Origin of the sequence: Erysipelatoclostridium sp. MSK.23.31, assembly GCF_019125875.1 — a bacterium.
Classification (GTDB): Bacteria; Bacillota_I; Bacilli_A; order Erysipelotrichales; family Coprobacillaceae; genus Thomasclavelia; species Thomasclavelia ramosa.
Genome location: NZ_JAHOCB010000001.1, coordinates 115,343 through 173,013, shown reverse-complemented (window position 1 = coordinate 173,013; position 57,671 = coordinate 115,343). Strand labels below are relative to the sequence as shown.

Here is a 57,671-nt window from a genome sequence, read left to right as displayed (position 1 = left end):
ATGTTGTCTTGCCCATGGTAGGGCATATTAATTCGTTAAATGCTTCTGTGGCAACAGCAGTGATTTTATATCAGGTATATAATTCTCGTAATCCTTTATAGTAGGAAGGAGGTAACCATGAATGGTTACGAAATCGAAGAATTGTATTATTTATATCGTCAGGGGTGTCCGATTGCACAGGCACTTTTGATTGAATATTGCTACTGGCAAATTAAGATGATGATGCCGGCGTATTGTTATACGATGACATCATATCAGAGTGATTATAAAGATTATCTTCAAGTAGTAATTATTCGTTGTTTATTGGCTTTGGATAATTATCGTCCTGATCGTGGCATGCAGGTTAGAAGTTTTATTTCAATGGTGATCCAAAATACGATTAGTTCTTTAATTGTCAAAAACCAAGGTAAAGTAGTTAGGGAACGGCAAACTTTATTTTCTTTGGATGATTATTGTAGTGATGATGAGCGAATCAGATATGTAGATGCAATCGCTGATAATAAGAGTCCAGATCTACTATTAATTGATCAAGAACAACAAAAGAGGGTTGATGCGTATATTTTAAATGTTTGCTCGGCTTGGGAACAAACGGTAATTGCTTATCATAAGTGTGGTTTTAAAGACCAGGATATTGCTTTGAAGCTTAATAAAGACATTAGAAGTATCTATAATGCTAATTATCGGATTCAAAAAAAGATGGAAAATTCAAATCTATTTGACTAGTCTGTATATTTATGATAAATTATAATAGCGTAGAAATGAGCTGATTATATGAAACAAAAAGTTATTTTAGTGTGTAGTGAGTGTTTGTCACGGAACTACACCATTACAAAAAACAAACGTGTAAATGTAGAAAGACTGGAATTAAACAAATACTGTAAAAAATGCGGGAAGCATACCTTGCATAAGGAAACGAAATAGGAGGACTAAGTGTGAAATTTCGCGATTGGTTTAGTTTAAAAGGGATTAGAAAAGAAATTAAAAATGTCAGTTGGTTATCAAAAAAAGAACTAGCTCAAAATTCAGCAATAGTACTACTATTTTGCTTTGTAATGGGGTTATATTTCTTTGCCGGTGACGCAATTATTGCATTTATTTTAAAGACATTGGGGATGAACTAAAATGACAGGAATGAATGATGAAGGAAGACAATGGTATGTTGTTAATACATACTCTGGTCATGAAAATAAAGTAAAAGAAAACTTGGAAAAACGTGTTGAATCAATGGGATTACAAGATATCCTATTTCAAATTGTTATTCCTGAACATGTTGAAACTGAAATTAAAGATGGTAAGAAAATCAATAAGACTAAAAACATGTTCCCAGGTTATGTATTAGTTGAGATGATCATGACTGATGAAGCATGGTATGTTGTCCGTAATACTTCTGGGGTTACAGGATTTATTGGATCATCAGGTGGTGGAGCAAAACCTTTCCCATTACAAAAAAGTGAGTTAGATCCAATTTTAAAGAAAATGGGATTAAGTACATCAAGTATTGAGGTTGATTATGCTGCAGGTGATGAAGTTAATGTCATCTCTGGACCATTTGCTGGTAAAAGTGGTAAGGTTGAATCAATTGATTTAGAAAAAGAAACTGCTAAAGTATTAGTGGACTTCTTAGGCAACTTAACACCAATGGAAATTGAATTAGTACAATTAGAAAAAGCAGATTTGTAGAATTTATCTACAAATCTTTTTTTATGAGTAAGTAAAACAAATAATTTATTTTACTTAAAAATGTCGATTATTGCGACTAAATTTACTGAAAAATAGTTGACGTGGACTTATAAAGTGGTATACTAAAATAGAAATAGGATTGTTACTTTAAGTAGGCAAGACCAAGAATCATACAGTTTTTTACTGTTGATTTTTGGTCTTTTGTTTTTATTTAGTAATGATACGGGAAAATGAGGAGAAACGGGTATGGAGAAAACGAAAGTAAAAAAACTAGTGACTTCAGCAATTACACTATCAATGGCATTTAGTACATTGGCGCCAAGTATGGTTTTTGCAACTGATGATGTAAAACCTCGTGATATTGTAACTAAAGTCAATCATGCGTTGAATGGGACAGCAACGGCAAACAATAGCGAGACAAGTTATTGGGGGCCAGATAAAGCAATTGATGGAATCGTAAATCGCGATGCTGCTAAACCTGATCAGTCACGCTGGTCAACGAATATGGGAACAACACCGATGGTTTTAACCATTGATTTAAAGGAAGAAAAAGCGTTTAGTGAATTTAAAATTGAATGGGAAAGAAAAAATATTAAAGGTTTTAATATTAGTATTTCTAATGATAATAATGAATATACACCAGTATATACTAAACCAGATGATAGCAATATCACTTCGTTAACTACAACAGTAACATTAGAAAATAGTGTGAGTGCACGTTATGTTAAATTAACAGTAGATAATTATGATGATACTGAGGCAGCTGGCTGGGCTTCTGTATCGCTATATGAATTTGAAGTTTTAGGTGAGGAATCTTATGAAAATTTAGCTGTTGGGGCAACGGCTGTAGCTAGTGGTTCTGAAACAACTAGTTTTGGCCCAGCTAACGTTGTTGATGAAAATATGAAAACACGTTGGGCAAGTACGGCTAATCATGATGATGATAAATGGATTAGTTTAGATTTTGGAACTGCTAAAGATATTGCTTCAGTCACTTTGAAATGGGAACGCCGTAATGCAACAAAGTACAAAATTCAATCGTCAAAAAATGGGACAAGCTGGGAAGATGTAAAAACACTTACTAAAGCACCTAGAGAATTTGATGATATTATTAATTTTGACAATACGATTAATACTCGTTATTTAAGAGTTGTTGTTTCAGATTTTGAAAATCTAGCGGAAGATCGAGATGGTAAGAGTGTTAATTGGCCTACAGTATCATTATATGAATTCGAAGCATATGCAGTTAAACAACAGGTAGATAGCGAACAGATTGTAACGATTGATGATGTAATTAATAATCTAGTAATTCCAGCGGTAGCTAAAGGAGATACAAAGATGGCTTTGCCCCAAGTTCCCGAGGGATTTGAAATTGAGTTTATTGGTGCTGATTATGAACAAATCTTAGATCGTGATTTAACGATTCATCAGCCAATTGTGGATACAATAGTATCTGTAAATTATAAAGTAAAAAAAGGTGATCAAGAAAAGATCACAGGTGCATATAATGTCACGATTCCAGGAAAAAATAGTCCTGATGTCAGCATTAATGCTAAGCCTAAAGTAGTTCCAGAATTAGCTGAATGGGTAGGAACAGAAGGAAGCTTTACAATTAGCGATGATTCTCGGATTGTGATCAATCCAGCTTATAAAGATGATTTAGCATATTTAGCTAAAACATTTAAGGCTGATTATCAAGCACAAACTGGTAAAGAAATTGAAGTAGTATATGCCAATACACCAGGGGCGCATGATTTCTATTTTACATTAGGAAGTAGTGATACCGGGTTAAAAGAAGAAGGTTATTTAATGACTGTTGGAGATAGTGTTAAAGTTGAAGCAGTCGACAAAACAGGGGCTTTCTGGGCAACACAATCAATTTTACAAATTTTAAAGCAAAATAGTAATACGATCCCTAATGGGCAAACTCGTGATTACCCTAAATATGAAGTTCGGGGATTCATGCTGGATGTTGGAAGAATGCCATATTCATTAGATATATTAAAAGATATTGCAAAAAATATGGCTTATTATAAAATGAATGATTTCCAAGTACATTTAAATGATAACTATATTTGGGTTGAAGATTATGGTGATAATGCTTTTGATGCTTATTCTGGGTTTAGACTAGAATCAGATATAAAAGCGGGTGGTAATGGTGGATTAAATCAAGCTGATCTAACTAGCAAAGATGTTTTTTATACAAAAGATCAGTTCCGGACATTTATCCAAGAATGTCGGGATATGGGGGTAGCGGTTGTTCCTGAATTTGATACGCCAGCTCATTCTCTAGCTTTAACGAAGGTTCGTCCAGACTTAGCGATGAAAGATAAATCTGTAGCACGTCACTGGGATCATTTGGATCTAGATAGTATGTATGATGAGAGTTTAGCTTTTACTCAATCAATTTTTAATGAATATATGAATGGTGATGATCCGGTTTTTGATCAAAATACAACAGTTAATGTAGGTACTGATGAATATGATGGTAAGTACGCAGAAAACTTCCGTCAATATACTGATGATATGTTAAAATTTATTCAAGATACAGGACGCGATGTTCGTTTGTGGGGAAGTTTATCAATGCGCAAAGGTTCTACACCAGTTCGTTCTGAAAATGTGCAAATGAACATTTGGAATACAAGTTGGGCTAACCCCAATGAAATGTATAAACAAGGTTTTGATTTAATTAATATGGTTGATGGAACTTTATATATGGTGCCGGGGGCAGGTTATTATAACGATTATTTAAATAGTCAAAATATTTATAATAACTGGCAGCCTAATAATATGGGTGGAACGATCATTCCGGCCGGAGATGAGCAAATGTTAGGTTCTGCATATGCAATTTGGAATGATATGGTTGATAAAAAGGCGAATGGTATAAGTGAATATGATATTTATGATCGTTTTGAAAAAGCTTTACCGGCAATGTCATCTAAATTATGGGGCGATGGTCAAGATTTAAAATATAATGAATTAAATGAAGTAGTTAATTCATTAGGAACTGCCCCAAATTCAAATCCGCGTGATGTTGTAACGAGCAAAAGCGATACAGTATTAAACTATGATTTTAATAAGAGTGAAATCGTTGATAAATCAGGAAACGAGTATAATGTCGTTAATAAAAAGAATGTTGCAACTGTAGCAGGAAAATTTTCTAAAGGCCTAGAATTAAGTGGTGGTGAAAGTTATATTGAAACACCATTAGCAGATATGGGACCGAATAACAGTGTATCTTTCTGGGTGAAAATGGATAAAGACGCAACTGGTGAACAAGTTTTATTTGAATCAGATAAGGGTTCAATTAAAATGTCACAAAAAGATACTGGAAAAGTAGGCTTCTCAAGAATCGGTTATGATTATTCATTTAATTATGAATTACCTAAAGACGAATGGGTAAAATTAGAAATAAAGGGATATGCTAATAAGGCCGAATTGTATGTTAATGGTGAATTAGTAGATACTTTAGCTAAAAATGCAACTGGTGGTAAATACGCAACGTTAACTTTACCATTAGAAAGAATTGGAAGTAAGACAACATCATTCAAGGGGATTATTGATAATTTAGAGATTTCAACTACTGGTAGTCAAAGTGATGACACTGATTATACAAAGGTAGATAGCAGTAACTTTACTGTATCTACAGATAATGAAAATCCTCAAGCAGGTAATGAAGGACCGATTACTTATGCATTTGATAACAATGAGGTTACTTTCTGGCATAGTAATTATTCCCCATATCAAGCTTTACCAGCAACTGTAGAGATTGATATGAAAGAAGTTCATACTATTAATCAATTTGATTATCTACCACGACAAGATGGTAATACCAATGGGCAAATTACTAAATATGAATTATATATTAAAGAAAATGCGGCAGATGAATATCAAAAGGTTTCTGAAGGAGAATTGGCTGCCAATGCTTCGTTAAAGAAAATTACTTTTGATGCAGCGAATGCTCGATATATTAAATTTGTAGCGTTAGAAGGTACTGGAAATGGCGGAAAATCATTTGCTTGTGCTTCGGAATTTACTGTACGTCAAATTGACTCTAAGGCAGAATTAAGAAAAGTAGTCAACTTAGCAGCTAATTATGAAAAGGAATATTATACAACTGCTTCATGGAATGATTTTGAAACAGCATTAACTAATGCTCAAATGATTCTCGATAAAGCAGATGCTTCATCAACAGAGATTGATGACGCTGCGAGTGCTTTAAAAACAGCGATTGATAGTCTGGTTGAAATTGGTGATGTGGTTAAAACAGAGCTTGAAAGAGTTATTGCTGAAGCACAATCTATCGATACTACAAAATATACCGATAAAACAGTAGATGTTTTAAAAACAGCATTAGTAAATGCAATTAGTATCAATGGTAATGAAAATGCTACTCAAGAAGAAGTAAATGCAGCAATTACAGCATTAACTAATGCAATTGATGAATTAGAACTAAAAACAGATGTATCAGTTGATAAAACAGATTTAGAAGCTTTATTAAATATTTGTGGTACAATTGATTTGAATAATTACCAAGAAAATGGTAAAGCTGAATTTAAGGCGGCTTACGAGTATGCTTTATCGATCTTTAATGAAGCTGATGCTACAGAACAAGAAATTAGGGATGCAATGAATAGGCTGTTGGAAGCTAAAAAGAATTTAAAGGAAATTGAAGTAACTCCAACTGATCCTGACAAAAATGGTCAAGATAAACCTATTGACAATAAAGTTGAAACGGGAGATAATATAAATGTGCTTTATTCTGCGTCAGGATTAGCATTGGCATCAATTGTGTTTTATTTCAGTAAAAAAAGAAAAAGATCTAATTAAAAATAATTAAAGATAGGGGGAGAGCTAACGCTGTCCCTCTTTGTGTATGATTTAGAAAATTAGGTTTGATAATATAGCAGTTTGATCCCGTTCTTTAAAATATTTCAAAATATGAAAAAAAGGAGTTTGATTAATTGATTAGGGGCAAAAAAATTGAAAAAATTAAGGAATCATGGGGATTTTAGATGGTTTCATATATTAAACTTCTTCTTTAATAATTAGAATTTGTATGATGGAATCAAGAAAATTTGCATTTTTAATTCAGATATGTTATTATGCAATGGTACGTTTTAGATAGGAAGTGAGTTAATGAAAGAACAGCGTGTTAAACAATTGAATAATTTTATTAATGAAAATATTATCAAACGGAAAGCTATGTTTATCCCAATCTTAGGGGTATCAGTATTTATGTTAGTAGGTTATGCCGCGGTCGATAAAGAAGCACCAAAAATTGTTTCTAATCGAATCGAGGTTTCATATGGTGACAAAGTAGATTTAGATGCTATTGATATTACAGATAATCAAGATAGTCGTCCGGAAATCGAAGTTACTGCAAATGATCTTAGCAGCGTGAATGTTAATCAGTTAGGTACATATGATTTATCAGTCACGGCAACAGATAGTTTTTCAAACACAGCATCTAAAGTTATTAAAGTAGATGTTGTTGATGATGAGGCACCAAAATTTAAGGTTGCTGGAGTCGAGACAGGGTATGTCGTACAAGTACCGATCAATGGAAGTCAAGATATTTCCAGTTATGTAACTGCTTCAGATAATGTTGATGGTGATGTTTCGCCATTCATTGAATCGAATCAGGAATTAGATACGACTAAAGCGGGAATTCAAGATATTAAATTATCAGTTACCGATTCTTCTGGGAATGTAAATGAAAAGACGTTTACTTTTGCAGTATCTGATTTGACTGCTCCAGTAGTTACTTTATCACAAGGAAATGATATTGTAATTGATTATGGTAGCGAATTTAAATTAGAGAACTTTTTAACAGCTACTGATGATCAAAGTGCTGTTACCAACACTGTTACTGGTGAAGTAGACACTAAGAAAGAAAATGAAGTACAAACAATTACTGTTAGTACGCAAGATGAAGCTAAAAATGAAGTTTTAACAACTTTGAATTTTACAGTAAAAGATATAAGTGGACCACAAGTTAATTTGTCAACAAATGCAGTTGAGGTAATTAAAGGTGATGCTTTTGATCCAAGACAATATTTAGTCTCAGCTATTGATAATAAAGATGGTGATGTGACTGGTAATGTTGTAATCGGTAATATTGATACTGGCAGCACAGGAGATAAAGCTGTTACTTATACAGTAAGTGATAGTTCTGGTAATCAAACAGTTGCAACTTTAAATGTAAAGGTTTATACACCGGGAAGTAAAATTTTAGAAACTGCTTATACAAAACTAGGTAGCCCATACGTATGGGGAGCCACGGGACCAAATTCATTTGACTGTTCAGGATTTACATCTTGGGTATATCGTCAGCATGGAATTTCCCTTTCAAGAACTGCGCAAGCTCAATCTCAAGGTGGTAAAGCAGTTGATCGTGCAGATTTACAACCAGGAGATTTAGTCTTCTTTGGTTCAAGTACAAGTAGAATTACTCACGTTGGAATTTATGTTGGAAATGGACAAATGGTTCATTCACCACAAACTGGAGATGTTGTAAAAGTGTCTAGTTTAAATCGTAATTACGTGTGTGCAAGAAGATATTTATAGAAAAGGGCGTTTGTCCTTTTCTTTTTTTTATATTTAGGCATAAGAATATAGGGGAGGTATATAATGAATAGTTTTGATCTTATTAGGGTATTATGTAATACTAGTCCTAAAGCTTATGCTTTAATTACAGGAGCAACAGTTACGGGAACAATGCTAGCATATAGTTTTGAAGAAGGAACGATCGTTGTGGTTGAGGCTCAAGGGTTACCGGCTACCGGTTGTGGTTTAGGGATACATGGTTTGCATATTCATGAAGGTTCTAGCTGTAGTGGGACACCGGAAAATCCTTTTGGTAATGCTGGAGGACATTATAGTACGACAAATTGTCCACATCCATATCATACTGGGGATCTGCCACCTTTATTTTCTGAGGACGGACAAGCTTGGATGGCGGTATATATTTCTAAATTTACACCAGAGCAAATTGTTGGGCGGAGTATTATAATTCATGGAAATGTTGATGATTTTACTACTCAGCCATCGGGAAATTCTGGGCCGATGATTGCTTGTGGTGTGATTAGGGAATTATATCAATAATATTTACTTTTCTTAAGTTAAAAAACAATCTAACTATGGTACAATGTAGTGGCGGAGGTATGAAGATGAGTAAATTATTATTTTTTGATATCGATGGAACACTGATTGAGTGTAATTTAGATATCTATTCAATTACTGAAAATACTAGAAATGCATTAGATAGATTAAAAGAAAATGGACATGATGTTTTCTTAGCTACAGGACGGTGTAAATGTTTTATTACTGAAGGGGTTATGAATTATCCTTTTAGTGGGTATGTGACTTGTAACGGAGCTTATGTAGAATATCATGGTGAGCCAGTATATAAAGCAATAATTCCTAGTGAGGCAATTAAAGCAACGATGGCGTTATCAGAACAATACGATTTTAACTATTATTTTGAAAGTAGTGATTATATCTATGTCCGTGATCAAAATGATGAACGTCATCAGTGGTTTGCAAAAAATTGGGGCATGAAACCGGAGACAGTTATTGATGATTTTGATCCAGAAACGATAGAAACTTACATTGGGATGATTGTTGTTAATGACAAAAAAGATATTTCGCCAATGGTTAATGCATTGAGTAAATATTTTGATGTCCAAAGACATCAAAGTGATTATTCTTTTGATTTAACTTTAAAGGGTGTCTCAAAAGCAGTTGGAATTGAAAAACTGGTAGAACGAATTAATCGAAATATTGATGACACTATTGCTTTTGGTGATGGACGAAATGATATTGAGATGTTGGAAACAGTTAAGATTGGTGTAGCAATGGGAAATGCTGTTGATGAGGCGAAGGCTGTTGCTAACTATGAAACTGATCGAATCGAAAATGATGGCATTGTTAAAGCTTTAAAACATTTTGAATTAATTTGACAGCCTTAGGGCTGTTTTTCAGTTAGTTCTTTATTAAACGGGTATACTTAAAGATGTCTACAACATTCGCTTGAAAGAAGGGATGATTGTGCTATACTTTAACCATAGTGTTTTTAGATTTGAGAAAGGAGATAGGTGTTAGTGCCTTGTTAGATATGATCTTACAATTATTTTGTTTAATAGCTGGTTTTGTCTTATTGATTAAAGGAGCTGATATTTTTGTTGAGGGAGCTTCTAAGCTGGCTTCAAAGCTAAATATTCCCCCAATTGTAATAGGTTTGACGATCGTTGCTTTTGGTACAAGCGCTCCGGAAGCTGCTATTTCTATTACTTCGGCGTTAGGCGGTAATGTTGATTTAGCAGTTGGAAATATTATTGGCAGTAATATAATGAATGTTTTGTTGATTCTAGGAATTACCGGGTGTATCGCTAAACTGAAGGTTAATAATAATACATATCGATATGAAATTCCTTTTGTAATGGTAATAACTCTAGTTTTATTAATGTTAGGAAAGTTTGGCAGCTCGATTGATCGATTTGATGGAGTGCTTTTATGGGGATTATTTTTACTGTTTTTATACTATTTATATCGTTTGGTTAAAAAGGGTGAAGAAGTGCCATTGGATGAAGTTGAAGAATTAGATGAAAAAGATACGCTGCTCCGACTAATCATCATGATTGTTTTAGGAATGGCGGCAATTGTAATTGGTAGTAATCTAACGATTGATGCAGCTACATATATTGCTGAAGAATTAGGGGTTAGTCAACGTTTGATTGGATTGACGATTATTGCTTTTGGAACATCGTTGCCGGAGTTAGTGACTTCAATGACAGCAGCTTGGAAAGGTAAGAGTGATCTGGCAATTGGTAATATCGTCGGAAGTAATATTTTTAATATCTTGTTTGTTTTAGGAACAACAGCTTTAATTTCCCCAAAAGCAGTTGCTTTTGAAAGTGGTTTTATTATTGATGGAATCGTTGCAATTGGGGCATTGTTTCTATTATATACTTTTATTGGTAGCGATGGGTATTTAAAAAAGAGTGGGGCAATTATTATGCTGATTGGCTATTTGGCATATTTTGTAAGCATTTTATAGGAGAAATATATGATTAAATTAGGTCATCGGGGATATAGTTCTAAATATCCAGAAAATACAATGTTAGCTTTTAAAGCTGCAATTGATGGTAATTTTGATGGTGTTGAAACAGATGTACAACTAACGAAAGATAATAGGCTAGTCTTGATTCATGATGAAAAGATTGATCGGACTTCTAATGGTAAAGGGTATGTAAAAGATTATACCTATGATCAATTGTGCCAATTTAATTTTAACTATCGTTTTGATGGAATCGAGGCAAAAATTCCGTTGTTAGAGGAATTGTTAGATTATTGTATTGGTAAAGATGTAATCTTAAATATTGAAATAAAAACTGATAAGATTCAGTATCCGAATATTGAAAGAATGACTTATATGATGATCAAAGAAAAGGGCTTATTAGATCGAGTAATGTTTTCATCGTTTCATTTAGAGAGTTTGCTTAATCTTAGAGAACTTGATGATAGTATTTATCTTGGCTATTTGTATGAAGATAATTATCAAGTCAATAAAGCTAAAGTATTTGAATATCGTTTTAATGGAGCACATCCTAAATATACTTTTTTAAATGAAAAGGAAATCAATGATTATTTGCGTCGGGGTATAGATGTAAATACTTGGACAGTAGATAGTGATGATATTAAAGATTTTTTAGTTGATGAGGGTGTTAAAACAATAATTACGAATAAAGATATCTAGGGTAAAAAGACCCTAGATTTTTTCTCATCCAGTAAATTAAGCAGTGATACAAGTGTTAGCGTTTTCATTGTGAAGTTAGTGTTTTTGTTGTGAAAAAATGCACAATATTACTTGTGTTTTTTGCAAATTTGGGGTACACTATCGGTGGAAACAAATTAAATATTTCACAATGAATCGGAGGAAGAAATAATGGCAGAAAAAAAAGCTGTTAACAAAGTAGTTGAACCAACTAATGAAGAAATCGATGCTCATGTTGATCAACTAGTTGCAAAAGCTCAAGTAGCTTTATCAAAATTTGAAGAATTCACTCAAGAACAAGTAGATTACATCGTAGCTAAATGTTCAGTTGCTGGACTTGATGCTCATGGTACATTAGCTGAAGCTGCAGTTAATGAAACTGGACGTGGTGTATTTGAAGATAAAGCAGTTAAAAACTTATTTGCTTGTGAATATGTAACAAGTAACTTACGTCACTTAAAAACTGTTGGTATCATCAATGAAGATCCACTTTTAGGAATCACTGAAATTGCTGAACCAGTAGGTGTTGTTTGTGGTATCGTTCCAACAACTAACCCAACTTCTACAGTAATTTTCAAATCATTAATTTGTTTAAAAACAAGAAACCCAATTATCTTCTCATTCCATCCAAGTGCTCATGCATGTTCAGTAATGGCTGCTGTAGTAATTAGAGATGCTGCAATCGCTGCTGGGGCTCCAGAAGATTGTATCCAATGGTTAGATCTTAAATCAATGTATGCAACTACTGCATTAATGAAACACCCAGGTGTTGCTACAATCTTAGCAACTGGTGGTAACGCAATGGTAGCTGCTGCTTACTCTTGTGGTAAACCTGCATTAGGTGTAGGAGCTGGTAACGTTCCTGCTTATGTAGAAAAAACTTGTGTATTACCTAGAGCTGTAAATGACATCGTATTATCAAAATCTTTCGATAACGGTATGATCTGTGCTTCTGAACAAGCTGCTATCGTTGATACTGAAATCTATGATGCATTCATGAAAGAAATCAAAAGATTCAAAGTTTACTTTGTAAATAAAGAAGAAAAAGCAAAATTAGAAACATTTATGTTTGGTGCTGTAGCATACAGTGATAACGTAAACGCTGCTAAGTTAAATCCAAACGTAGTTGGTAAACCTGCTACTTGGATCGCTGAACAAGCTGGATTCAAAGTACCAGAAGATACTCAAATTATCTGTGCAGAATGTAAAGAAGTTGGTCCAAATGAACCATTAACAAGAGAAAAATTATCTCCAGTATTAGCTGTATTAAAAGCTAAAAATACTGATGATGGTATCTTAAAAGCAACTCAAATGGTTGAATTCAATGGTTTGGGTCACTCTGCTGCAATTCATACAGAAGATCATGAAATTTCTAAGAAATTCGGACATGCATGTAAAGCAATCCGTATTATCGAAAACGCTCCATCTACATTCGGTGGTATTGGTTCTGTTTATAATGCATTTATTCCATCATTAACATTAGGTTGTGGTTCTTACGGACATAACTCTGTATCAAACAACGTAAGTGCTGTTAACTTAATCAATATTAAGAGAATCGGGAGACGTAATAACAATATGCAATGGGTTAAACTTCCTCCAAAAATTTATTTCGAAAGAAATTCGATTAAATATTTAAGAGACATGAAAAAAATGGAAAAAGCCATGATCGTTACAGATAGAGGTATGTACAATCTTGGTTATGTAGAAAAAATCGAAGATGTTATTAGAAGAAGAAGAAATCAAGTTGATTTAGAATTATTCTTTGACGTAGAACCAGATCCAAGTTTCGATACAGTTCAAGCTGGTCTTGAATTAATGAACAAATTCCAACCTGATACAATTATCGCATTAGGTGGGGGTTCTTCAATGGATGCTGCTAAAGTAATGTGGTTATTATATGAAAATCCAGAAGTATGTTTCGATGATATCAAACAAAAATTCATGGATATCAGAAAACGTGCATTCAAATTCCCTGAATTAGGTAAAAAAGCTAACTTAATCTGTATTCCTACAACTTCAGGAACAGGTTCAGAAGTTACTCCATTCTCAGTTATTACAGATAAATCTTGTAACAAGAAATATCCATTAACTGACTATGCTTTAACTCCAACAGTAGCTATCGTTGACCCTGAATTCGTTATGTCTTTACCAGCTGCAATTGCTGCTGATACAGGTATCGACGTATTAACTCATGCAGTTGAAGCTTACGTATCTATCTTAGCTTCTGACTTTACTGATGGATGGGCTAAACAAGCCGTTAAATTAGTATTTGATTACTTAGAAGAATCAGTTAAAGAAGGAACTCCTTTATCTAGAGAAAAAATGCACAATGCTGCAACAATCGCAGGTATGGCTTTCGCTAATGCATTCTTAGGTATGAACCACTCATTAGCTCATAAAATTGGTGGGGAATTCCACGTACCTCATGGACGTACTAATGGTATCTTATTACCACACGTTATCAGATATAACGGAAGTATGCCAACTAAATTAAACATCTGGCCAAAAATTGAAAACTTCAAAGCTGATGTTAAATATATGGAATTAGCTCAATTAATCGGATTAAATCCTAAAACTCCTGCAGAAGGTGTTCAAATGTTTGCTGACGCTTGTGAAGAATTATGTCACAAAGTTAATTTAGCATCTAACATCGAATCTCAAGGAATCGATAAAAAAGATTGGGATGAAGCAATTCACAGAATGGCTATGAATGCTTATGAAGATCAATGTACTCCAGCAAATCCAAGAATGCCTATGGTACATGATATGGAAGCAATCTTAAGAACTATTTGGGATTATAAAAATAAATTCGATAAATAATAATGTTTATCTTTGAGGCAACACCAAGTGTTGCCTCTTTTTTATTAGACACTTTGTGTTATAATGGGCATATATTAAAGTATCGGGGTGTGATTTAATGCGACGTAATATTTATAATTCAATATATTATTGTGTTTTAGGGTTGATTTTAATTGTTATTTCATCAATGGCAATTATTCAGCGAGAAGATTTTTTAATGCGTGTATTTGACGTATTGGCATGGATTTTGATTATTAATGGTCTTCATGAATTAAGTGTATTTTTAAGACGTCGCTTTAGAGGAGATTTAATTAATATAATTGGAAATATTGGAGTAGGAATATTTATTTTGTCTTATACAGCGATTCCAATTAGATTATTATTTGCTATTTTTGCAATCTATATAACATTAAATGGAATTATAAAATTTATTTCTTATTTAAACTATAAAAAAGATAAAGTGAGTAAACGATTTCCAGTTTTGTGTGGGGCTCTGTTTTTGATCATCTATGGCTTGGCACTGTTATTAGGGAGATATGCTGATGCTAATGCAATGATGATCTTCATTGGCGGTTATGGCTTATTATTAGGAATAAATTACATTATTGATGGAATCTTTACCGCTATTCCCCAGCAGCATAAAGACAGTTTAAAGAGACGGATCAGAATACCCGTACCAATCTTTATTTCTGCCCTTGTACCAAAAGTGATGATGGATTATATAAATGAACGGTTAGCAGTTGAGCCAACAGAGAAGTTTTTAGACGATCAGAATCACGCAAATGTAGAAATTTTTATTCATGTTAGCCCAGATGGATTTGGGACAATTGGACATTGCGATATATGTATCGATAATCAAGTAATATCTTATGGAAACTATGATTACGATTCTATTAGATTATTTGAAACCATTGGGGATGGTGTTTTGTTTATTGCTCCACGAGAAAGTTATATTCCATTTTGCATCGAAACTGATCATAAAACGATTTTTAGTTATGGGGTTCGTTTAACAGTTAAACAGTTAGCGAGTGTAAAACGAGAAATTGAAAAGTTAAAAGAAAATACCTACCCTTGGTATCCGCGTTCATATAAAGATAGGAATGATTGTAATGACTATGCCAGCCGTCTTTATTTACGAACGGGAGCTAGCTTTTTTAAATTTAAAAGAGGACGCTATAAAACATATTTTGTTTTAGGGTCTAATTGTGTTAAGTTAGCTGAAGCAATTATGGGAAAAGCAGGAATGGATATTATTGATTTAAATGGAATTATTTCTCCGGGTACTTATCAAAACTATTTAGAGAAGGAATATCAAAGGGCAAATGGTGTTATTATTTCAAAAAATGTTTATAACCAATTGACAATTGACCATAAATGAGACATAATAATGGAGTATTATGGTTATGTCAAAGAAAGACAATAATACTTTGCATAGGTGACCCCTCTCCCATATAATCACCTATGCAGAAAAGGAACAAGAAATTGTTCCTTTTTTTATACATTTTTTTTAAAAGTTCATAAAGTGTTCACATTTCTCCGATATTATTACAAATGTCGTCAAGACAAGATAATATATAAGTATAGGTCACCCCCTTCTTCCCCAAGAACGACCTATACATTAAAGGAAGTATTCCCCAATGCTTCCTTTTTTTTATTTGTTAGTGCAAAAAAATTCTTGCCTAGATAATAAAAATTTGCTAGAATGTAAAAGGGCAACAGTGTGTCTTCCAGAGGAAGACATTTTTATTTTGATATAAAACAAAAAGGAGAATAGAAAATGGCAAAGTATATATTTGTAACAGGTGGGGTCGTATCAGGCCTTGGTAAAGGTTTAACTGCTGCATCGTTAGGTCGAATTTTAAAACAGCGAGGGTTAAAAGTGTTTATGCAAAAATTAGATCCTTATATCAATGTTGATCCAGGAACGATGTCACCATATCAGCATGGTGAGGTTTTTGTAACGGCAGATGGTGCTGAAACCGATTTAGATTTGGGGCATTATGAAAGGTTCATTGATGAAGAATTAAATCGTAATTCATCTATTACTACAGGACGAATTTATAGTAATGTTATATCTAAAGAACGTCGAGGGGATTATCTAGGAGCTACGGTACAAGTGGTACCGCATATTACAAATGAAATAAAAGCAAAAATTTATGCTGCAGCATCAAGTTCTAATGCAGATATTGTAATTACTGAAATTGGAGGAACGACTGGAGATATTGAAAGTTTACCGTTTTTAGAAGCAATTAGACAGGTACGCTTAGATTTAGGTTATGATAATACTCTTTATATTCATACGACACTATTACCTTATATTGGAGCGAGTCATGAGGTTAAAACTAAACCAACACAGCATAGTGTTAAGGAGCTAAGAGGTTTAGGGATTCAGCCAGATTTTATTGTATGTCGAAGTGAGAAGTATATTGAACAAGAGCTTAAAGATAAAATTTCATTATTCTGTAATGTTCCAACAAAAAACGTAATTTCAAATTATGATGTTGAAGTATTATATGAATTGCCAATGATGTTATTGGATCAGCATATGGATGATCTTGTCCTTGAACATCTAAGAATTGAGGCCCCACAACCAAATATGAGTGAGTGGGAGAGTTTGATTGAACGGGTTAAAGGTTTAGATCATGAAATAACAATTGCTTTGGTAGGAAAGTATACTCAATTACCAGATGCTTATTTGTCAGTAAATGAAGCTTTAAGACATGCGGGATATTATGAAAATAGTGTTGTAAATATTGAATTTGTTGATTCTGAGGAAATAACAAAAGATAATGTCGCTGAAAAGTTAAAAACAGCAGATGGAATCATAGTTCCTGGAGGATTTGGTAACCGCGGAATTGAAGGAATGATAGATGCAATTGAATATGCACGAATCAATAACTTACCATTTTTTGGAATTTGTTTAGGGATGCAGCTGGCAACGATTGAATACGCCCGTAATGTTTGCGGCTTGAAAGATGCTAATTCATTAGAATTTGATGAACTAACAAAAAATCCTATTATTAATTTAATGTCTGATCAATCATTAACTGATATGGGTGGAACTCAACGCTTAGGTGATTATAATTGTGAACTGGCTGCCGGTACACATGCTAGAGAATTATATGGGGTCGATATGATTCAAGAACGTCATCGTCATCGCTATGAATTTAATAATGAGTATAAAGACGCTTTAGTTGAACATGGACTTACGATTGCAGGCATTAATCCTGAACGTAATTTGGTAGAAATAGTGGAAATTAAGGAACATCCATATTTTGTGGCTTGCCAATTTCATCCAGAATTTACAAGTCGACCAAATCGTTCTCAACCGCTATTTCAGGGTTTGATTACAGCCGCTCATAAGCGAAAATATCATGGGTAGGTATTGCACCTATCCTTTTTATATAGTACCGTAATATGATACTTAGTGAATAAATAGTAACTTTAGTCCTAAATCAAGATACAAACTCCCCTAATTAGTCATTATCATTGTATTCGCTTATAACTATAATAATTGATATAGGAGGAAGTAAAATGAGAAAAATAAAAAAACTATTTGCAATGATGATGACATTAGTAATGACCCTAGGCATTATTACAACAAATATTAGTGCAATCGAGGAATTAAAAGTTACTTCAATTGTTGCTAATACATATGTTGGGGATGGACAAAGAGAAGTGAGTTCATTTGAAATCACTGTCAATGATATTAATTTAGTAAATGATTTAAAGGCTGAAGATTTTGATATTACTAATAACGTTAGCTCAGTACCCTACGACGTTGCGACAAATGCTTTAGCAGATGATTATTTAGATGATGGAATTAGTTTAGAAATTAAAGGAAATACAATTATTCTTAATGTAAAAGCCTTTGATTATACTGGACGATACAATCCTGATTTTAGTAAAAATCCTTGGCAGGTTACCTGCAACAAATATGGTGTGTTAAGTTTCAATAAAGATAATGTGACTACATTGAAAACAAAAACTTTGGATGATGCAATCAGAGGAACGTTTACATATGCGGGATTAACTCGTGAGTATGCTTTATATTTGCCTAAAAATAGTGATGGAACTAACATGAAAAATGTTCCATTAGTAGTATGGAATCATGGTGGTGGAGAATATGCAGGGCAATTAGAAAATACACTTGTTGCTAATAGAGGTTTAACTGCATGGGTAGAGGCAGGATATAATACAGCGGTATTACAAATTCAAGTTTCTAATCCAAACTATAGCTACGGGACAGCTTTTGATGAAGATAAGAAATCTTTGATCGATCAAAATAACGCTTTACAAGCAGCGTTAATAAAAAAATTAATTGCAGAAGGAACAGTTGATCAAAATCGTGTTTATGTTACAGGAGCATCAAGTGGTGGTGGCGCAACGATGCGCTTTATTATGCAATACCCAGAACTTTTTGCGGGTGCGATAGCTTGTTGTTCAATGGATCCGATTGTGTGGGTACATTATAATTATCAAGATTCTTATGAACAAATTGTTGAAAATTTTGAAACTGCTTTCCAAGGACAAGTATACACTTGGGATGAAACAAAAGAAATGATGGTAAGCAAACAAGTTGATACTGCTTCTTTAGTAGAGTTACCAATTTATTTTACACATGCTCAAAATGATACTACATGCAATGTTAATAGTTCAAAAGCTATGTATGAAGCTTTAAATAATCTAGGTGCTAAAAATAATCACTTAACAATCTGGTCAAATCAAGAAATGGCTGACGAAGGAATTGCTGAAGGTTTATTACATTGGTCGTGGGTAAAAGTACTTAACCATAATGAAGAAGGTTCACCAATGAATTGGTTATTTAAACAGACAAATGCTTCAGAAAATATTCCAGTAGAAAAAGAAGAGTCGAATAATTCTAAAACTGAAACAACTGCTTCTGAGGAAGCAAAGAAAGCAGTTAAAACAGGTGATGATAGTACAGTTGAATTGATGGCTATGATGACTGGATTATCATTGTTAGCGGGAACAGTAGTATTAAGTAAAAAATATTATTAATAATAAAAATCCTCTAACTGAAATGAACCTCATTATTTGAACATTCAAATAATGGAAGATTATTTCAAATGAGGATTTTTTATTTAAAATTCGAGTAATTTCACCAAAAAATTAATGAAATATAGTATACTAATACCCAGAGGTGAAAGCGCTATGATAAAAAATATAACTTTATTAGATAGTATTTTGGATGTTGCTAACTGTGTCGATATTAATGATAATAATACCTATATTGCTCGGAAAGTGATAGAGAATTGTGTTTGGTTAAAGGATATGAGTTTAGAGGATTTCTTAGAAACAACTAATATTAATGGGAGTCAGTTTAAACGATTTTATAAATTGTATGACTGCAACAATTTTTCAATCTTGAAAGAACGGATTGGCTTGTGGTGTGATATTCGTAAAGAGCAAGTAGTAAAACAGTGTCAGTGGCAAAAACAAGAACCGCTTGCAAGAGTTATTTTTAACTTAACTAATTATAATGATTTTAATGATTTTTTTAATGTTGAGTTAATTGATCGGATTTGCAAGCAAATCTATCAAAGTAAGCGTATTATCATGTATGGGGCGATGGGATTGTTGAATTTAACACATGATTTTCAAATAGATATGAAACTGTTTGGAAAGGATTTTATTCGTAGTTCGATGTATGAAGATAAGGCTCTAGTTCCTCAAAAAGATGATTTTGTATGGCTTTTTTCAATGATGGGAAGAACGATGAATATGGTAGGGACAACAATGCGTTTAAAAATCTTTAATGGTCCTTGTAAGAAGTTATTAATTACTCAACACGGGGCATTATTAGAGAGTGATTTTTTAATTTCATTAAATACTGATAATGATTATTATGAGGGGCAGTATGTTTTTATGTTTTATCTAGATATGATTAAAACAAGATATTATGAATTATATATAAAGGAGAACTAGGCAGATGATTTTGGGGAAGGTTATGATGGCTCAAAGTGCTAATAAGCGTGGGAGTGTAGAATATCAGATCAGTAAAAAAACATTGATGCTCGGAAATCGAATCAAAGATTATTCATTAGAAATGTTTATTAAAGAAGCTGGGGTATCAAAAACATCATTGATGCGGTATTTAAATAGCCTGGGGGTTAATACCTTTACTTCTTTTAGGGAAATAATCACATTAGAGAGTATTAAAGGCATCACAGCCTTGGAAACAATAAAATATAACTATAAGGAAGAACAGCTAGACAAACAGGCTGTTAAATTAGGAAAAATAATTAAAGAGGCTAAACGTGTTATTGTTTTGGGGGATGGTAATTGTTTTAGTTTGATGATTTATATGAAAGCCTTTATTCATCTAGGGATAGATTTTGAAATTCCTATTTATTTAGGTAAGGAGGAGGATATTTTTGATGAATATGCATTATCTAAAGATGATCTGGTAATTTTTATCAGTCTTCATGAAACGTTTAGAAGTTTTTTAGATCATCGAACGATGTTTTATAAGGATGTTAGATATTTTCAATTCAATTGTCCGTGTCGAGTTGCATTTGTGGGAGAAGTAGATTTAGGACAAGAACCACTAAGTGAATACCAGTTTATCGTAGATATTGATGGGCTTATATATGAACGTAAAATGCGTTTAGATAAGTTATTTGAAGAGGCAATGAGTTATTTATGTCTTAGTTATGAATTTGTTTATTAATTCTTAAGTTTTTATTGATGGGAATTTTTGTTTGTTTTTGTTATAATACAGTATATTATGGAGGCGGTAATATGCTTGAAACTAAATCAACTAAGAAATTTAAGATAATTAAAGGAATAATTTGTATTCTTACTTTAGCAATGCTAGTGGCAGCAGTGATTTTTTTATTCATTGTTGATGATATGAAAAAGAAGCGACGTCTGATTTTTTCAATTGTTCAATTATTGTTAATGATAGGAATTATAATTTTACCAGAACAGTTAAAGGAACGACTTGATTTAAAAATTCCGATTATGTTAGAAACCTCACTAACTGTATTTGCTTTTTGTGGATTTGTACTTGGTGATGTGTTTGATTTTTATAAAAAAATACCTATTTGGGACTCAATACTACATGCTTTTTCAGGTGTGATCTTAGCTTATGCAGGTTTTGTTTTAATTGATTATTTTGTTAAACGTGAAAGTGTAAATATATCGATGGGACATATGTTTATTTGCACTAGTGTAGTATTGTTTTCGTTAGCATTGGGTGCTTTATGGGAAATTGGAGAGTATTTGGTTGATGATATTTTTGGGACTAATAATCAGCAGTATATGAAGTCTACGCGAGGAACTTTATATGGCCAAAAAGATGTGCCTTTAGAAGGACATGCAGCTTTAGGCGATACGATGAAAGATTTAATGTTAGACTTAGCTGGAGCAACAGCTATTGTAACAATAGAATACTGTAAAGAGGATTATCGCAAAAAGAAAGCTAAGAAAGAAGATAAGTAAACTTTGAGCATTGAAAATGCCCTAGAATATAGGGCGTTTTTGTGTTAGAATATGGCGTGGAGGAGTGAGAGTATGTATCGAATTGGACAATCAATTGATATTCATCAGCTAGTAGCAGGACGAAAGTTGATTTTGGGTGGTGTTGAAATCGAACATGAGCGTGGTTTGTTAGGACATAGTGATGCTGATGTTTTATGTCATGCCGTTATTGAAAGTATTATTGGGGCTTTAGGATTAGGTGATATTGGGAAACATTTTAGTGACACTGATGCTCAGTATAAAGGGATTAGTTCTTTAGTGCTATTAGAAAAAACTTATGAAATGATGGATGATCGCGGTTACGAAATAAGTAATCTTGATGCAATCATTTTGATTGAAAAACCAAAGATGGCACCTCATATCCAAAAAATGAAGGAAAATATTAGCAGGATCTTAAAATGTGATATTGCTGATGTTAATATTAAAGCAACCCGTGGTGAGAAGCTTGGCTTTGTTGGTCATGAAGAAGGTGCTGTTTCTCAATGTGTGGTTATGTTAAAGAAGAAAGGGATTTAAGAATGGAAAAAGTAAGAGTAAGATATGCTCCTAGTCCAACTGGACATCTACATATTGGGGGAGCAAGAACCGCTTTATTTAATTATCTATTTGCAAAACATCATGGTGGAGATTTTATTTTTAGGTTAGAGGATACTGATATTGAAAGAAATATTGAAGGTGGTGAGGCTAGCCAATTAGAAAATCTAGCGTGGTTAGGAATTATTCCAGATGAATCACCATTAAATCCAAAACCAGAGTATGCGCCATATCGTCAAATGGAACGTTTGGATATTTATCGTAAATATACTCAAGAGTTATTAGATCGAGGTTTAGCATATAAATGCTTCTGCACCCCAGAGGAATTAGATGCTGAACATGAACGCCAAGTTGAAGCTGGTGTTGCACCAATGTATAATCGTAAATGTCGTGATTTAACAGCTGAAGAAGTAGCAGCTAAAGAAGCAGCAGGAATTCCTTATACAATTAGACTTCGAGTGCCTGCAAATAAGACATATGAGTTTGATGATATGATCCGTGGACATGTATCATTTGAATCGAATGATATTGGTGATTGGGTAATTGTTAAAGCCAATGGGATTCCAACTTATAACTATGCAGTTGTAATTGATGATCATACCATGGAAATAACACATGTTTTTAGAGGTGAAGAACATTTAAGTAATACGCCAAAACAAATGATGGTTTTTGAAATGTTAGGATGGAAAGCACCGACTTATGGACATATGACTTTAATTGTAAATGAACAAAGAAAGAAATTATCAAAACGTGATGAAAGTATCATGCAATTTGTTTCACAATACAAAGAAGAAGGATATTTACCAGATGCAATGTTTAACTTTATGGCTCTATTAGGGTGGTCACCAGAAGGAGAACAAGAAATTTTCACAAAAGAAGAATTAATTAAAGAATTTAGTGAAACGAGATTATCTAAATCACCTTCAATGTTTGATAAAGATAAGTTAACATGGGTCAATAATCGTTATATTAAAGAAAGATCATTAGAAGATGTTGTTGCATTATGTCGACCATTTTTAGAAGAGGCTTATGATCTATCAAGTAAATCAGAACAATGGATCAATGATTTAGTTGCAACGTATCATGATCAATTATCTTATGGTAAAGAAATTGTTAGTTTAGTCGATTTATTCTTTACAGATGAATTGAATTTAGATGAAGAAGCTAAAGAATTTATGAAAGATGAGACTATTCCTAATACGTTAAAAGTATTTAAAGCGCAATTAGAGAATTTAGAAGAATTTACTAAAGAAAATATTCAAGCTTGTATTAAAGCAACTCAAAAAGAGGCTAAAGCTAAGGGAAAAATGTTATATATGCCACTTAGAATTGCAACAACAGGAATCATGCATGGACCTGATCTTGCGAGTTCAATTTGCTTATTAGGAAAAGAAAAGGTATTATCTAGATTAGGGTAAATATCGATTAAGGAGCGTTTAATTTAACGCTCTTCTTTTTTCTGTAAAAGAAAAAGGATTGATATATTCATTGTTTGTGTTATATTGTATATACAATGGAATACACGGAGGAGGGGTCAAGTTACTATTATAAGCAAGGGGAAAGAGTATGAGTATAATAGCAAAACTGACCGAAAAGAAAGATTTTTCAGCGTCGGAATCTAAAATCGCAGATTATATTATTGAAAATAAGGAGGAGATATTACATCTTACAATTAGAGAATTAGCTAAAACAACATATACTGGGGCATCGACTGTAATGCGAGTCATAAAAAAAATTTATGATGGTAGTTTTTCTGATTTTAAGGTCGATTTAGCTTATGAATTACAAAATATGATGAGTAAAGGAAATAATAAAATCTTATTTCAAATAAAAAAACAAGAAACAGCTTTTTCTGTTATGGAAAAAATTGCAAGTGTTGAAAAAGATACAATCGATCGAACAAAATTGTTATTGAATTATCAACAAATTGAACGTATAACTAAGTTGATCAACAAGGCTACAATAATCTATATTTTTGCAGATGGAATTAATGAGCAGATTGGACACGAATTTAAGTATATGATGGCTCGGATTGGAAAAGCTGTAGAGATTGCAACCGATAACTTTTGGGTAGCATTAAATTGTTTAAGTGAATCGGCTAATCCATTGGCAATCTATGTTAATCATCGTGAACATAATGTTCAATTATTAGAGAAGATAAGATTAAATCATAAAATTGCAATTCCTGGGATTGCTGTTACGGGATATATTAATTCCACTTTTGAAACTTGTTGTAAAGAAGTGATTACTATTCCTACTGGAGTTAGTTATTCAGATCTAGCTCCTGTTATTTATACAACTGCAATACGTTATGTTTTAAATACGCTCGTGGGCTGTGTGATTGCTTCAAATCATGAATTGAGTATGGATAAATTGATTGACTATACTGAATTATCACAGACAGTGAAATAGTTTTACTTTGAGTTGGTACAATGTGCCAGCTTTTTTTTATTTGTGAGCTTTTATTTAGAAACATTGTTCCAAAAGAAATGCATATGTTTAAAAAATAACGTATTTATGTTAATAATATGGATAGATAATAAATATTAATGGATTGTTACTTTCAGTAGGCAAGACCAAAGAGCACTAATTAAAGCTTTTTAGTCGTGCCTTTTTTAGTGTTTTAAAGGAGGGAACATTAAGTATAAAGTAGACTATTTTTTAAGAAAGGAAAGGGAAAAATGAGAAGAACAAAAAGAATTATAGCTTCTTTAGTTGCAGCAGTAACAGTTATATCGCAAGTTATGCCAATGATGAAAGTTACTGCAGCAACCGATAATGTCAGATTAGCAACATTTAATATTGCGGCTAATAAAAAACCTGATATAACCAAGCTAAATGAATTATTGAAGACAAATAATGTTGATATCGTAGGATTGCAGGAAGTGGATATTAATACAAGTCGTAATCCATACAATATGTTAGAGAAGTTTGTAGAGCAAGGTGATTATGCTTACAGTTCATTTCAAAAAGCAATTGAAACTGGTGGTGGTGATTATGGTGTTGCACTACTGTCAAACTTAGAATTAATCAATACAAATGGTGGAGCTTTGAATAGTGAGGGAATTAAAGAAGCTCGAGCATGGCAAAAAGGAGAAATTGAAGTAAACGGTAAAGTTATTGCAGTTTATAATACTCATTTGACATATGAGTCAGTAGAAGCTCGTGCGAAACAGTTATTAGAGTTAAAAGCAACTATGGATCAAGATCCGGCAGAATATAAAGTTGCTTTTGGGGATTTTAATGTAGATCAAAATCACAATGAAATTTATCCATTTTTAGAAGATTACAACATTGCAAATGGTAAAGGTGGAAAGTGGTACGATACCTTTAATGGTACTGATGCAAGTATGAAGACTAGTGCAGTCGATAATATTATTACTTCTAGAAATTTAGAAATTAGTAATATTACAATGGTTGAAACAGATTTATCTGATCATAATTTATTTTATGCCGATGCTAAGTTATTAGATCAACCAGTTGCTTCTAGAGATTATTTAGATCTTGTGATTAGCGATGCTAATGCTTTAGATGAAGGTAAATATAGTAACGCTTCTTACAACACTTTAGATGAAAAATTGGTTGCAGGGGAACTGCTTGATCAAAATGCTACTCAAGAGCAAATCAATAAGGCTGTTAAAGATATTCAAACAGCACAGGATAATCTTAAAACAAGATATCCTAATTTAGCTCTAAATAAAGACGTTAGTGTATCAGGACTAGAGGTGAATGATGGAAGATGGACTGCACCAATGGCAGTAGATGGTATTGTTTCTAGTGATAGTCGTGTATCTTTGGCTAAAGATAAAGATGAGCAATGGTTAGAAGTTGACCTAGGTAAAACAGAAACTATTTCTAATTTTGTGATTAATTATGAATCACAAGTACCTGCTTTCAAGATTCAAGTTGCTGGTGAAGATAAAGTGTACCGTGATATTTATGAGGTTAGTAATTTAGAGGGGCAAATTAGCAATATTCAAAAGATTTCAATTGATCCTACTGAAGCACGATATGTTAAATATGTCCAATTAAAACGCTGGACACATAGTGGTAATGGGAAACAATACAGTGGCAGTATTTATGAATTTGAGGTATATGAACAAGATCCAGATGCCAAAGATTACAGTAATATTGCATTGAATCGGCCTGTTAGCGCTTCATCATTAGAAGTAGGTGATGGCCGCTTTACTGCACCAATGGCAGTAGATGGAGTGGTTTCTAAGGACAGTCGGGTATCTTTTGGTAAAACTGCAGATAATCAATGGTTATTAGTAGATTTAGGAAGTCGTAAGACAGTATCTGAATTTGTAATCAATTATGAATCATGCCCACCAGCATTTAAAATTCAAGTATCTACTGACGGTGTAAACTATCAAGATGTTTATGAAGCTGCTGATCTTCCAGATGGAGGACCTAGTGAAATTAAAGAGATTCAAATTGAAGCAACAAAAGCAAGATATGTTAAGTATGTTCAATTAAAACGCTGGACCCATACTAATAAAAATAAATATAGTGGCAGTATTTATGAATTTGAAGTATATAAAGAAAGAGATCATACAGTTACAACTGCTGATGAAGTTTTAAAGTCATTGAATAAGGAAGCGCCACAAATCAATGGTAATAAAATTGTTTTACCAGCGGTACCTGATGGCTTTGAAATTAGTTTATACGGTTGCGATAATAAACAGGTTGTAGCAATGGATGGAACAATTACTCGGCCATTGGAAGATATGGATATTAATGTATTATATCAAGTTAAAAACTTGAATGATGAAACTGATATTGCTTATAGTGAAGCCGATATTAACTTTATTGTACCTGGAGCTTATAACAAGGAAGAAAGTATTAATGCTAAGCCTAATGTAATGCCGGGATTACGGGAATGGAAAGGTAATGAAGGAGAATTCACATTATCAAAGAATTCAAAAATTGTTGTTAAAGATGCCAGTTTGGAAGCTACTGCTAAACAAATTCAGTTTTATTTAAAAGAGATGATCAAACATGAACTTGAAATTGTTACTAGTGGTGAAAAGAGTGGTGATATTGTTTTAGTAAAAGATGGTAGTGTTGACAACTTAGGGAAAGAAGGATATACGCTTGCCATCGATGATATGATTGAAATTAAATCTAACTATGAAACAGGAATTTTATATGGTGGTATTTCAATTACCCAAATGTTTTCGCAGAATGATGGGATGAATAATGTAGCTAAAGGATTAGCGCGGGACTACCCTAAATATGAGGTTCGGGCAGGTATGCTAGATGTAGCTCGTACTTATATTCCAATGGAGTATTTACAAGAAATGACGATTTATATGGCATACTATAAACTTAATGAAGTTCAAGTTCATGTAAATGATTATTGGGGAGCTACAGGGTATTCAGCTTTTAGATTAGAGTGCGATACTTATCCAATGATTACAGCTACTGATGGCAGCTACACTAAAGAGGAGTATCGTCAATATCAGATTGACATGAAAAACTATGGAATCAATGTAATTACGGAAATTGATACGCCATATCATGCTGAATGTTTTAGAAATGTTCCTGGAGTAAAAATGCTTAAAGCAGGGGCGTTGGATATTAGAGAACAATCCTCTTATGATGTTATTGAAGCTGTTCTGGATGAATATTTAGATGGGCCAAATCCTGTTATTCAAAGTGATAAATTCCATATTGGAACAGATGAATATGATAAATCATATTCAGAGCAAATGCGTAAATGGACTGATCATTTTATTAATTATGTTAATGATAAAGGATATGATACAAGGTTATGGGGGTCTTTAGGTAGTCGAGGATTTAACGGAACAACACCAGTATCAAATGATGCTACGGTTAACTTATGGGCACCATATTGGGCAGATGTTAAAGAAACTTATAATGCCGGTTATGATATCATCAATACTTGTGGGGGATGGTTATATATTGTTCCTGGAGCTAATGCTGGTTATCCAGATCGTTTGGATATTGCTTCATTATATGATAAGTTCGATGTTAATAATTTCTCACCAAGTCGAAATGCCGGACAAGGTACTGCAATCATGCCAATTGCTCATCCTCAAACTAAAGGTGGTCAATTCTGTGTATGGAATGATATGACTTCATATGGTGGAGGATTTACATGGTTTGATATTTACGATCGTTTTATTGATGCAGTTATGATTACTAGTGAAAAAACTTGGTATGGAGAAAAGACGGATGGTCAAACTGCTGCTGAGTTTGTTGAACGGGCTAATAAATTAAATAGTGTTGTACCTGGGGCAAATCCGGGAAGGGTAGTCGAATCAAAAGGAGAAAATATTACAGCAATTGATTTTGAAACAATTAAAAATGGAAAAGCAGTAGATACTTCAGGAAATAATTATAATGCTACATTGAATAACGCAATTATTGAAAAAGCTAATGGTAATAATATTGCTACTGTAAATGGAGATGGGTATGTGGCATTGCCATATAAATCAATTGGTTATCCTTATACAGTAATGATGGATATTAAATTAGACAGCAATACATCTGAAAATACCGAAATATTTAGTGGTGATGATGGTGTTATGTATGCTAATATCGATGGAACTGGAAAAATAGGATACTCACGTAGTGGATATAACTTTACTTTTGATTATGAACTTCCCAAAGATACTTGGGTAAATTTAGCTTTGACTTGTGATCAAAAGAATACGACTTTATACATTAATGGAAAAGCGATAACAACGGGAATTAATATGGGCACTGCAATTAATAACCGTAAAGATTCTAGTACATTTGTTTTACCAGTTGAAAAAATCTTAAATAATGCAAAAGGTAGTGTTGATAACATTAAGATTTATAATAAAACCTTTAGTGCGACAGAAATTTCTGATGAATTAGGTTATATTCAATTAGAAAATTTAGCTTTAAACAAAAATGCAACTGCATCTTCCGTAAATCCACTTACTCCTAATTTGACACCAAATTTAGCAGTTGATGGAGACAATACTAAAGTTACAACTAATCGCTGGTCAAGCAAACGGGCAACAGGTGCAGGAACTAATGAAGGCGATACTGAATATGGAACAGTTGAACAAGATCTTACGGTAGATTTAGGGGCAAACTATAAAGTTGATAAAGTATTTATTTCTTGGGAAGGTGCTTATGCAACTAAATACACGATTCAAGGCTCATTGGATGGTGTAAACTTCTTTGACATTAAAGATATTACTAATGGTACTGGAGGAGAAATAACTCATAAAGACTTAGGTGATGTTGAAACACGTTATGTAAGAATTGCTTGTCATGATGCTAAAAATCGTAATTGGGGATATTCAATTTATGAATTAGAAGTATATCAAAGTACTAATGAGGGATTAAGAGCATTAGTTAAAGAAGGTCAAGCTGAGCTAGCAAAATTTGATGCTGGTAATAAAAATGGAAATATTGCTAAAGATGATTATGAAGTATTTGAACAAAAATTTGAGGATTATTTAGCACTTGCAGACGGTACAGAAATTTCTACTGAGGAAATTGGCAAGCTATTAAAAGAAGTGACTGCGATAATCAACTCAATAGAAGATAGTGTGATTTATTCAAAAAACGAATTAAATGAACTATATCAAAAAGTTAGTTTATATCAAGAAAAAGATTTCACAAAGGATAGCTTTGTTGATTTTAATACAAAATTAACTGCTATTAAAGGATTAATTGATAATGCTGATGATTATATTAAAGTAAATGAAGCAATGGGACAATTACAAACTTTAGATAGTAGTTTAGTTAAATTGGATCGAAGTAAATTAAAAACAGCTATTGAAAGTTATGATAATTTTCAAGAAACTGATTATACAACGAGTTCATGGCAAACGATGAAAACAATTGTTGATGCTGCTAAGCTTGTTTATGAAAATGTAAGTTTAAATCAAGTGGATGTAGATAATGCGATAGCTGCTCTTAATGAAATTAATTTAGAAAAACGAGGAAATACTAAAGAATTAGCGAAATTATTAAAAGAATACGATGAGGCTGATTATACAATAAGTACATGGGCAGAATTTGCAGGAGTATATCAGGCAGCAAATGCAATGGTAGTCGATAATAGTGATGTTAACCAAGAACAAGTAGATGCAATGGTTGCATTAGTTCGAGAGGCTGCGATGAAACTTCTAGAATTAGGTAATTCAAAAGACCTTGAAAAAGTTATCAATAAAATAACTGAAGCGATAAAAGATCTAGATCAAGCTAATTATAATCAAGATTCATGGAATAAACTTCAAACAATGATTAAGGCAGCAAAAGAATTATTAGATAGTAAAGATGTATCTCAGGCGGAATTAGATGCTATGTTAGATTCATTAAATCAAGTTTATGATGCTTTAAAACCAATAGAAGTAAAACCTGGTGAGGAAACGGAAACACCAACTAACAAACCAGTAACTGATACAAGTGATAAATCTGTAAAAACAGGTGATGATGTTAATTTATTTGGTTATGCAGGATTATTAGGAATAGCTCTAATGGGATTAATTTGTCGTAAAAAATTTGATTAATTAAAAACAGTATTTTTGTGGTGACCCTCTATAAAGTGATATGTGTCCAGAATTCTAGATATCTATCACTTTAGGGGGTTTTTATATGGAACATTGTGCCATGTTTATATCTTTTATACGAAACATTGTACCGTAATTGTATAGACACATTTCTTTTATGTATAAATAGTGCTATATTAAAAATATAGCAAAGGATTGTTACTTTCAGTAGGCAAGACCGAAAAAGCGAGATGCTTTTTAGTCTTGTCTTTTTTTACTAAAAACATCTGGCTTCAAAAAAGGAGGGACATGCACAGAGGGAAAATAAGTAAGATTTTTATTAATCAAAGAAAGGGAAGAATTATGGAAAAGATATTAAGGAAAGGTTTTATTTCATTATTATCACTCTTGATGGTATTTACTACATTTAACCAACTTATTACAAATGTAGCTGCTGAACAAGAGTATGAAAATATCGCATTGGATAAAGTGGTTGTGGCGAGTAGTGCTATTGCCGGCAATGAGGGGAGCAATGCAGTTGATGGTAAGATGGATACTAAATGGGAAGTAGGTAATATTAGTACAAACCCAAGTATTATAGTTGATTTAGGGAAAGAGGAAAGTTTTGAAAAAATTACATTAAAGTGGGCTAGTAATTTTGCATTTCGTTATAAACTATATGTGGCTAAGACCGACCAAAAATATGGACAAGTCCTATTCCACGAAGAGGGTACTGGTGGCGATGAAGAATGGGAAATGGAAGAAAATACAATTGCCCGCTATGTGAAAATTGAACTGATTGAAGCTAAGAGCGGAGAAAGTACGATTGGTTTAAAAGAATTAGAAGTTTTAAGAGTTAAGAAGGATACTAGTAATGATCCAGTTAATATTGCTTTAAATAAACCAGCATATGCTTCTGGCAATGAAGCTAATTTGGATCGTCTTGGACCAGGTGGAGCCTTTGATGGTAAATACAGTAATGATTATAATGAACGCTGGTCAAGTGGAAATATTACTAAGAGTCCCCAATGGATCTATGTTGATTTAGAAGCAGAAATGACATTTTCATCAATACATATTTTTTGGGAAAATGCTTTTGCGACAAAATATGTATTGCAATATTCTAATGATGTTGGAACTGATAAAAATTGGATAACATTTGTAAATGTAGATGATGGTAAGGGAAGTTGGGAAAAATTTGATTTTGATCCAATTACAGCTCGGTTTGTTCGTTTATATGCTACAGCAAGTAATGGTGTTGGTAGTGCTAAACCGATTTCTATTTGGGAAATGGAAATTTATGAAGAAGTAAATAATAGTCTTACAGTTGATGATATTGCCAAAGATTTTACAATCGGAACAATTACTTCAAATATGGATAAGATGCCAGTATATCATTATGATAATGATAATATTGTAGCAGAAATTTTTTGTAGTGATACTGACTTTGTAGTTGAAGATAATGGAATGATTCATAAGCCATTGGTAGATAAGGAAGTGTTAGTTACTTATATTATTAAAGATAAAAGAACTAATGCAACTAAGGAAATGAAAAATATTCCAGTTATAATTCCAGGGCAAAATTCAGTTGCTTTAGATAGTAATCCTGTCCCTACTACAGTTCCAACGATTCAAGAATGGAATGGAGCAACAGGAACTTATCAATTAACTAATAATTCTAGAATTATTGTTCAAGATGAAAGTTTATATAAAGCAGCTCAAATTACTAAAGATGATATTAAGGATTTATTTGGATTAGAATTAGAAATTAGTAATACAACAGTAAAAAAAGGAGATATTTTATTAACTAAAGAAAATGCGGATACCACTATTGGTGATCAGGGATATACATTAGAAATTGGGGATAGTATTACAATTAAGTCAACAACTTATCAAGGTATTTTCTTTGGAACACGCAGTGTTTTACAAGCATTAGTTGCAAGTGGGGATGCACTGACAATTAATAAAGGTGAAGCACGAGATTATGCTAAATATGAATATCGTAAATTCATGTTGGATGTTGCCCGTAAATATATGCCAATGTGGTATTTAAAAGATTTTGTTAAATATGCATCTTGGTACAAGTTCACAGATATTCAAGTACATTTAAATGATACTTCATACAACGGTCATTCGCGTTTTAGATTGGAGTCAGATATTCCAGGATTAACGGCAACAGATGGTTATTATACAAAAGGTGAGTATCGTGATTTCCAATATTATGCTGAGGATTATGGAATTAGAATTGTTTCTGAGTTCGATACTCCAGCACATTCAGCAGTGTTTATTGACAATAATTCTGAATTAGGATTTGATGGAACACATTTAGATATACGCTTAAATTCTGATAAAAAAGAAACAGTGTATAAATTTATTGCTGATCTATATGAAGAATATATGGGGGGAGATAATCCGGTTTTTGTAACCGATGCATTTAATGTAGGGCTTGATGAGTACAATAGTGCATACAAGGAAGATATGACCCAGTATACTCAATACGTAATGGATCTTGTTTATAATAAATATGGTAAAACGCCAATGGCATGGGCTTCTATGGGATGTGTAGATTCTGATAAAACAAAAATACCAGATTATCCAATTATGGATGCTTGGGCAAATTATGCAATCAGTTTAAAATCATTATTTAATCAGGATTATAAATTAATTAACGCAACTAATAAGTATGGTTATATTGTTCCTGGCGGGAATAATGGTTATCCAGATTTTGCGAAAGAAGAAGAAATGTACAATAACTTAAGTGCTGGAAAATTTAGAGATAAAATGGGCGCTGGAGTTGATGTTGCTGAAGGACATCCAAAAATTGTTGGGGGTTCGATTTCATTATGGAATGACCGAGGAATCTTTAATGGGATTTCTGTTTATGATGTTTTTGCAAGAACACAAAGTATCTTACCAATATATGCTCAAACCTTTTGGTACGGTAAAGATAATGACAAGTCATATGACCAATTTAAAGCTGAGGTCAATACTTTAGGTACTGGTCCAAATGTTGAGATGGATAAAGAAATTAGCAGTAAAACAGAAAAAGTATATGACTTTGATATGGAAAATACTTCAAAACAAGGGGATAATTTAGTCATTAAAGATAATTCTGGAAATGGTTATGATGCTACTGCAATCAAAGCAACAGTTGAAACAACTGATGAAGGTCAGGCATTGAAATTAAATGGTGATGGTAATCTACAAATGCAGCATAGTGCATTGAAATGGCCGTATACTTTAGCTTTTGATTTAAAAATCGATGAATCACAAACAGGCGATATTGTATTATTTGAAGAAACAATGCCAATAGAAGAATGTAATCAGTGGATTGATACAAAGTATCAAACAAGAAAAATCTATTTAAAAGAAATTGATGGTAAATACAAGCTGATGTACGATCGTGATAGTTATCATTATGAGCATAATATAGAACTTGAAAAGGGAAAATTATATCAATTAGCTTTTACTTCTGATAAAAAATATACTAATGTTTATCTAGATGGAGTAGTTAAATCAACAATCAATGGACCAATTCTTACCAATTCGGGGAATAAGTGGTATGATTCAGCTTCAATCAATTTACCACTACAAAAGATTGGACAAAATTTAGTAGGAACATTAGATAATATTAAAGTTTATAATCGTTTATTGAATAATGAAGAAATTAAAAATCTTTATGATACAGGAATAGATGTTATTCATGAAAATGTTGCTTTGAATAAAAAAGCAACAGCTTCAAGCAGCTATACTGATTATCAAACACCAAATAAAGCATTTGATGGAATCATTAATCAAAGTGCTAGTGGTCCTGAGCAATCACGCTGGGCGTCAGCACGTACGCATGATCAGTGGATCCAGGTAGATTTAAATAAAGTTTATAAAGTTGATCAAATCAAGATTACCTGGGAAGATGCTTATGGAGTGGACTATGAATTAAAAGGCTCAGTTAACGGTAAAGACTGGTTTACGATCAAAAATGTAACTGGTAATGTAGCTAAGGAAAATAATCATACTGGATTAGGTGATATTGAAGCACGTTATATTAAATTAATTGGTACAAAAGCTGCTAATAACGCTAAGTATGGATATTCTATTTATGAAATTGAAGTATATGAAAATCCTAAAAATGATTTACTTAGAACAATTAGTCAAGTTAAAGATAAATTAAGTGAAATGAATGTGGGTAATTTCCACGGTCAAATCAAAGAAGAAACTTATCAAACTTTCACGGCTTATTTAACCAATCTTGAAAATGAAGTGGTAGGAAAAGAAAGTATCAGTGAAGAAGAAATGCTTAAGTTCAAAGAAGAATTGTCTAAAAAATACACAAATTTAAAGAAACAGGTTGTAAGAGTTGATAAAAGTGCTTTAGAAACAGTGCTTGAAGTGGCGGAGAGTAAACTGGCAGAAGGGTACAGTGAAGCAAATAGTACAGTTTCAAGCTGGCAAAGTTTCATACAAAACAAAGAAGCAGCTGAAGCAATGGCTGATAGAATGGATATTACTCAAAGCGATGTTGATAAGATGGTATCTGAACTGCAAACAGCATTAGATAATTTAACATTTAGGGCATTGGAATCATCATTTAATGAACTGGTTGTACTGATTGATGAAGTTACTAAGATGGAAACTGATTATTCTGCAGAAATGTTTAAGGTTATGAAAGGATATCTTGATCAAGCAAATGCCTTAGTTGCACTAGGAGCAGGAGAAGTAGTTGAAAAAGATGTTCAAGCCAATCTAACAAATCTTGCAAATGAAAAAGCCATTCTGATTAGTTACCGGGAATTAAAGGTAAGCGTTGAAGTTGCAAAAGAGATTTTGGATAAAGAAGCAGTAAATCTTCGACCAGCTACTTTGAAAGTATTGCAAGATGCTTATGAAGCAGGAAGAAAACTAATAGATGATAACAGTAAGGAACTTATAGTTTTACAAAATGCAAAACAAGAAATCAATGAAGCGATTGAAGGACTTTTAGAAATAGTAGAGCGCAAGGATTTAGATAAATTGATTGAACAGGTTAAAGATTTAAAAGAAGAAGATTATACTGAAGAATCATGGAAAACGTTTAAAAATGGTTATGAAAGGGCCGTCACAGTTAATCAGGATCTTGACGCTAATGAAGGTGCTATTCAAAATGCCTACGATGAATTACTAAGAGCTTTCAATGAATTAAAGCAAGTTGTTAATAAAGATAATTTATTACTCCAAATTGAATTGGCAAAACAAGTTCTTGCTAACAAAGATAAATATGATATTGAGTTAGTCAAGGAATTAGAAGAATTATTAAGTCAGGCAGTTGCACTGATTGCTAATGATGTTAGCAGTGAAGATGTTAATAAAATGAGTGATGCTCTATTAACAAAAATCGAAGCTGTTAAAGCTAGTCAAAAAGAGGAACCGAAGGTTGAGGAACAGCCAGGGACTGAGGTATCAGACAAAACAAAGAAAAATGCTAAAACAGGTGATGAAACAATGCTCTTTGAATTTGCAATGATATCATTAGTTGCACTTTTAGCTGTGGTTAGATTAAGAAAGAAGAGTTAATTAGTTAAAGGGTCATGTTCAAAAGCGAATATGACCCTTAATTATACAATTAATCGATTTTATTAATCGATAATGATATAATATTGTAGAGATAAATGTGGGGTGTATGAGATGAAAATTAAAAACTTTAAAAGAATCTATGTCGACATCGTGATATCATGTTTGATCATTGCTGTTGTCGCAACTTTTTTTGCTTTTAAATCTCAAACAATTTCACAAGAACAGGTTCTAAATACGTTATCAGAAATTTCTAGTCAAAGTGTAAATGTGATTGATAAAGAGATTCAAAAAAATGTTGCAGTTTTAGCAAATTTATCAATTTATATTAGCCAAGAGGATGCTTTTGATCCCGTCAAAATTATTAACAAAATAAAAAAAGTGAATGAAATTAATAATTTTAAACGAATTGGAATAATTGATGAGAGAGGACAGTCCTATACGACAGATGATAATAATATTTTATTAAATGAACAGCAAATGACCCGTTTTAATAAAGCGATGAATGGTGAAGTATCAATTACTGATACATTGCCGGATTTGATTGATGGTGAAGAAGTTAGTGTTTATACGTTACCCATAACCTTTGATAATGATCAACATTGTGTACTTTTTGGAGCTTATGCATCACGGTATTATAAAGAGACTTTATCGGTTTCTACATTTGATGGTTTAGGGTATAGTTTTATTATTAAGGAAAATGGTGATAAAATTGTAGATTCTTCTAACAAGACAAGCATTAAATTTTCTAACTTTTTTGATGATATTGGGGCAATTTCAAAAGAAAATAAAGAAAAGCTGGAAAATTTAAAACATAATATTAAAAATGAAAAAAGTGGATTTTTAGAGTATGATCGGACAGATGAAGCTAGATATTTGTATTACCAAAAGCTTGATGTTAATGATTGGTATTTGTTGAGTGTTATTCCTGCTTCGGTGGTTGATAATAATATTAATGGAATGCTTTTTTTAGGTTATATGATGCTAGGCTGCTGTTTATTAGGAATTTTATATTTAATTACTCGAATTGTATTGATGTATCGTAATAATCAAAAACGTTTAGAAGAAGTGGCACTAGTTGATGAGGTAACGGGATGCGGTTCATATACACGCTTTAGACTGGCTGGTGGTGATATTTTAAAATCTACCAAATCTAAATATACAATGGTTTATTTCAATATTTTGAAGTTTCAGTATATTAATGATTTATATGGCTATGATGAGGGTAATCTTATTTTAGTGAAAATAGCTAAAATTTTAAATAATTTGTTGCAGGAAAAAGAGTTTTGTGCACGAATTCAAGCTGATCACTTTGTTGCTTTATTACAATATGACTCTGTTACACAGTTGAAAAAGCGGGCAGAGTATATGATTAAAAATATGGAAAATGCAATTAACAGTAATGATGAAGCAGCTTATCGAATTAAAATGATTGTTGGGATTTATTTAATTGAAAATTATAATGATCGAATTGAATCAATGGTTGATCGAGCCGCAACTGTGATTCGTGATGAAAATCGCCATGAACTAGAGAATTGTAATTTTTACAATGATAACATTCGTCAAAGAATGTATAAAAATAAAGAGTTGGAAGACTTGTTTGAGGAAGCCTTGCATAATCATGAATTTGAAGTTTATTTTCAGCCAAAATATAGTACAAAGAAAAAAAGACTTTATGGAGCTGAGGCGCTGGTTAGGTGGAAAAGCAGTAAACTAGGATCGATAAGTCCTGGAGAATTTATACCGGTTTTAGAACGCAGCAGTAATATTATTGAATTGGATGAGTATGTTTTTGTAATTACGTGTAAGCAGATTCGTAAATGGCTTGATGATGGTCTTGAGGTTGCTCCTATAGCGGTAAATGTTTCGCAATTACATTTATATCGTCAAGATTTTGTTGAAAGTTATCTAAAAGTAATTGATGCTTATCAGATACCCTATAATTTAATTGAATTAGAGATGACGGAAACAAGTCTGTTTGATAATCGTGATATTTTAAAAGATATTCTCAATAAATTTAGGAAATTAAAGATTACAGTATCTATGGATGATTTTGGTTCAGGTTATTCTTCAATCATGATGCTCGAATCAATGCCAATCGATTGTTTAAAAATTGATAAAACAATGATTGATGATTTGGAGGTCTATTCAAAGGCTAAAGAAATTTTGAAATCGATTATTAGTTTAGCTCAATCTTTAGGGCTAGTCGTTGTAGCTGAAGGTGTAGAACAGGCTGGACAGTATGAGGAATTAATTAGAATGAAGGTAGATTATATTCAGGGATATTATTGTGCTCGACCGCTGCCATTAGATGAGTATGAGAAAATTTTAAAATTAAAAAAGTAAAAAGATTCAATTATTTTAACGTAATTTTTTGAATTTTTTTAGAAATTTCTAAGTTATGATTATTGAAACTTAAAAAGTCTTAATAATCATAAAATCTCATTGATTTTTAGCTGGAAAAAGCATAAGATAGTTCGTGAATATAGAAAAATGGATTTAAAGATGGGAGAGGGTGATAGCATGAAAAATCGAATTATATCAGTTGTTTTAAGCTTCTTTGTCATAGTAAATATAATTTTAATTGCTTGTGCCTTCAATGTTACCCCCCTAACGATCAAAAGAGATACATTTGTTTATGAATATGGTAGTGAAATATCGACTAAGCCGCAAGATTATATTAATGCTAATGAGGCAATTTTATCACAAGTTATTTTGAATTTTTCGAATTTAAAAAATGAAATTGGTGAATATAAAGTATCTGCTACATATTTAGGTGTTGAATATCCTTTTTATATAAAGATAGTTGATACAACTAAACCAGTTGTAACATTAAAAGCATCTACGTTTAATGTTCATTTAAATACTGAAGTATATGCAATTGATTTAATTGAAAAGGTTGAGGATAATTCAGATATAGCTGCATATTTTATTGATGAAAATGGTGAGAAGTCAACACATAAAGTGTTCACTGAAAAAGGTTCTTATGTTGAAAGGATAATTGTTGAAGATCAGGCAGGAAATCAATCTGCCAGTTTACGAGTTAAAATAGTAGCTGGACAAAATGGTAATAATCCTACTCTTACAGGAATTGATGATATTGAGGTATTAAAAAATAGTAAATTTAATCCTCTTGATGGAGTGAAAGCTACTGATGGTAGTGGGAATGATATTACTAAGAATATAAAAATTTTAAAAAATAATGTTAATACAGATAAAGTTGGTGATTATGAAGTAATTTATTCAATTACAAATGATAAGGGACATAATCTCCAAAGAACAAGACGCGTTAGTGTCATTAAAACAGAAAAGGCAGGAGAATAGATGATAACCAATGCTATTATTATCATATCGATTATAATCTTTATTTTAATTAATTTTATTGATAAGAGTAATTATGATAAAACCTCTTTAGCGATTAAATACGGGGCTTTTTATATGCCGCGAATTGAAGTAAAAAAAGAATATTGGCGTTTTATTACCGCTAATTTCGTTCATATCGATATTATGCATATTTTTATGAATGTATATTGTATTTATAATCTTGGCCATTTTTTTGAATACTTATTAGGAACGGGCGCATATTTATATCTAATCTTCATAAGCTGTCTTGCTACTAGCGGAGCTTGTTATTATCATGGTAAAAAATATGCTTATGCATATAATACTGTGACTTTAGGAGCTAGTGGGATTTTTTATGGTTATTTAGGTGCAATGATTGCTTTAGGAATACTTGTAGGCGGTTATTTTGATTATATGTTGCAACAATATATATATGTGATTTTAATTAATGTAGCTTTTACATTTTTCAATCGTCAGGTATCAAAGGCGGGACATTTTGGAGGTCTGGCAGGTGGCTTTTTAGCAACTGCAATGTTGATTGGTTGTGGTGTATGGCACTTTTAGTTGATGGTGATGCTTGTCCTGATTTACCAGCAATTAAAGATTTAGCTTGGAAATATCAGGTTGAAATGACGGTTTTTGTTGATTATGCTCATTTTATACAGGATGATTATTTTAGAACTATTCTATGTGAAGTGGGAAGTGACAGTGTTGATCTAGTTTTATTGAAACAGGTTCAAGCAAATGATCTTGTTATTACTCAGGACTATGGTCTAGCAAGTTTAGTGTTATCAAAAGGGGCTAAAGTTTTGCATATTTCAGGAAAAGTAATTGATGATAATAATATTGAAGAATTATTAATGAGTCGTTATGTATCAGCTAAACAACGAAAAAGTGGTAGGCGGACACGTGGACCAGCTAAAAGAACTGATGAAGTAAGAAATCAGTTTTTAAAACAATTAGATAAAATATTGATACAGGCATGAATTATTCTGATGATTTGTGCCTTTTTATTTTAATGTTCATCAATTTAATGTATAATTAATATGATAATATTGTGATGTAAAAAGGGGTGGTTTGATGAAAACACTAAAAACAATTTTAGTATTGTTAATTATGTCAATGCTGATCAATATCATCCCAATTAAAGCAGCCTCCCGAACTGTTAAAGTTGCTTATCCAATTCAATCTGGATTAACAGAGATAGATGAAGATGGATTATATTCCGGCTATACTTATGAATATTTAAAAGAAATCTCTCGATTTACGAATTGGAACTTAGAATTTGTACGCTTAGAAGGCACAGTAAATGAGCAGCTGTCAAGCGCTATGGAAAAGGTCAAAACAGGCGAGATTGATTTAATGGGTGGGATGCTCTATATTGATACCTTAATCAATGATTATGATTATTCGGCAACCAATTATGGCATGGGAAATATGGCTATCTATGTTAATTCTAATAATGCTGAAATCAATGATACTAGTATATATTCTCTTAAGAATTTAAATGTTGGAGTTGTTTCAACTAAAAAGGAAACTAATGTTAATTTAAAAGATTTTGGAGATATTAATGGAATTAATATTAATCAAATATTTTTTGATAATACCCCAGATTTATTAACATCATTAGAGAGAAATGAAATAGATGCTATGGTATTATCAGATTTATCAATTGAAGAAGGTAATTATCGGGTCGTAGCACGTTTTTCGCCTCGTCCATTTTATTTTGTAATGACAAAAGGAAATCAAGAACTGATGTCAGAGCTAAATGAAGCGATGACACAGTTAAATAAAGAACAGCCTAATTATATGAGCAATCTTCATGAACGTTACTTTTCTTTAGCGAACCGTAATTTCATTCTTACCGAAGCTGAGAAAGGTTTTGTTGCAAATAATTCAAAAATTGATGTTCTTATATTGGGTGGGAAAGCCCCAATCCAGTATTATGATGAAAAAAAAGGCAAGGTTGTAGGAATTACCGTTGATGTGCTTAATTATATTGGAAAACTGAGCGGTTTGAAGTTTAATTATATTTATGCCAATGATATTGATGAATATAATAAGCAGATTGAGACGAAGAAACCAATGATTATTGGTGGGGTGTATAATAGCAATCCAGAAAAATATATTACGACGAAAGCTTATTTAGATTCAGCGATGACGCTAGTAACTAATAAAAATATTAATGCTAATGAGCTAGACGGTAAACAGGCAGCAATGATTTATGATTCTGAAGTTGATAGTGCCGCAGTTGGAGATAGTAGTAACAAAGTTAATTATTATGGAACTCAGTTAGAATGTATCAAAGCGGTAGAAAACGGCACAGCTGACTATACGTATATAAATAATCATGTTGCCTTGTTTTATAATAGTAATTATGATTTCAAGAATATTAATATTATTCCTCAAGGGAATTTAAGAAATCAAGGCAGTTATTTTGCAATTAATACAGGTGTTGCGGATGAGCTTTTAGATATTATCAATAAAGGAATTGATGTCGTATCTTACAGTAAGATTGAAGAAATTATATTTACTAATGCCAGTACCAGTGAAAATGATGTTACTTTCTTTGACTATGTTGAAAATAATCAACTTCAAGTAGCTACTTTTACGCTTATGGCAGTTGCCATTATTGTGCTGTTTTTCTTGATTTGGCGTAATTATATAAATAAACGTAATAATGAAAAGATTTTAAGTGAGTATAAGCGTTATCAACAAATTAGTGAATTTTCTCATGATTGCTTTGTTGAATATAACATTGCAACTGATACCCTTGTTTTAATGGGAGGTGGAGCCAAACTGCTTTCAAAGGAAACGATTATTAAAGATTTTTTAAAGAGACCAATTTCTAATAAAGATACTTTAGAAATGAGTCTACGTAATTTGACGGAATGTGAGAGTGAGGAGTTTGTTAAATTTATTGATGGGAAAAAACGTTGGTTAAAGATTAATTTGCGTCCGATTTTTGATTTGAATAATAAACCGACACATATTATTGGAAAGGTTATTGATATCCATTCTGAAAAAGAAGAACAGTTATTATGGCGGGAGCTGGCTCAAAAAGATAGTTTAACAAAAATTTATAATTCTGCAGCTTGTCGTGAAAAGGCAGAAGAGTTTTTACAAAATAATACAGCAGCCCAAGTTGCTTTGATAATTATTGATATTGATAACTTTAAATATATTAATGATACTTATGGACATTTATGTGGTGATATTGTCCTTCAAAAAATAGCTCAGGCATTATTGGAAGTGAGCCATCCTTTAGATATCTTTGGACGGGTTGGTGGAGATGAATTTTTAACATTAATAAAATATCCTAAGAGTATTGAAAAAGTAGCTGAGTATTGTCAAAATATGATTAAATCAACTTCAAAAGTAGAATACCAGGGGACCCATATTATTACAAGTATTAGTGTTGGTGCCGTAGTTTCGAGTGTTTCGTTGTCTTATGATGAATTATATAGATTGGCAGATGATGCTCTTTATCGTGTGAAAAACAATGGTCGCAATAATTATTGTATTATTGATTATGATAAAGAAAATACCAGTTCGTAAAAGAACTGGTATTTTTATTTACCGCTGTCACCATAGTTTTTTAAAACTCGAGCACTGGGATCATCAACATTACAGTTTTCCCAATCTTTATTTGGCATCCAAAAGTCTTTGACCCATTTTGCTTGCCCCGGATAAAACGATTCAAAAATATCACGGTATAAGAGAGATTCTTTAGTAAAAGGTGTTGCAAAAGCATATTTTTCTTTAGCTTTAATAACATCTTCATCAGTATATAAAGTAGCTGCATATTCTTTTAAATAATCAACCATTGAATGACCAACAGCGTCTGAAAATGCGGCCTTTTCCCTAAATAAAATTTCATCAGGTAAATAATCCTGATTTTCAAAAGCATGTCTTAATAAATATTTTCCTTTATTATAGATATTCATTTTCTTAGCTGGATCAATACTCATTGAATAATCAACAAAATCAATATCTGCAAATGGAACCCGTCCCTCTAAAGCGTGAGCAGAGATACAACGATCAGCTCTTAGAACATCATACATATATAATTCTTTAATTCGCTTTTGTGCTTCTTTTTGAAATTGTGATGGATCTGGTGCAAAATCAGTATATTTGTAGCCAAATAACTCATCGCTTACTTCACCGGTTAGAATAACTTTTAAATCAGTTTTTTCATGAATATATTTACATAATAAATACATTGCCATACTGGCTCTGATCGTTGTGATATCATAAGTTTCTAAATGAAAAATAACATCTCTTAAATTTTCTAATAGATCTTCCTTGGTCATAATTACTTCTGTATGATCAGTTCCTAAGTAATCAGCAACTTGTTTAGCATACTTTAAATCAATAGGATCAGTATCCATACCGATTGCAAAGGTTTTGATTGGTTGATCATTTAAACGTGCGGCAATCGCACAAACCAAGGATGAATCTAAACCACCGCTTAATAAATATCCGATTGGAGCATCGCTTTGCAATCTTTTTTTCACTGCTTTTTCTAATTTGAGGCGTAAATTTGTTGCAATTGTTTCTAAATCATCGTTATTGATCGTTTTAGGATTACTTAAATCATTATAACAAATAAATTTGCCATCTTCATAATAATGCCCTGGTGGAAATGGCATTATTTCTTGGCATAAAGGAAATAATCCTTTTGCTTCTGAAGCAAAGCAGATCTTACCGTCTTCTTTATGATATCCATAGAACATAGGGCGAATTCCCATTGGATCACGTGCAGCTAAAATTTTATCCTTTTTGGCATCATAGATTACCATTGCAAATTCGGCATCTAAAAATTTACATAATATCTCTATCCCGTATTTGTGATATAGCGGAATCAGTACTTCACAGTCACTTCCTGACTTAAAAGTATAGTCCGTTTCTAACATAGCTTTTAAGCTATGATAGTTATAAACTTCACCATTGCAGACAAGAACACAATCCTTATAGACAAAAGGCTGATTACCTTTTGATGACAAATCCATAATTGAAAGACGGTTAAATCCCCAGGTTATACCGTTGTTAATGCTTACATGTTGATGATCAGGACCACGATAAGCAGCCTGATTTAATGCATCATTGAATACTTGTAATTCTAATTCACTACTTCCTACTACTAAAAAACCGCACATAATTTGTTTCCCCCTTAAAATTATTGTTGCGAGAATATAAAAACTCGCCTAAAGAAGCGAGTACCGTATAACTAGAAAAGGAATTTATAGTTACATGGTACGGAAAATACTTCATAGAGTACTCGATACCCGCCAATAGTAACGTTACTGGTAACGTTCTAGCCTACTTGCATAATGCTTTCGGTAGACAGCTCTTAGGTGTTCTTCATAAACTACTTCACTATCAGGCTTGCACCGTTCCCTGATTCGCTAAAGCTTCTGTAGATTACTACTCTCCTCGTCATTGCTTTTAATTACTTTATAGTAATTGAAAATAGTATATATTATTTTTTTATTAAATGCAATAAAAAAGCTTCAATACGATAGAAAAAATTGCAAAATAATAAAAAACCATCATCAGATGGTTTTACAAACATCAATCCATTCTGCTTTAATATAGCTAGAAAGTTCATCAATCGTTAATTCAATAGCACTGTTAGAATTGCCGCAGGCAGGAAAAACTGTTTGAAATCGCTTAAGTGATTCATCAAGATAGATAGTAACATCAGGATTAACGCCAAAAGGGCATACTCCCCCAATATCATGACCGATGATTGGCAATACTTCATCGCGTGCGAGCATTTTTGCTTTGGTTTTAAAGGTTTCTTTGTATTTGCGATTATCGATTTTAACATCACCAGCAGTAACAATCAAAATCGCGCGTTCGTTGATTTTAAAAGATAATGTCTTAGCAATACGTTCAGGCGCACAGTTTAAAGCTTTAGCAGCAAGTTCAACAGTAGCACTAGAAACATCGAATTCGATAATATCTTGTTCCCGGTTGAATTGTTTCAAATAATTTTTAGCTTGTTGTAGTGACATGATGCAACCTCCTTATAAATTAAAGCAATTCTACCATAATTATTAATATTTTCAAGCAAAAATATTGAGATGATAATAAGACTAATTTATTATTGATTTGAGACTAAAATAGGTTATTTTAGGGTTATAATACTAGTATCAAATATTATCTTTAAATATATTTGACAAAATAACTATCTTTTAATAAACTTTGATTATATTGAGAGGTAGAAAAATGACGTATAAATTAATTGCATTAGATTTAGATGGTACTTTGAAGAGTACTGATAAACAAATCTTACCAAAGACAAAAGCCATCTTGCAGGAGCTGGCAAAAAGAGGTGTAGTGATTGTTTTGGCTTCAGGTCGTCCAACTGCTGGATTGTATGCAGAAGCTAATGAGCTGGAATTAGATAAAACAGGTGGCTATTTACTATCATTTAATGGTGCTAAGGTTGTTGATTATAAAACAAAAGAAATCATATATCAAAAAGTGTACGATGCTAAAACGGCACATCAGGTTTATGAGCGAGCGAAACAGTATAATTTGGCGGTAATGACTTATACTGATGAATTGATTCTTACAGAAGATGAAACCGATGAGTATGTTTGTATTGAAGGCGATATTAATCATATGCCAATCAAACATATTGATAATTTTAAAGATGCAGTGAATTTTTCTGTAAATAAAGTCTTATTAACGGCAAAGCCTGAATATGCTGAGACAATACTTGATGAGTTTAAGGCACCATATGGTGATTCTTTAAGTATTTATCGTTCAGCACCATTTTTCATTGAAGTGATGGCGCAAGGAATTGATAAAGCGGCTTCATTGCAGGCTTTAATTGAGCGTTTAGGAATTAAACGAGATGAAGTAATTAGCTTTGGTGATGGTTATAATGATTTGAGTATGATTGAGTTTGCAAAATTCGGTGTAGCAATGGCCAATGCAGTTGATGAAGTAAAAAAGAGAGCGGCTTATATCACTTTATCAAATGATGAAGAAGGAATTTATGAGTGCTTAAAGATGTTAAGTGAAAAGGGTGAAATTTAATGTTACCAAATGATATTAATATGCTAGTGAGTTTTTTAAATACTAAATTACGTGATGATGATATGTCATTGGCACAAATATTAGAAATTAATGATGCTAATGAAATTGAAATCATGGAATTATTGGATGTGAATGGATATTATTTTGATGAAAAAATTAACCAAATAAAAATTAAATAAGGCAGATCAATATGATTTGTCTTTTTTTATGATTATATTTTTAATCATCTGATATTATTAAAGACAATCTTTTACTTTTTAATGATAAATGCTATAATGTAATTTAATTAAGGGGGACATGTCAAATGTTGAAGTTAGAAGATTTTAAAGCCGCAAAGCAAAGAGTTGATGAAGTAATTTTAGAGACACATTTAATTCATAGCGATGCTTTTTCAGCTGAATGTGGTAATGATGTTTATATCAAACCAGAAAATTTACAAAAAACTGGTGCTTTCAAGATTAGAGGTGCCTATAATAAGATCGTGAAATTAGATGATGAAGCTAAAAAGCATGGATTAATTGCATCTTCAGCGGGAAATCATGCTCAAGGGGTTGCTTATGCAGCTAATAAACTAGGAGTTAAGGCAACTATTGTAATGCCTAGTCATACACCATTGATCAAGGTTGAGGCAACAAAGGCCCATGGTGCTGATGTGGTTTTAGCTGGCGAGGTTTATGATGATGCTTACGCTAAGGCAGTTGAACTACAAGAAAGTGAAGGGTATACTTTTGTCCATCCGTTTGATGATGAAGATGTTATGGAAGGACAAGGGACGATCGCATTGGAGATTCTTGAAGAATTACCAGATGCTGATATGATTTTAGTACCAATTGGTGGCGGTGGCTTAATTTCGGGGATTGCTGCAGCTGCTAAATTAATTAAACCCGATATTCAAATCATTGGGGTTGAACCTGAAGGAGCGGCAAGTGCTTCTGCAGCTATTCAAGAGGATCAGGTAGTTTTATTGAGTGAGGTTAATACGATTGCCGATGGTACAGCTGTGCAACAAATTGGCTCTAAAACGTTTAAATATATTAAAGAATATGTTGATGATATTGTTTTGGTCAATGACTATGAATTGATGGAAGCATTCTTGTTATTAGTTGAAAAACATAAGCTGGTAGCTGAAGGTTCTGGGATTTTAGCTTTAGCAGGATTAAAGAAGCTAAAAACTAAAGGGAAGAAAGTTGTATCATTGATCAGTGGTGGAAATATTGATGTGTTAACTATTTCGTCTATGATTAATAAAGGACTTATTTCAAGAGGACGAATTTTTACTTTCTCTGTTCAATTACCTGATAAACCAGGGCAGTTGGAATTAGTATCGAAGGTTTTAAATCAATGTAATGCCAATGTAATTGGTGTTGACCATAATCAGTTTAAAAATTTTGCTCGTTTTTCTGAAGTAGAATTAAGAGTAACAGTTGAGACTAATGGTAATGCGCACATTCAAATGATTATTGATGAGTTTAATAAACTTGGGTATACAATTACTAAAATAAATTAATATTTTTACATAAGGGTAGGCAGCAGCTTATCCTTTTTATCATATTTATTTTTATAATATGAAAATTAGAAATATTGAAGGGATTAGGCTTTTATAATGAAGATATATGATTTATTTATATGAATAAAAGGAGAGTGATTTAATAATGGAGAAATGGTGGCAAAAGGAAGTAGTTTATCAGATTTATCCTAAAAGCTTTAAAGATAGCAATGGTGATGGAATTGGTGATTTACAAGGAATTATTGAGAAATTAGATTATTTTAGTGATTTAGGGGTAACGAGCCTATGGTTATGTCCAATTTATGCTTCACCAATGGATGATAATGGTTATGATATTAGTGATTATTATGCAATTAATCCTATGTTTGGAACAATGGAAGATTTGGATGAGTTAATTAAAAAAGGAAAAGCACGAGGAATTAAGATAATTATGGATTTAGTTGTAAATCACACCTCTGATGAACACCCATGGTTTAAAGCAGCAATCGCTGATCCGACGAGTAAGTATCGGAATTATTATATATTTAAACATGGAAAAGATGGTCGTGCGCCAACTAATTGGCGGAGTATTTTCGGTGGCTCAGTATGGCAAAAAGTTACTGAAGATGAATATTATTTTCATGCTTTTTCAAAAAAGCAACCATGCTTAAATTGGGAAAACCCTGTATTACGGCAAGAAATTTATCAAATGATCAACTGGTGGTTAGATAAAGGAATTGCAGGATTTAGGGTGGATGCCATTAATTTTATTAAAAAGGATCAACGTTATCAAGATGGTGAGCCTGATGGTGAAGATGGATTAGTGTCTTGTATCCCTTTTGCGCGTAATCAGCCAGGAATTGAAGTTTTCTTTAAGGAATTAAAGGAGAATACGTTTGCTAAACATGACTGTATGACAATTTCTGAGGCTTATGGGGTATCATATGATAAATTAGGTATCTATATTGGTGAAAATGGATGTTTTGACAGTATGTTCGACTTTAATTACTCTAATTTTGATATTGGAGATAATGAGGAATGGTTTATTCGTAAAGACTGGACTGCAAAACAATTTAGAGATTTACTATTTACTTCACAAGTCGAAGTAAATAAAGTAGGCTGGGTAGGAACTTTCCTAGAAAATCATGATCAGCCGCGTTCTTTAGATAAGTTGATTGTAAATAAAGCAGATCATGGTTATTATAGTGCTACAATGATTGCTTCAATGTATTTCTTTTTAAGAGGGGTTCCCTATATTTATCAAGGAGAAGAATTAGGAATGGCAAATTGTGTTCGGCGATCTATTGATGATTTTGATGATATTAGTTCACATGGCCAATATCAAAGAATGCTTGAAGAAGGATTTAGTGAAAGTGAGGCATTGGCTCTAGTTAATAAACGCAGTCGTGATAATTCTAGAACTCCAATGCCGTTTGATGACAGTCAATATGCTGGGTTTTCTGATGTTGAACCGTGGTTAGCGTTAAATGAAAGTTATCCAGTTATAAATGTTAAGGCACAGTTTAATGATCCGGATTCAGTTTATAGTTTTTATAAGAAAATGATCTATTTAAGACAACAAAGTGTTTATAGTAATACTTTAACTTTTGGAAGCTTTATTCCCGATGAATGTGAAAATGATAATTTGATTGTCTACCAGAGAAGTTATCAAGGACAACTTATTGTCAATGTATGTAATTTTTCGAATCAAGAGCAGCCATTTATTTGTGCTAAAGAGCTTATTTTAAATAATTATAAAGAATATGATGGTAAAGTATTGAAACCATATCAAACGATTATGTATCTTGAAGAAAATAAATAAAATATGATAAAAGAGATTTCATTCAATGAGATCTCTTTTTTGTTGGAGGGAAATGTGAGATATTATTGTCGTTCTCCTTGTCAGAGTGTCATTATATTAGTGATATAAATCAACAAAGGAGCAGAAAGATGAAAAGAAAATTAAATCAATATATTCGAAAGTCACTGTTAGTTGCAGTGACTTTTATTTTGGTGTTTTGTAATGCTGTAACTTATGTCAATGGACAGCAATATCAAATTAGTGCAGGTGAGAAAATTAAATATCCTAGCTGGTTTGACAGTAGTGGAACCTGGTCAACACGAATGTATACTGTAGATGGAAAAATAGCATATTGTTTAGAAGCAAGCAAACATTCACCAGGTAATGGAACTGTAGGAGAAGGAAGTTATGTAGATAATGAAAATCTTCAAAAAGTACTTTATTATGGCTATGGGGGTCCTGCTGATACACTATCAACAGATGGTGTAACTAGTGTTGAAATGGCATATCTGTTAACTCATATTGCCGCAAGCTATTATTATGCTGGAGATCTTCATGGTGTTGACTTGGAAAAACTACGTGGCTGGGGCTGGGCAGAATGGATCGAAGCAATCCCTAATCGTCCTGCAATTCCTAAAGGAGAGATTGGATTTTCAAAAAATAGTTTGAAAATGTATCAAAAAGATGGTAGGCAGCGGAGTGAAGAAATTACGGTAATTGGTGATGCTGATGCTACTTTAACGATGGTTTTAGACAAAGACATGGAATTACATAATTTAACGACAAATCAAACAGTTACTGGGACGGTACAATTAAGTAGTGGTCAAAAATTCTATTTATCGTCTCCATTAACCAAACGAGACAATTATAACTGGTCGAGTGGTTCTTTGATGGGAACAACGAATAGTTATTATCGACCTTTAGTTTTAACGATTGACGATGAAACCCAAACGATTGGAACAATGGTTTTAGGGAATGGAGAAACCAAACCAACTAGTTTGCAAGTAGAATATTTACCAGTGGGGAGTTTGAAATTAATCAAAACAAATGAGGATAAACAGATGCTAGATGGGGCGGTATTTAATTTGAAGGGGAAAAATAATGATTATAATCAAGATCATGTGGTTAAAAATGGCGTATTACAAATAGATAATTTATTAGTTGGAGATTATATCTTAACGGAAATTAAGACACCAGCCGATCATGATAGTCTTAATAAGGAATACACTGTTACGATTAAAAGTAATGAAGTGACTACAAAAACAATTGTCAATGAATTGATACCAGTCGGTAAATTAATAATCAATAAGAAACTAGAAGGACATTTAGATGATTTATCTGGAATTGAATTTAAGATAACTGCTAAGGAGGACATTAAAGATATAATTACAGGGACAGTTCTTTATCGAGCTGGTATGCCAATTGGTCAAAATCAAGGAATTTATATTACAGATCAAAATGGACAAATTATTATTGATAAGTTACCGATGGGAAGTTATCTTATTAGTGAGGTAAAGACTTTACCGGGATATGTATTTGATGATACTGTTTATGAAGTAGCTTTTAATAAAGAAGATAGGGTTACCAAAGAATACCAGTATACTTTAAATGTAGAAAATAAATTAACACAAACAACAATTTCTAAAATTGACGCTCTAACTAAGCAATTATTACCAGGAGCAACATTAGAACTATATTTAAAGGATGGAGAATCATTGAGTTTGATTGAACAATGGGTATCAACTGATGATGCACATTTAATCAAGGGGCTGTTAGTTGATTGTGAATATGTTTTAAAAGAGGTCAAGGCTCCAGCCGGTTATACACTTGCGCCGGAACTTACGTTTAAAGTTGAGAACAGTGAGAGTATAAAAGAAATAGTATTTGAAAATCAGCATATTCCTGTGGTACCAACTGGTGATATAAGCGATTATAGTGGTTATGCTGGAATTGCATTAATAAGCTTTATATTCTTTTTAATTTTTACAAAACAGAAACGTAGAATATTATAAATATGACGAAAGCCCCAGTTAATGGGGCTTTTAATTAAGCTATTAAAATGAAATTATTACCAATATTTATTGATAGTCATATTTAAATCAACGTTACCATTGATTCCTCTAATTTGACCAGTTTCACTATATTGTAAAATATGATATTCTTCTTCTAATACTGGAGTATCATTATAACGTGCTTTCCATTTAATGTAAGAATCTAGTTTTTTATCAGTTAATTTAGTTGTCCACCAGTGATGATTAGCATAGATTCCTTTTTTATTTTGATTTTGAATGTTATCTAAAAAAGTTGTAGCTACGATTGTTAATTGATCATTTGTTAAAGCCCCTTGAAAAGTTTCATCTTCTAAATCAATAAAAACCCCAAGTTCGGGAACTCTTCCATCTAGTAAATGATTAACATATTCAGCCTCTTTTTTTGCTTGAGTAGCTTCAGTGGCTAAAGAATAATAATATACACCGTAAGGAATATTTAAATTTTGACATTGCTTGATATTTTGTTCAAAAAGCGGATCAACTTTGGTTTTGGTACCATCAGTTAGAGAAGTATAGCCGCAACGGATAATCACAAAATCAATTTCTTGACGAGCTAACTGCAAATTCACATTATTATTCCATTTAGAAATATCAATGCCAATATATTGGCCGTCTTTAGCTAATCGATCATTATGATTAAAGACTAATATACCAGTAACAATTAAACTAAATGATAAAGCAGATACGATGATTTTGATTAGATTACGTTGCTTTTTAAATCGCTTAAATAAAAATGGCAGTAAACAAAATATCATAATTAGTAAAATAACGATACTATGGGTCAGATACTTTGGTAAATATTGTTTATAATATAATGAACATGAAAAAAGAAGGGTACCAGCAATAAAAAGAAAAATAATATTTTTTTGACTAAAAATTTTATTTTTAGTTTTCTTTTTCATGATATCACCTCGACAACTAATTCTAACATAATTAAAAATAGTTGTCGATTGATGCTTATTGATGATTTTGTTTTTCAAGTTCTTCAAGAATTTGATCTAATTTATTATGAAGATCCTGAATAATGATTTCAGTTTTCAAATTTACTTTATAATCATTTTCGTTTCTTTGACGATCTTTTTGCTCTTGACGATTTTGCGACATCATAATAATAGGTGCTTGAATCGCAGCAATACATGACAAAATCAGATTTAAAAGAATAAAGGGATAAGGATCGAGGCTATCTTTAGCAAGGATATTATAAATCATCCAGGAAATTAGTAATATAATAAAAATAATGATAAAAGTCCAACTACCACCAAGATGAGCAATTTTATCAGCAATTTTTTGTCCTAGTGTTTCATCCTTACCATCAGGTAAAGCAACTGTTTTTTCAAGAACAAGATGAATTATTTCTTCATCCTGCATATCATCACGAACATTTTCAATGATTTCATTTATTATTTTAGTGTGTGTTAAATTTTTCATTAAAACCATCCTTTTATATAGTATTTACAGCTTGTTTTGTTTTAAACGCAATAACTAGATTTTAAATAAAAATATGGATTTTGAAGAAGGTTTCTTACAATGATAACTAATTATAAATTTGTTGAATAGTGTCATTTAGTTTTGTATACTAATATGGATAAAGTTATGAAGGAGTGATTATGATGTTTAAAGTATTTGGTGAACGCATTGTTAAGACTATTACTGATCATTTTCAATTCTTTTATATTTCTATTTTTTATAATTAACATATCATTTACTTGATATGTTTTTTTGTGAAATTAATCAAGATTATACGGAGGAACAAAAATGCCAAAAAGAGAAGATATTAATACAGTATTAGTAATTGGTTCAGGTCCAATTATTATTGGTCAAGCTTGTGAATTTGATTATTCAGGAACTCAAGCGTGTAAAGCTTTAAGAGGGTTAGGTTATAAGATCGTGTTAGTGAACTCAAATCCTGCAACGATCATGACAGATCCGGAAACTGCTGATGTTACTTATATTGAACCATTAAATGTAGAACGATTAACACAGATCATTGAAAAAGAAAGACCAGATGCGTTACTTCCTAACTTAGGTGGGCAATCAGCATTAAACTTATGTTCTGAATTAAATGAGGCTGGTGTTTTAGAAAAATATAACGTTCAAGTATTAGGAGTTCAAGTTGATGCGATTGAACGTGGTGAAGACCGTTTAGAATTTAAAAAAGAAATGGATAAATTAGGCATTGAAATGGCTCGTAGTGAGGTTTCAACAACTGTTGAAGAAGCCTTAGCAATTGCTGAACGGTTAGGTTATCCAGTAGTTGTGCGCCCTGCTTATACTATGGGTGGTGCCGGTGGTGGACTGGTATATAACGTTGAAGAATTAAAAACAGTTGTATCTCGGGGGTTACAAGCTAGTTTAGTTGGTCAATGTTTAATCGAAGAATCTATTTTAGGTTGGGAAGAATTAGAAGTTGAAGTTGTTCGTGATGCTAACAACAACATGATCACAGTATGTTTCATTGAAAATATTGATCCATTAGGAGTTCATACTGGAGATTCATTCTGTAGCGCTCCAATGTTAACAATTAGCCAAGAAGTGCAAGATCGTTTAAAAGACCAAGCATTTAGAATTGTTGAATCAATTGGTGTAATTGGAGGGACAAATGTTCAATTTGCTCATGATCCAGAAACTGATCGAATCGTTGTTATTGAAATTAATCCAAGAACATCTCGTTCATCAGCTTTAGCATCAAAAGCAACAGGATTCCCAATTGCTTTAGTTTCAGCAATGTTAGCGGCTGGTTTGACTATGGAAGATATTCCTTGTGGTAAATATGGAACTTTAGATAAATATGTACCTGATGGTGATTATGTTGTAATCAAGTTTGCACGTTGGGCATTTGAAAAATTCAAAGGGGCTGAAGATAAACTTGGTACTCAAATGAAAGCTGTTGGGGAAGTTATGAGTATCGGCAAAACTTATAAAGAAGCTTTCCAAAAAGCAATTCGTTCATTGGAAATTGGACGTTATGGCTTAGGGTATGCTAAAAACTTCAATAAGTTATCTAAAGAAGAATTATTACATATGTTAACTGTTCCAACTAGCGAAAGACAATTCATTATGTATGAAGCGTTAAGAAAGGGAGCAACAGTTGAAGAATTATTTGAACTAACACAAATCAAACATTACTTCATTGAACAAATGAAAGAATTAGTTGAAGAAGAAGAAAATATAAAATCATACGAAGGTAAAGAATTACCGGCTGAAGTACTAAAACAAGCAAAACAAGATGGATTCTCAGATAAATATTTAAGTCAAATTTTGAATGTTGAGGAAAATGTAATTAGAGAAGAAAGATTAGCTAATAATATTAATCAAGCATGGGAACCAGTACACGTAAGTGGAACAAAGGATAGTGCTTATTATTATTCAACATATAATGCTGAAGATAATAGCGACATTCATCACGATAAAAAGAAAATTATGATTTTAGGTGGTGGACCTAATCGTATTGGACAAGGAATTGAATTTGACTATTGCTGTGTTCATGCTGCTTTAGCATTAAAGAAATTAGGATTTGAAACAATTATTGTTAACTGTAACCCTGAAACTGTATCAACTGACTATGATACATCTGATAAATTATACTTTGAACCACTAACATTAGAAGATGTTTTAAGTATTCATGAAAAAGAAAAACCAGTAGGTGTAATTGCACAATTTGGTGGACAGACACCACTTAACTTAGCTGCTCAATTAAAGAAAAATGGTGTGAATATTTTAGGAACAACACCAGAAACTATTGATATGGCAGAAGATCGTGACTTATTTAATGCAATGATGGAAAAATTAGAAATTCCAATGCCTGAATCTGGAATGGCAGTAAATGTTGAAGAAGCATTAGAAATTGCTAAAAGAATCGGCTATCCATTAATGGTAAGACCTTCTTATGTTTTAGGTGGTCGTGGAATGGAAGTTGTTTATGATGATGAAAGTCTTGAACAATATATGAAAGCAGCTGTTGGGGTAACTCCTGATCGCCCAATCTTAATCGACCGTTTCTTAAATAATGCTATGGAATGTGAAGCTGATGCAATCAGTGACGGTGAAACTGTTTTTGTTCCTGCGGTTATGGAACATATCGAATTAGCTGGTATCCACTCAGGTGATTCAGCATGTATCTTACCCTCTAAACATATTCCTATCCGTCATTTAGAAACAATTAAAGAATATACAAAGAAAATTGCTAAAGAAATGAATGTTCGTGGTTTAATGAATATGCAATATGCAATTGCTGATGATAAAGTATATGTATTAGAAGCCAATCCAAGAGCTTCAAGAACAGTACCACTAGTTTCAAAGGTATGTAATATTAATATGGTAAAAATTGCGACAGATATTGTTACTCGTGAATTGACTGGGCGTCCTTCACCAGTACCAACTTTAACAGAAAAGAAAATTCCTCATATTGGAGTTAAACAAGCAGTTTTCCCATTCAATATGTTCCCGGAAGTAGATCCTGTTTTAGGACCTGAAATGCGTTCAACTGGAGAGGTATTAGGAATTGCCAGTTCATATGGAGCAGCTTTATATAAAGCTGAAGAAGGGGCGAAAACAATTTTACCAACTGAAGGAAAAGTTTTGATCAGTGTTAGTGACTTAGACAAACCAGAAGTTGTTGAGCTTGCACAAGGATATTATGATGCTGGATTTACTATTGTAGCAACAGGGAATACTTATAACTTGATCAAAGAAAGTGGTATTCCAGTAGAAAAAATCAAAAAAATTCATGAAGGTCGTCCAAATATTAGTGATGCTTTAACTAATGGTGAATTAGCAATGATCATTAATACACCTCATGGTAAACAAAGTGCTCATGATGATAGTTATATTCGTAAAGCTGCAATTAAAATGAGAATTCCATATATGACTAATATTGCTGCTGCTAAAGCATCATTAGAAGGAATTATGGAAATGAAAATTCATGGTAGTCATGAAGTTAAATCTTTACAAGAGTATCATTTAGCAATTAAATAAAATTTAAATTTAAGCTATTCCCACCAAAGTAGATAAATGAGATAATTTCACTAAATCTATGGAGGTGGGATTTTATTGTGTTTGTATCAATGATTTTTTATTATTAGGCTTGAAAATATTAATCTATATCAATAAATTTGACTCGTGATAATAAAAAAGTATAAAAATATCTTGAATATTCAAATGATTTCTACTATACTATACAAGAATAAGAAAGGAATGAGGCATATGTTGGTGTTTTTTAAAGAATTAGTAAGTGAAAAATTTGATATTATGAACTCATTTTTATATTTTTATTGTTATTAAACATATCAGTTATATTGATATGTTTTTTTATAGTAATTAAGGAGGATGAATGATGAAAGCATACTTAATTTTAGAAGATGGCAGTGTATTTGAAGGAACAAGTATTGGTGCAGTTAAAGAAGTAGTTAGTGAGTTTGTATTTAATACTTCGATGACAGGATATTTAGAAGTGTTAACAGATCCTTCTTATGCTGGTCAGTCAGTCGTAATGACTTATCCATTAATTGGGAATTATGGGGTTTGTTTAGAAGACCAAGAGTCAAGTAAACCACATGTAGAGGGATTTATTGTAAATGAACTAGCTAGATTGGGA

Annotated in this window: 39 protein-coding genes (2 of these 39 running past the window's edge); 35 read left to right on the top strand and 4 right to left on the bottom strand. The window is 32.4% G+C overall.

Annotated elements, in window-relative coordinates; genetic code table 11:
* From rlmB to KSU54_RS00620, 28 genes are all read left to right on the top strand, one after another.
* Window positions 1–101: the 3' portion of a 23S rRNA (guanosine(2251)-2'-O)-methyltransferase RlmB gene (gene rlmB / locus KSU54_RS00755; protein WP_003537001.1), read on the top strand. Its footprint begins 625 nt before the window's first position; only the last 101 of its 726 coding nucleotides appear in the window; the start codon falls outside the window, past its left edge; the stop codon is at window positions 99–101.
* A gap of 16 nt (window positions 102–117) precedes the next feature.
* On the top strand, window positions 118–723 hold the full coding sequence (locus KSU54_RS00750; RefSeq protein ID WP_003537002.1) for a sigma-70 family RNA polymerase sigma factor: 606 nt from the start codon (window positions 118–120) through the stop codon (window positions 721–723).
* A 48-nt stretch (window positions 724–771) separates the two neighbouring features.
* Window positions 772–921 (top strand): 50S ribosomal protein L33, encoded by a 150-nt coding sequence (gene rpmG / locus KSU54_RS00745; RefSeq protein ID WP_009009294.1) that lies wholly within the window; start codon window positions 772–774, stop codon window positions 919–921.
* Between the two features lie 11 nt (window positions 922–932).
* Window positions 933–1,121: a preprotein translocase subunit SecE gene (gene secE / locus KSU54_RS18750; protein WP_003537003.1), complete on the top strand. Its 189-nt coding sequence runs from the start codon at window positions 933–935 to the stop codon at window positions 1,119–1,121.
* Between the two features lies 1 nt (window position 1,122).
* Window positions 1,123–1,680, top strand: coding sequence for a transcription termination/antitermination protein NusG (gene nusG / locus KSU54_RS00735; RefSeq protein ID WP_003537004.1), 558 nt, complete (start codon window positions 1,123–1,125; stop codon window positions 1,678–1,680).
* Window positions 1,681–1,926: 246 nt separating this feature from the next.
* Window positions 1,927–6,510 carry a discoidin domain-containing protein gene (locus tag KSU54_RS00730; protein WP_003537005.1) on the top strand — a complete coding sequence of 1,528 codons (4,584 nt, stop codon included), beginning with the start codon at window positions 1,927–1,929 and terminating at the stop codon, window positions 6,508–6,510.
* A 309-nt stretch (window positions 6,511–6,819) separates the two neighbouring features.
* The gene (locus KSU54_RS00725; protein ID WP_003537006.1) at window positions 6,820–8,250 is read left to right on the top strand and encodes a C40 family peptidase; all 1,431 of its coding nucleotides are present in this window, start codon (window positions 6,820–6,822) and stop codon (window positions 8,248–8,250) included.
* Window positions 8,251–8,313: 63 nt separating this feature from the next.
* Window positions 8,314–8,787 (top strand): superoxide dismutase family protein, encoded by a 474-nt coding sequence (locus KSU54_RS00720; RefSeq protein ID WP_117791862.1) that lies wholly within the window; start codon window positions 8,314–8,316, stop codon window positions 8,785–8,787.
* Between the two features lie 65 nt (window positions 8,788–8,852).
* Window positions 8,853–9,644 carry a Cof-type HAD-IIB family hydrolase gene (locus tag KSU54_RS00715; protein ID WP_008793066.1) on the top strand — a complete coding sequence of 264 codons (792 nt, stop codon included), beginning with the start codon at window positions 8,853–8,855 and terminating at the stop codon, window positions 9,642–9,644.
* Between the two features lie 155 nt (window positions 9,645–9,799).
* On the top strand, window positions 9,800–10,741 hold the full coding sequence (locus KSU54_RS00710; protein ID WP_035110947.1) for a calcium/sodium antiporter: 942 nt from the start codon (window positions 9,800–9,802) through the stop codon (window positions 10,739–10,741).
* A gap of 9 nt (window positions 10,742–10,750) precedes the next feature.
* Window positions 10,751–11,440 (top strand): glycerophosphodiester phosphodiesterase, encoded by a 690-nt coding sequence (locus KSU54_RS00705; protein WP_003537014.1) that lies wholly within the window; start codon window positions 10,751–10,753, stop codon window positions 11,438–11,440.
* A 189-nt stretch (window positions 11,441–11,629) separates the two neighbouring features.
* A complete protein-coding gene (adhE, locus tag KSU54_RS00700; protein ID WP_003537016.1) occupies window positions 11,630–14,278 on the top strand; it encodes a bifunctional acetaldehyde-CoA/alcohol dehydrogenase in 2,649 nt (882 codons plus the stop codon).
* Between the two features lie 97 nt (window positions 14,279–14,375).
* The gene (locus tag KSU54_RS00695; RefSeq protein WP_009009297.1) at window positions 14,376–15,635 is read left to right on the top strand and encodes an HdeD family acid-resistance protein; all 1,260 of its coding nucleotides are present in this window, start codon (window positions 14,376–14,378) and stop codon (window positions 15,633–15,635) included.
* Window positions 15,636–16,034: 399 nt separating this feature from the next.
* Window positions 16,035–17,639 (top strand): CTP synthase, encoded by a 1,605-nt coding sequence (locus tag KSU54_RS00690; protein WP_003537020.1) that lies wholly within the window; start codon window positions 16,035–16,037, stop codon window positions 17,637–17,639.
* Between the two features lie 152 nt (window positions 17,640–17,791).
* Window positions 17,792–19,279 (top strand): prolyl oligopeptidase family serine peptidase, encoded by a 1,488-nt coding sequence (locus KSU54_RS00685; RefSeq protein ID WP_003537022.1) that lies wholly within the window; start codon window positions 17,792–17,794, stop codon window positions 19,277–19,279.
* 153 nt (window positions 19,280–19,432) lie between these two features.
* A complete protein-coding gene (locus tag KSU54_RS00680) occupies window positions 19,433–20,206 on the top strand; it encodes a hypothetical protein (protein ID WP_008793062.1) in 774 nt (257 codons plus the stop codon).
* A gap of 4 nt (window positions 20,207–20,210) precedes the next feature.
* Window positions 20,211–20,951 (top strand): hypothetical protein, encoded by a 741-nt coding sequence (locus KSU54_RS00675; RefSeq protein WP_003537026.1) that lies wholly within the window; start codon window positions 20,211–20,213, stop codon window positions 20,949–20,951.
* Between the two features lie 71 nt (window positions 20,952–21,022).
* Window positions 21,023–21,724 (top strand): hypothetical protein, encoded by a 702-nt coding sequence (locus tag KSU54_RS00670; RefSeq protein ID WP_009300689.1) that lies wholly within the window; start codon window positions 21,023–21,025, stop codon window positions 21,722–21,724.
* A gap of 72 nt (window positions 21,725–21,796) precedes the next feature.
* Window positions 21,797–22,279 (top strand): 2-C-methyl-D-erythritol 2,4-cyclodiphosphate synthase, encoded by a 483-nt coding sequence (ispF, locus tag KSU54_RS00665; RefSeq protein ID WP_008793060.1) that lies wholly within the window; start codon window positions 21,797–21,799, stop codon window positions 22,277–22,279.
* Window positions 22,246–23,715, top strand: coding sequence for a glutamate--tRNA ligase (gene gltX, locus KSU54_RS00660; protein ID WP_009300690.1), 1,470 nt, complete (start codon window positions 22,246–22,248; stop codon window positions 23,713–23,715). The genes ispF and gltX overlap by 34 nt, the downstream gene beginning before the upstream one ends.
* Window positions 23,716–23,863: 148 nt before the next feature.
* A complete protein-coding gene (locus KSU54_RS00655; RefSeq protein ID WP_003537032.1) occupies window positions 23,864–24,709 on the top strand; it encodes a MurR/RpiR family transcriptional regulator in 846 nt (281 codons plus the stop codon).
* 269 nt (window positions 24,710–24,978) lie between these two features.
* Complete coding sequence (locus KSU54_RS00650) at window positions 24,979–30,819, top strand: discoidin domain-containing protein (protein ID WP_003537033.1); 5,841 nt, start codon at window positions 24,979–24,981, stop codon at window positions 30,817–30,819.
* 342 nt (window positions 30,820–31,161) lie between these two features.
* Window positions 31,162–36,348 (top strand): discoidin domain-containing protein, encoded by a 5,187-nt coding sequence (locus KSU54_RS00645; protein WP_226814465.1) that lies wholly within the window; start codon window positions 31,162–31,164, stop codon window positions 36,346–36,348.
* A gap of 111 nt (window positions 36,349–36,459) precedes the next feature.
* Entirely contained in the window at window positions 36,460–38,691 is a 2,232-nt protein-coding gene (locus tag KSU54_RS00640; protein ID WP_217746571.1) for a bifunctional diguanylate cyclase/phosphodiesterase, read from the top strand.
* A 177-nt stretch (window positions 38,692–38,868) separates the two neighbouring features.
* On the top strand, window positions 38,869–39,669 hold the full coding sequence (locus KSU54_RS00635) for an immunoglobulin-like domain-containing protein (RefSeq protein ID WP_224209033.1): 801 nt from the start codon (window positions 38,869–38,871) through the stop codon (window positions 39,667–39,669).
* Window positions 39,670–40,251, top strand: a complete 582-nt coding sequence (locus KSU54_RS00630; RefSeq protein WP_003537037.1) for a rhomboid family intramembrane serine protease — start codon at window positions 39,670–39,672, stop codon at window positions 40,249–40,251.
* Window positions 40,239–40,673, top strand: coding sequence for a YaiI/YqxD family protein (locus tag KSU54_RS00625; protein WP_003537039.1), 435 nt, complete (start codon window positions 40,239–40,241; stop codon window positions 40,671–40,673). Before KSU54_RS00630 ends, KSU54_RS00625 begins: the two co-directional genes overlap by 13 nt.
* 94 nt (window positions 40,674–40,767) lie before the next feature.
* Window positions 40,768–43,245, top strand: a complete 2,478-nt coding sequence (locus KSU54_RS00620; RefSeq protein WP_003537041.1) for a transporter substrate-binding domain-containing diguanylate cyclase — start codon at window positions 40,768–40,770, stop codon at window positions 43,243–43,245.
* A gap of 14 nt (window positions 43,246–43,259) precedes the next feature.
* Here the strand turns inward: KSU54_RS00620 and asnB are convergent, their stop codons facing one another.
* Entirely contained in the window at window positions 43,260–44,846 is a 1,587-nt protein-coding gene (gene asnB, locus KSU54_RS00615; protein ID WP_003537043.1) for an asparagine synthase B, read from the bottom strand.
* A 396-nt stretch (window positions 44,847–45,242) separates the two neighbouring features.
* On the bottom strand, window positions 45,243–45,707 hold the full coding sequence (locus tag KSU54_RS00610) for a YbaK/EbsC family protein (RefSeq protein ID WP_003537045.1): 465 nt from the start codon (window positions 45,705–45,707) through the stop codon (window positions 45,243–45,245).
* Between the two features lie 214 nt (window positions 45,708–45,921).
* Here KSU54_RS00610 and KSU54_RS00605 point away from each other — a divergent pair, with 214 nt between their 5' ends.
* From KSU54_RS00605 to KSU54_RS00585, 5 genes are all read left to right on the top strand, one after another.
* Window positions 45,922–46,740: a Cof-type HAD-IIB family hydrolase gene (locus KSU54_RS00605; RefSeq protein WP_003537047.1), complete on the top strand. Its 819-nt coding sequence runs from the start codon at window positions 45,922–45,924 to the stop codon at window positions 46,738–46,740.
* The gene (locus KSU54_RS00600) at window positions 46,740–46,919 is read left to right on the top strand and encodes a DUF4250 domain-containing protein (protein WP_003537049.1); all 180 of its coding nucleotides are present in this window, start codon (window positions 46,740–46,742) and stop codon (window positions 46,917–46,919) included. Before KSU54_RS00605 ends, KSU54_RS00600 begins: the two co-directional genes overlap by 1 nt.
* Window positions 46,920–47,044: 125 nt before the next feature.
* On the top strand, window positions 47,045–48,247 hold the full coding sequence (gene ilvA, locus KSU54_RS00595) for a threonine ammonia-lyase (protein ID WP_003537050.1): 1,203 nt from the start codon (window positions 47,045–47,047) through the stop codon (window positions 48,245–48,247).
* A 145-nt stretch (window positions 48,248–48,392) separates the two neighbouring features.
* A complete protein-coding gene (locus tag KSU54_RS00590) occupies window positions 48,393–50,048 on the top strand; it encodes an alpha-glucosidase (protein ID WP_003537052.1) in 1,656 nt (551 codons plus the stop codon).
* 128 nt (window positions 50,049–50,176) lie between these two features.
* Window positions 50,177–52,039: a thioester domain-containing protein gene (locus tag KSU54_RS00585; protein WP_003537054.1), complete on the top strand. Its 1,863-nt coding sequence runs from the start codon at window positions 50,177–50,179 to the stop codon at window positions 52,037–52,039.
* Window positions 52,040–52,095: 56 nt separating this feature from the next.
* Here the strand turns inward: KSU54_RS00585 and KSU54_RS00580 are convergent, their stop codons facing one another.
* Both KSU54_RS00580 and KSU54_RS00575 read right to left on the bottom strand, forming a co-directional pair.
* Window positions 52,096–52,980, bottom strand: a complete 885-nt coding sequence (locus KSU54_RS00580; RefSeq protein WP_040434247.1) for a GH25 family lysozyme — start codon at window positions 52,978–52,980, stop codon at window positions 52,096–52,098.
* 55 nt (window positions 52,981–53,035) lie between these two features.
* Window positions 53,036–53,506 (bottom strand): DUF1003 domain-containing protein, encoded by a 471-nt coding sequence (locus KSU54_RS00575; protein WP_008793046.1) that lies wholly within the window; start codon window positions 53,504–53,506, stop codon window positions 53,036–53,038.
* 327 nt (window positions 53,507–53,833) lie between these two features.
* Here KSU54_RS00575 and carB point away from each other — a divergent pair, with 327 nt between their 5' ends.
* Both carB and KSU54_RS00565 read left to right on the top strand, forming a co-directional pair.
* Window positions 53,834–57,052: a carbamoyl-phosphate synthase large subunit gene (gene carB, locus KSU54_RS00570; protein ID WP_003537059.1), complete on the top strand. Its 3,219-nt coding sequence runs from the start codon at window positions 53,834–53,836 to the stop codon at window positions 57,050–57,052.
* A 358-nt stretch (window positions 57,053–57,410) separates the two neighbouring features.
* Window positions 57,411–57,671, top strand: partial view of a carbamoyl phosphate synthase small subunit gene (locus KSU54_RS00565; RefSeq protein WP_009300698.1) — the start only. The gene runs 810 nt beyond the window's last position; 261 of the gene's 1,071 nt are visible here — the first part of the coding sequence; its start codon is at window positions 57,411–57,413; its stop codon lies beyond the right edge, outside the window.

Bases quoted from the DNA above. Each gene is read 5' to 3' on its own strand.
- KSU54_RS00750 (WP_003537002.1), top strand. From the start codon at position 118: ATGAATGGTTACGAAATCGAAGAATTGTATTATTTATATCGTCAGGGG.
- rpmG (WP_009009294.1), top strand. From the start codon at position 772: ATGAAACAAAAAGTTATTTTAGTGTGTAGTGAGTGTTTGTCACGGAAC.
- nusG (WP_003537004.1), top strand. From the start codon at position 1,123: ATGACAGGAATGAATGATGAAGGAAGACAATGGTATGTTGTTAATACA.
- KSU54_RS00730 (WP_003537005.1), top strand. From the start codon at position 1,927: ATGGAGAAAACGAAAGTAAAAAAACTAGTGACTTCAGCAATTACACTA.
- KSU54_RS00725 (WP_003537006.1), top strand. From the start codon at position 6,820: ATGAAAGAACAGCGTGTTAAACAATTGAATAATTTTATTAATGAAAAT.
- KSU54_RS00720 (WP_117791862.1), top strand. From the start codon at position 8,314: ATGAATAGTTTTGATCTTATTAGGGTATTATGTAATACTAGTCCTAAA.
- KSU54_RS00715 (WP_008793066.1), top strand. From the start codon at position 8,853: ATGAGTAAATTATTATTTTTTGATATCGATGGAACACTGATTGAGTGT.
- KSU54_RS00710 (WP_035110947.1), top strand. From the start codon at position 9,800: ATGATCTTACAATTATTTTGTTTAATAGCTGGTTTTGTCTTATTGATT.
- KSU54_RS00705 (WP_003537014.1), top strand. From the start codon at position 10,751: ATGATTAAATTAGGTCATCGGGGATATAGTTCTAAATATCCAGAAAAT.
- adhE (WP_003537016.1), top strand. From the start codon at position 11,630: ATGGCAGAAAAAAAAGCTGTTAACAAAGTAGTTGAACCAACTAATGAA.
- KSU54_RS00695 (WP_009009297.1), top strand. From the start codon at position 14,376: ATGCGACGTAATATTTATAATTCAATATATTATTGTGTTTTAGGGTTG.
- KSU54_RS00690 (WP_003537020.1), top strand. From the start codon at position 16,035: ATGGCAAAGTATATATTTGTAACAGGTGGGGTCGTATCAGGCCTTGGT.
- KSU54_RS00685 (WP_003537022.1), top strand. From the start codon at position 17,792: ATGAGAAAAATAAAAAAACTATTTGCAATGATGATGACATTAGTAATG.
- KSU54_RS00680 (WP_008793062.1), top strand. From the start codon at position 19,433: ATGATAAAAAATATAACTTTATTAGATAGTATTTTGGATGTTGCTAAC.
- KSU54_RS00675 (WP_003537026.1), top strand. From the start codon at position 20,211: ATGATTTTGGGGAAGGTTATGATGGCTCAAAGTGCTAATAAGCGTGGG.
- KSU54_RS00670 (WP_009300689.1), top strand. From the start codon at position 21,023: ATGCTTGAAACTAAATCAACTAAGAAATTTAAGATAATTAAAGGAATA.
- ispF (WP_008793060.1), top strand. From the start codon at position 21,797: ATGTATCGAATTGGACAATCAATTGATATTCATCAGCTAGTAGCAGGA.
- gltX (WP_009300690.1), top strand. From the start codon at position 22,246: ATGTGTGGTTATGTTAAAGAAGAAAGGGATTTAAGAATGGAAAAAGTA.
- KSU54_RS00655 (WP_003537032.1), top strand. From the start codon at position 23,864: ATGAGTATAATAGCAAAACTGACCGAAAAGAAAGATTTTTCAGCGTCG.
- KSU54_RS00650 (WP_003537033.1), top strand. From the start codon at position 24,979: ATGAGAAGAACAAAAAGAATTATAGCTTCTTTAGTTGCAGCAGTAACA.
- KSU54_RS00645 (WP_226814465.1), top strand. From the start codon at position 31,162: ATGGAAAAGATATTAAGGAAAGGTTTTATTTCATTATTATCACTCTTG.
- KSU54_RS00640 (WP_217746571.1), top strand. From the start codon at position 36,460: ATGAAAATTAAAAACTTTAAAAGAATCTATGTCGACATCGTGATATCA.
- KSU54_RS00635 (WP_224209033.1), top strand. From the start codon at position 38,869: ATGAAAAATCGAATTATATCAGTTGTTTTAAGCTTCTTTGTCATAGTA.
- KSU54_RS00630 (WP_003537037.1), top strand. From the start codon at position 39,670: ATGATAACCAATGCTATTATTATCATATCGATTATAATCTTTATTTTA.
- KSU54_RS00625 (WP_003537039.1), top strand. From the start codon at position 40,239: ATGGCACTTTTAGTTGATGGTGATGCTTGTCCTGATTTACCAGCAATT.
- KSU54_RS00620 (WP_003537041.1), top strand. From the start codon at position 40,768: ATGAAAACACTAAAAACAATTTTAGTATTGTTAATTATGTCAATGCTG.
- asnB (WP_003537043.1), bottom strand. From the start codon at position 44,846: ATGTGCGGTTTTTTAGTAGTAGGAAGTAGTGAATTAGAATTACAAGTA.
- KSU54_RS00610 (WP_003537045.1), bottom strand. From the start codon at position 45,707: ATGTCACTACAACAAGCTAAAAATTATTTGAAACAATTCAACCGGGAA.
- KSU54_RS00605 (WP_003537047.1), top strand. From the start codon at position 45,922: ATGACGTATAAATTAATTGCATTAGATTTAGATGGTACTTTGAAGAGT.
- KSU54_RS00600 (WP_003537049.1), top strand. From the start codon at position 46,740: ATGTTACCAAATGATATTAATATGCTAGTGAGTTTTTTAAATACTAAA.
- ilvA (WP_003537050.1), top strand. From the start codon at position 47,045: ATGTTGAAGTTAGAAGATTTTAAAGCCGCAAAGCAAAGAGTTGATGAA.
- KSU54_RS00590 (WP_003537052.1), top strand. From the start codon at position 48,393: ATGGAGAAATGGTGGCAAAAGGAAGTAGTTTATCAGATTTATCCTAAA.
- KSU54_RS00585 (WP_003537054.1), top strand. From the start codon at position 50,177: ATGAAAAGAAAATTAAATCAATATATTCGAAAGTCACTGTTAGTTGCA.
- KSU54_RS00580 (WP_040434247.1), bottom strand. From the start codon at position 52,980: ATGAAAAAGAAAACTAAAAATAAAATTTTTAGTCAAAAAAATATTATT.
- KSU54_RS00575 (WP_008793046.1), bottom strand. From the start codon at position 53,506: ATGAAAAATTTAACACACACTAAAATAATAAATGAAATCATTGAAAAT.
- carB (WP_003537059.1), top strand. From the start codon at position 53,834: ATGCCAAAAAGAGAAGATATTAATACAGTATTAGTAATTGGTTCAGGT.